The organism is Butyricicoccus sp. OF27-2pH9A, assembly GCF_027693185.1.
GTDB classification, from domain to species: Bacteria; Bacillota; Clostridia; order Oscillospirales; family Butyricicoccaceae; genus Agathobaculum; species Agathobaculum butyriciproducens.
The window spans coordinates 1-56,431 of sequence record NZ_JAQEXK010000012.1; the positions used below are offsets into that span (position 1 = coordinate 1).

The window sequence follows — 56,431 nt, forward strand, 5'->3', positions numbered from 1 at the left end:
CCCTGGCGCTGCTCACAGAATACCCATACGCCGGAGAAATCGGCGAGGTTGGTGTTATTAAAATCAGCCATTGTTCTGTTCTCCTTTCAATCAGATAATATGCTTCTTCAGCAGTTCAGCCGCCAGAGTCTCACAGGTAGCCTTGTCAGCGCCCTCGAGCATCTTGCCCTGACCCTTCTGCGGGGGAGTGAAAGACTTGAAGATATTGGTGGGAGAACCCTTCAGACCAATGGTGGTCGGATCGATCAGCGGATCGTCCTTCAGGGTGTTGTAATCATATACGGAAACCGGAGCGGAGTAGCAGTCCATAATGCCGCTGAGGGACATGTAACGGGGCTCGTTCAGCTCCTTGATGCAGGTCAGCAGGCACGGGGTCTGGGTCTCGATGGTCATGTGGCCGTCCTCGAGCATACGCTTAACAACAACCTTGTCGCCATCCTTCTCGATGCCGGCAACGTAGGAAACCTGCGGGATGTCCAGCTTCTCAGCGATCTGAGAGCCAACCTGAGCGGTATCACCGTCGATAGCCTGACGGCCGCAGAATACGATGTCGTCCTTCTCCAGGCCAACCTTCTTAACAGCAGCAGCCAGGATCTGGGAAGTAGCAAAGGTATCGGAACCGCCGAACTCACGAGCGGAAACCAGAACGCCTTCATCAGCGCCGCGAGCGATCAGCTCACGCAGCATGCCCTCTGCCGGGGGAGGACCCATGGTGATAACAACGACCTTGCAGCCGGTAGCGTCCTTCAGCTTCAGAGCAGCCTCTACAGCGTTCAGGTCGTCCGGGTTGGTGATGGTCTGCATGGATGCACGATTCAGGGTGCCATCGGGATTAACAGCAACCTTGCCGGAGGTATCCGGAACCTGCTTTACACAAACAATTGCCTTCATAGTTCAGTTTTCCTCCTTTTCTTAGCGCAGAACCTGACCAGCGATGACCATTCTCTGAACCTGAGAAGTGCCCTCGTAGATCTCGGTGATCTTAGCGTCACGCATCATGCGCTCCATCGGGTACTCACGGATGTAACCGTAGCCGCCGTAAATCTGTACGCACTTGGTGGTAACGTCCATTGCAACCTCAGAAGCGTACAGCTTAGCCATAGCAGCTTCCTTGGTGAACGGCAGACCAACATCGTGGTTGAATGCAGCACGGCGAACCAGCAGACGAGCAGCGTCGATCTGGGTTGCCATGTCAGCTACCATCCACTGCAGGCCCTGGAACTTGTCCAGAGTCTTGCCGAACTGTACGCGCTCCTTCATGTACTGGATAGCCTTATCCAGAGCGCCCTGTGCGATGCCCAGAGCCTGAGAAGCGATACCGATACGGCCGCCGTCCAGAGTCATCATAGCGATCTTGAAGCCGCCGTTCTCCTTGCCCAGCAGACGGTCTGCCGGCAGATGAACGTCCTCGAAGATCAGCTCTGCGGTCTGAGAACCACGGATGCCCATCTTGTGCTCGATCTTGCCGATGGAGAAGCCCGGGTCGTCCTTGTCAACGATGAACGCAGAAATGCCCTTGTTGCCCTTGGTCTTGTCGGTCATAGCAAATACAACGTAGGTATCTGCACGGCCGCCGCCGGTGATGAACACCTTGGAGCCGTTCATGATGTAGGAGCCGTCCTCCTGCTTAACAGCCATGGTCTGCTGTGCAGCGGAGTCGGTACCTGCGTTCGGCTCGGTCAGGCCGAATGCACCGATCTTGGCGCCTTCCTTCGGCTCGATCAGCGGACGCAGCCACTTCTCCTTCTGCTCAGGAGTACCGAAAGCGTAAATCGGCCAAGCACCCAGGGTGCCGTGAGCGGACATGATGCCGCCGGTGGTACCGCATACGCGGCTCATCTCTTCGATAGCGATAGAATAGCAAATATAGTTACCGCCGGAACCGCCGACTTCCTTCGGGAACTGAATGCCCATCAGTCCGTACTTCATCAGCTTCTGAACGGTTTCCTCCGGATAGCGCTCTTCCGCGTCGATCTCAGCTGCGATCGGCTCTACTTCGTTCAGAGCGAACTCGCGGCACATCTTCTGGAACAGTGCTTCTTCTTTTGTAAGCCTAAAATCCATGCCATAAACCTCCCAAATAAATAAGTAATGCGGATACGCACAAAAACACAGCGCACACGGTCAGTGGCCGCAGCGCCGCGTCCAGCGATACCCTTGTTTGGAGCATGTCTATCTCTATTATATCGTCCGAAAACCATTTGTCAAGGATTTAACATTCTTTTTACTGATAAAATCCTGCCGCCAAATTTTGTGCGTTTCTTCCAATACTCGGCATAAATGAACGCAGATCGCACGCAAACCGCGCATTTTTCCGCCAACGCTTTCCTTTTTAAGAAAATTTCGGATTCCACCTCATATTTCCCGTTTCGAGTGCATATAAAAGAAAGAAATCACTATTTTCAGGAGGAACTGCCTATGTGTGGTATCGGCGGTTTTGTGGATTTTGAACGGGATGCACGCCGCGGCGGACCCATCCTGCACGGCATGAAGCGCACGCTCACGCCGCGCGGCCCGGATGCCGAAGGCACCTATTTTGACGAGGACGCAGCGCTTATCCATCGGCGGCTGATCGTCATTGATCCGGAGGGCGGCAAGCAGCCGATGCACTCTCCCGACAGGAATACTATTATTATATATAACGGAGAGTTATATAACACACCGGAATTGCGTACAGAACTTATGTCGCGCGGGCACGAGTTTGTCGGACATTCGGACACCGAAGTGCTGCTGCACGCCTATCTTGAGTGGAAAACTGACGCATTTTCGCGGCTGAACGGCATTTTCGCCTTTGCTATCTGGGAGAAACGCGAACGCCGACTGACGCTCTGCCGCGACCGGCTGGGCGTGAAACCGCTGTTTTTCGCTCCCATTCGCAACGGTCTGACCTTCGGTTCGACCATTGACACCGTACTCTGCCATCCGGAGATCGAGCCTGCGCTCGACGAGGATGGTCTGCGCACGCTGCTGCTGCTCGGTCCGGCTCGCCCGCCGGAATCCGGTGTTTTTCGGCAGATAAAGTCGCTGCTCTCCGGACATTTTGCCGTTTTGACTCCGGAAAACTTCACCGATCACGTTTACTGGCAGCTCGAGGCGCACGAGCATGAGGACGACCTGCCGACTACCGTCGAGCGCACGCACACGCTCATCTGCGATGCCGCCCGCCGTCAGCTGGTCAGCGATGTGCCGCTGGCGTGTTTCCTGTCCGGCGGACTGGATTCGTCCATCCTGTCCATGCTGGCGGCGAAAGATTACGCGGCCCGCGGCGAAACGCTGCATACCTGGTCGGTGGATTATCGGGACAACGATAAATATTTTACAAAGAGTATATTTCAACCTAATAGTGACGATTCGTATATTGATCAAATGGTGGATTTTCTCGGTACGCACCATCATCGCGTTGTGCTCGAACCGGAGGCACTGTGCGCGGCCCTGCTCCCCGCGACGGATGCGCGTGCGCTGCCCGGCATGGCCGATGTGGACTCCTCCCTGCTGCTGTTCTGTGCGGCCGTCAAGCGCGGCGGAACCACCGTTTGCCTGTCCGGCGAGTGCGCCGACGAGTTATTTGGCGGCTATCCGTGGTACCACCGTGAGGAAATTCTGTTTGAAGATACGTTTCCGTGGTCACGGTCGGTCGGTCTGCGGCTGGGTCTGCTCACACCGGATGCCGTTAGAAACGGCGAGGAGTTTGTGCACCAGCACTACCGCGACACCTGCGCCCGCGCACCCAGACTGCCGTCCGATGACAAAAAAGCAGCCCGGATGCGTGAAATGTTCGTGCTCAATCTTGACTGGTTCATGGCGACCCTGCTCGACCGCAAGGACCGCATGAGCATGTACTCCGGTCTTGAGGTTCGCGTGCCCTTCTGCGACCACCGCATTGTCGAATATGCCTATAATATGCCGTGGGACTTCAAATCGCTCGAGGGACGTGAGAAGGGCATCGTGCGCCGCGCGTTCGCCAATGAACTGCCCAAAGAGATCGTTTACCGCAAGAAAAGTCCGTATCCGAAAACCTTTCATCCGGTTTATACCCGCTTGTGCGCGGACTATGTCCGCCGTATTTTCGAGGATAACACCTCGGTCGCCGCTTCCCTGTTCGACCGGAATGCCGTACAAAAACTCATGCAGCGACCGGAAAGCCTTGCCGAACCGTGGTTCGGACAGCTGATGCGCACCCCGCAGATTTTCGCGTATATCATCCAGCTTGACCGATGGTTCCGGCATTATCATGTCAAAATAGTATAAAAATAATGGAGAATGAAAAATGATACGTTCATCTTCCATTCTCCATTTAAAATGCTCAATTATGCGAAATACTCCGCCAGTGTGTTAATGATAAGCTGATGATCATCCACATGATCCGGATAACCGGAAACGCAGATGGAACCGATCACGCCGGTACCGCGCAGCCGGATCGGGAAACCGCCGCCTGCGGCGTACTCGTTCGGGTCGAGCTTGCGGTCCGCGAAGGTCTCACCTGCGTCCTCCAGCTCTGCGAAAAACCGCAGCGAGGACGTTTCCATCAGGTCAACCGCGTTGCGCTTGCGCGCGAGCCACAGTTCGCTGTCCGGCTTTGCGCCCTCACCGAAGCAGCGGAACACGACCAGACCGTTCACCGTAATCTCAACCGCAACCGGCTGCTCCTTTGCGTTTTCATGCAGCTTGAGGCCGATTTTCAGCGCATCCTTGCGCGAAAAATGCTCAAACTGAAACTTCTCCTCCTGCTCTGCACACATGGAGATCATCGTTTTGTAATCCTGCATACTGTCCCCGCCTTTCGAGATTTTGCCGCCTTTGCGGCTGTTACCTTTAGTATATCTGTTTTTCCACCTGCTGACAAGGAGGTTTTTTCATGGCTGAACTGACCGACGGCACCGCCGAGCTGCGTGTACTCGTCACGACCGCGTTAGGCGCGCTGCCGCTTGAAAACGCCATCGTTTCCGTCTCCACCGCGCCGGATGAGACCGGCATGCGCACGCTGCTTTACTCGGTCACGACCGACTCCGGCGGCATGACGCCGTCCATGGTGCTGACAACGCCGCCGCGCAGCAACTCGCTGAGCCCGGGCAGCGGTCCGCCGTTTGCGGTCTACACGGTCGAAATCTCCGCCGAGGGCTACACGCCGCTGACCGCGCTGCACATCGCCATGTTCTCCGGCGTGCCGACCATGCTGCCCGTGGCGCTTACACCGCTCGCGGAAAACCAGAGCTTTGCGCAGACCGACCTGACCGCCACCGGTGCGCCGCAAGCACTCGATCCCGAGTTGCCGGAGAATCCGTAAAAGGAGGGATTGCTTTGCCCGAACCCTATGTTTCCATACCGGAAACCATCACGGTGCACCTCGGTGCGCCGTCCTCGAATGCGCAGAATATCACCGTACCGTTTGCCGATTACATCAAAAATGTTGCCTCGTCCGAGATTTATCCGACCTGGCCCGAGCAGGCCATCCGCGCCAACGTGTATGCACAAATGTCCTATGTGCTCAACCGTGTATTCACCGAATGGTACCGCGCGCAAGGCTACGATTTTGATATCACCAATTCCACGCGGTATGACCAGTCCTTTGTGCCCGGACGGGATATTTTCGAGAATATTTCCACCATTGTAGATGATATGATCGGCACTTACCTCACCCGCGGCGATGCGGTCGAGCCGCTGTTCGCGCAGTACTGTAACGGCACGACCGTCACCTGTCCGGGCGGCCTGAGCCAGTGGGGAACCGTGCCGCTGGCCGAGCAGGGACTTTCCGCCGAGCAGATCTTGCAGTCGTTTTACGGCAGCGACATCAATTTCGTCACCGGTGCACCGCTCTCGCCCAACCTCGGCGGGTCGTTCCCCGGCGTGACACTGCGGCTGGGCGACTTTTCCGAGGATGTCCGCACTGTCCAGACCCGCCTCAACCGCATTTCGACCAATTTCCCGAACATTCCAAAAATCTATCCCACGGACGGCGTGTTCAGCGCGGACACCGAACGCGCCGTGCGGGCGTTCCAGCGGCAGTTCAACCTCACCGAGGACGGCCTTGTCGGCCCGGCAACATGGTACCGCATCGCGTTCATTTATAATAATGTCAAGCGCCTGAGCGAGCTGAACAGCGAGGGACTGACACTCAGTGAGATCTCCCGCCAGTACCCCGAGCGGCTGACCGAGGGCATGAGCGGCCCGGGCGTACAGCTTTTGCAGTATTTTCTTGCCATTGTCGGCGAATTTTACGATGCGCTGCCGCGCTGGCAGGCGGGACAGATCGACGGTATTTTCGGTCCGCAGACCCGCGAAGCCGTGGCTGCGTATCAGCGGCTTGTCGGCCTGCCCATCACCGGTGTGGTGGATCGAGAGACGTGGTATGCCCTGCTTTCCACCTACCAGTCCGTACTGCTCGCCCAGCCTGAGCAGGAGTGGCTCGAGGAATTTATCGGCCTGCCGGAGACCTTTCTTGTCAAGGGGATGCGCGGCGAAGCCGTGCGGCAGGCGCAGCAGCTCATCAACATCATCGCCCGCGGCTACGCCGAAGTGCCCGCTGTCACGGTAGACGGCATTTTCGGAGACGCGACCGAGTCCTCGGTGTCAGTCATCCAGTCGCTGCTCGGTCTGCCCACCACGGGCGCTATCGGTCCGCTGACCTGGGAAGGCATGGCCGATCTCGCCGAAACCGTGCTGGTCGGCAGCCAGAGTGCCAGAGGACAGTATCCCGGCTATCCCGTCGGAGAGGAGGCAACGTGATTGTACACCGATGCACAAAAATGCAGCCATATTTTCGATTTGCAGACCTTTCTGCGGCGTATTCAGCAGGCTGAGGGCAGCGCTGCACCGCTCGTGCCGGACGGCATCTGGGATGCAAAGACTGCCGCTGCCGTGCGCGAATACCAGCAGCAGAACTGCCTTCCGGTGACGGGCATCGCCGACCAGCGCACATGGAACGCCATCTATGCTACATATGCCGCGCTTATCGCCGCCGATGCACTTCCCATGCAGACGGCATTCTTCCCGCCGGAGAGCGATGCCGTGCTGAAGCCGGGCGCGAAAAGTCCCACGGTGTATGTGCTCCAGCTCATGCTGGGCGAAACTGCGCCGCATTATAACCGGATTGCCGCCGTGCCGCTCACCGGCGAGTACGATACGGATACACAGTCCGCTGTCAGACATGCACAGAAAATTTTTCAGCTGCCCGAGACCGGCATTACCGATCGAGCCACATGGCAGGCGCTGACAGGGCTGCACAATGCTTTGTTCCGGCGAACGCCGCTCGGTTGGCAAATCAATGGAGAATTGCGATTGGAAAATGAAAAATGAACATAAAAAGACCCCGAAACCAGGTTCCGGGGTCTTTCTATTCGCCTTATTCGCTGAGCAGCATACGGTCGCTCTCGATATTGAACTTCTCGAGCAGGTCGCGGACGGTGAGGTTCTTCTTCTCCTCACCGCGGATATCAACGACAACTCGACCGGCATCCATCATAATCAGACGGTTGCCGTACTGGATGGCGTTCTTCATGTTATGCGTTACCATCAATGTGGTGAGGTTGTCGCGTGCGACGATCTCCTCGGTGATCTGCAGCACCTTATCTGCGGTTTTCGGATCGAGCGCTGCGGTATGCTCGTCAAGCAGCAGCAGATCCGGCTTGCGCAGGGTGGCCATCAGCAGGGTCAGTGCCTGACGCTGACCGCCGGACAGCAGACCGACCTTACTGGTCATGCGGTTCTCCAGTCCCAGACCGAGCGTTGCCAGCTTTTCACGATACAGCTCGCGTTCCTCGTTCGTGATACCGGAGCCGAGGCCGCGCTTCTGACCGCGGCGGTATGCCAGCGCCAGATTCTCCTCGATACCCATGGTAGCGGCAGTACCCATCATCGGGTCCTGAAATACTCTGCCGAGGAAGCGCGCACGCTTGTGCTCGGGCAGACCGGTCAGGTCGTAGCCGTTCAGATGAATCATGCCCGCATCCACCGGATACACGCCTGCGATCAGGTTCAGCGTGGTGGACTTGCCGGCGCCGTTGCCGCCGATGATGGTGACAAAATCACCGTCCTCAAGGGTCAGGTTCAGGTTGTCAATGGCACGCTTTTCGTTTACCGTGCCCGCGTTGAAGGTCTTGTAAATCCCTTTGAGCTGCAGCATGTTACTTGGCCTCCTTCGCATCAGTCTTTGCGGCGCTCTTGGCTGCACCGCGGAAATACTTGCCCTTCCAGTACGGAACAGCAAGGAAGATTGCAACGACGAAAGCCGAGATCAACTTCAGGTCGTTGGTATTCAGGCCGAGGTTGAGGACCACCTGAATAACCAGATAGTACACAACCGCACCGAGCGATACGCCGAGCAGACGCAGCGCAAAGTTGCGGAAAATACGGCTGAACAGCACCTCACCGATGATGACAGCGGCAAGGCCGATAACGATAGCGCCACGACCCGCGTTGACATCCGCGAAGCCCTGATACTGGCAGTACAGCGCACTTGCCAGCGCAACCAGACCGTTGGACAGCATCAGGCCGAGCACCTTGACAAAATCAACATTGATGCCCTGTGCACGGCTCATGTTCGGGTTTGCGCCGGTCGCACGGATGGAGCAGCCGAGTGCAGTACCAAAGAACCAGTACAGCAGTGCGATAACCACAATCGTAAAGACAGCCGCAACGAAAATCGGATTTTCGATAGTCAGCTTCTTGACGTTGCGCAGCGATACAAGCAGCTTGTAGTTGTCCGGATTGATCGCTACATTTGCTTTTTTGTCCATAATGCGCAGGTTAATGGAGAACAGCGCCAGCTGTGTCAAAATACCGGCCAGAATCGCCGGAATACCCATACAGGTATGCAGAATACCGGTAATAAGTCCGGCCAGCATGCCAGCAAGGAAAGCGCACAGCATTGCCACCCATACATTCGCGCCGTGCGTCATCATAACGATGCACACCGCACCGCCGGTCGCCATCGTACCATCGACGGTCAGGTCGGCCAGATCGAGCACCTTAAAGGTGATGAATACGCCGATCGCCATCAGTCCCCAGATCAAACCCTGCGCCACTGCACCGGGAAGTGCGGAAAGCAGGCCCGAGAAAAAGCTCACTTAAATTCCCCCAAACAATAATGTTATCTGATAAAGCGTAAAAACGCTATCTTCATTATAGCAAATTTTCGGGTTATTGCAATGATAACTTGCCGTTTTCGCGGATTATTTTGTTCCCTACCGTTTTGCTATGCTATTTTTAGCAGAAAAAGGAGATGCGAAAGCACCTCCTTTTTCTGCCTATTATTTTCTTATCACATCTGATGATCGAGCGTTACAACCGGATTATAGCGCGAGTCAATCGCTTTCAGGCTGTCATAGATCTTCATCAGCAGGTCGCGTTTGGCATCCTCATCATAGGAAAACGGCACAACAACGTCGAAAATCAGGTTGATCTGGCGTTTGCCGTCCACTACGCGGAAGTCGTGCATGGTAAGCTGTCCGTCGATCTCACGGAGCACGCCGTCGGTCTGCTCACGCAGCGCGTTGACATACGCATTATTGATATCGATCGGATCCATGTGGATGACCAGATACACACCGGTCTGCTGCCAGACACGCTTTTCGGCCTCGTCGATTTCCTCGTGCACAGCCACAAAGTCCGAGTCGCTCGGCACTTCGGCATGCAGCGACGCAATCGAGCGTCCTGCACCGTAGTTGTGGATGATCATATCGTGTACGCCGGCAATATGGTCGGATTCCATTACAATCCGCCGGATATTGCGGGCAACCACCGGATCGGCGGCTTCGCCGAGCAGCGGCGCAACCGTATCCTTCGCAATGCCGATGCCCGACCAGAGGATGAACGCGGCAACGGCAACACCCACATATCCGTCCACCGGCAGCGTAGTAAACCGACTGGCTACCATGCCGAGTACAACAACAGCCGTAGTAACAACATCATTGCGGCTGTCCTGACCGGCCGCCATCAGCACCGGAGAATCGATTCTGCGGCCGATATTGACGTTGAATGCGCCCATCCACAGCTTAACCAGCATGGATACGGCAAGAATTCCCATCAGCACCGCCGAGAACGCTACGGCAGCCGGATGCAGAATGCGGTCGAGCGAGGTTTTAAAGAACTCGAAGCCGACCAGAATGATGATGAACGAGACGATCAGTCCCGCGATGTATTCGGTGCGTCCGTAGCCGAACGGGTGCTTCGCATCCGGCTCCTTGCCGGAAACCTTGAAGCCGACAATGGAAATCAGGCAGGACAGACCGTCCGACAGGTTGTTGAATGCGTCCGCCGCGATGGAAATCGACCCTGTAAGCAGACCAATGATCAGCTTGAGTGCAAACAGGAACAGGTTGCATGCCAGTCCGACCGCGCCGGACAGCACGCCGAATTTTTCACGCACCTGCGAATCGCCGGTGTTTTCCGCATCGCGGATGAAAATATGGATAAGTGCGTTTGTCATAGAAGTCCCTTCATATACAGAATGTTATAAATACCAACAATAATTGCTCCCTGCAGAATCATAATTGCCGGTATGCCGAGCATGAAAATATGGTGCAGCGTCTTGTGACGGATGATGAGCATGGTGGCGTACACGCCCGGCCCGCCGCCGATCAGCGCCCAGAAAAACAGCGTGCGCTCGGGCACACGCCTCCAGCCGCGAGCCGCGGCGAGCTTATCGTAAATACAGACAATCGCGCCGATGACGCTGACTGCAATAAAATAGTACAGCACATACTGCACGGTCGCTGCACCTCCTTTCGGATTTCCTACAATTTTACCACAGGCATTGCCGTATTGCAAAGAAATCAGGTCAAAAATAGCCGCGACTAACAGAAAAGTAGCGGTGTCTAACAGAAAAGGCGCCTTTTTAGGCGTCTTTTGTCAGTCTGTCAAAGAAGTATTATTTTAATTTTTACGCTTCGTGCGGCAGCACGCATAAAATAGAATTTGCGAAGCAAATTCATAAAAAGTCGGGGCGTGGACCTGACTTTTTATACAAGGGAAGAAAAAATGTGCCCGTTAGGGCGCGGTTTTTCTTCAGTATTCGCTCGAAAGCGTGGTTTCGAGCGAGAGGCTGCTCGGAAAACGATAGTTTTTCGACAGCCTCACAAAAGACGCCTTTTCAGGCGTCTTTTGTCTTTTACAGTCTTTTCTGTTGCAATCGCAATGACAAATGAAAATGCACTCACATTTCATTTTCCATTATCAATTTTTTCGGGTTGCCGCTGTCGAACGGCTCATCAAAGTGATAGTGCATCAGCCAGCCTGCGTCAAACTGCGCGGCGTACTGTCCGGCGAGCGAAGCGGCACGAATACGCGCCAGACCGAACAGCTCCGGAACGGAATCCGTGCGGGTTTCGTCCGGTTTCCACAGGTTATGCCACGGCTGATGAGCCAGATTGAGCGCATCCCACGCCGGACGCTCGAGCTTCATGTGACCGGTGAGCAGGGCGCCTCGACCGAGCAGGGCTTCCGCCTTTTTCGCTCCGCGATAGACGGCGCGGCTCTCCGAATAGAGAAAACTCTCCCACGAGGTCATTTCCGCGAACGAACGGCGCAGATCATGCGTGGAAACGTCCGCTCCGTACACGGTTTTGAGCGTTGCGTGCAGCACAACCGACAGCACCGCCTGCTCGACCGGCGAAAGCCGGTAGCGTTCCTCCGGATCGAACTCAGTGATGGGGCGATGGCATGCGCGTTCGTAGATCAGATAGTCAATGTCGCTTTCAATGCGGCTGTGCACCGCCGACGCGGACAGCTTCGGATTTTCGGTGCAGAACTGCACCTGCCGGCAGTAAACATAGGGATGAATCTCACTGTCGAGCGCATAATGGCACACAAAGCCGTAGAAATACGCCGCTGCGATCTCCTGCGCGTCACCGCTCAGGTCGCGCACCGCACGCGAGAGCGCCGCAAACAGCTCGTCCGTTTTCTCCGAGTGCATGCGGTTGCCCAGCTTATGCAGCGGACTGCCGAGCAGGATTTTCCGGTAAAACAGCGGGTCCGGTCCCTGACAGCCCCAGAAAAAGCATGCCGGACGGCACGCCGCTGCCCGCTGCGCCGGTGCGGGAAACACCGTCAGCGCCTGCCTGCCAAATAGATGATGCGATACAAAATCCGCCATACTGTTTTCCTCCTCGCTGTGCTTTTCTTTAGATGACTACAGTATACCACGAAATCCGACTTTCTGCAAAGCATGAGAAACGCGCCCACCGGTAATCAGTGAGCGCGTCCTCAAACGGATTTGCAGGTAATACCACACCATTAGGCAAGAGCGGTTTGCGAGTAAATTTTGCGTACTGACGCGCCGCAGTTCTAATTGTGCGACATTGCCTTTACTTTTCTGCCATATGGTGGCCGAACGAGGTCGAATTCATCGCCTTCTGCAGCGCCGGCAGAAGCGCCATTGCAACAACTACCGCGATAATGATATTCGGAGGCGAGGTCATCAGCTTCGGAATATTGGCCACAAAAGCCGGAACCAGAGCACTGCCGCCGATCATCAGCTCAATAATGCCCTTGAGCATGTACAGCAGCGACGAGAACACCGCACCTGCAAGGCACGCCACGAGGTTGCGCGCAAACTTCTTTGCGGCAGCGGCACCGGCGTAAGCGATCACGCCGCACAGCCATGCCATCAGGAAGAAACGCAGAAAGGTGATCCACGCCTCCGGTGCGTACTCCGGCGTCATCAGATCGAAGATCATCGAGCCGATACCGGCAGCAAGACCGCCGCGAACCGGTCCGAGCAGCAGGCCGCACAGCAGCACGAACGCGTTTGCGAGCTTGATCATAGTAGTGCCTGTCGGCGTCGGAATGCGGATGGACAGGAACATGGTAACAACGAATACCACTGCCGCCATCAGACCGATCATCACGATGTCGTACAGCGAAAACGCTTTCTTCTTGGATTCCATCAAAAATCCCCCTAATCTGATGTGTTTTATTTATCATACCGCGAATATGGTCTGTCGAAAATGGTCAGTTCGTATTTATTTTACAGGGTCAGATGGATAATCCCGGAACGGCTGGGCAAACTACGCGTACAGAAAGGGGAACCTTGCATGAAACTGGATAAACAAACCTATCAACAGCTGCTCGAACGCAAAAGCCCGAATTCGCCGCTGTGGCGCGACTGCCTGCTGGCGTTTCTCATCGGCGGTGCGATCTGCACGGCCGGTGAGGGTGTGCGGCAGCTGTGGCTCTCTCGCGGACTGGATACCGAAGACACAGCCGCCGCAACCGCCATCACGATGGTGTTTCTCGGCGCCCTGCTCACCTGCCTGCATTTGTACGAAAAGCTTGCAAAATATGCGGGAGCAGGCACGATTGTACCGATCACCGGCTTTGCAAACGCCATTGTTTCTCCAGCGATGGAGTTCAAAAGCGAGGGACTGATCCTCGGTCTGGGTGCAAAGCTGTTCGTTATCGCGGGACCGGTGCTGGTGTACGGCATTTCGGCAAGCGTCATCTACGGTCTCATTCTTTTTTTGACAGGAGGCGGTTCGGTATGATAAAGCGCATCGGCAAGCGCACGCTTGCGCTCGAAAACCGGCCGTATCTGCTCGGACACGCGGCGGCAGTCGGCAAAAAAGAGGGCGAAGGTCCGCTTGGTGAACGGTTTGACTATGTGGCGAAGAATGACCGGATGGGACAGCGCTCGTGGGAGCTGGCGGAGAGCGAGCTGCAAAAGACCGCCATCCGGCTTGCGCTGCGCAAAGCCACCCTGCCCGAGCGTTCGCTCGACCTGATCCTTGCAGGCGACCTGCTCAACCAGTGCATCGGCTCGTTTTTAGCGTCCATGCACGCGAATGTGCCCTATCTCGGGCAGTACGGTGCATGCTCGACGATGGCACAGGGTCTTGCGCTCGGCGGCTGTCTGGTCGAGAGCGGCGCGGCAGACCGCCTGCTTGCGGCAGCTTCCTCGCATTTCTGCTCGGCAGAGCGGCAGTACCGTTTTCCGCTGGCCTACGGCGGGCAGCGCACACCAACCGCACAATGGACAACTACTGCGGCAGGCGCGGCTATTCTCGGCAGTGCGCCGGTGCCGAACGGCGCGGAGCCGTGCGATGTGCGCGTGACGCATGTCCTGTTCGGCAAAATGGTCGAAATGGGCGTCAAGGACGCGGCCAACATGGGTGCGGCGATGGCGCCCGAAGATGTGAATTTAGACCCATACATTTTTCGGCGCGCTGAGCGCTGTGTTTTGCATAAAATCTGCTGTTATCAGAACCATTCACTGGTATTTCCGTCCGAACGAACAAAAACAGACAATCCCCCTGATACCGGGCCGGCATCAAGGGGGATTTTATCTGCGCAAACGCTTTGCTTATCCAAACATCGCAGAGGCGAGCGGATAGACCACAACAAGACAGGCCGCAAGAGACAGCACAAGGAACACGAGGTTCGCCTTGAGCACACCGCGGACGTCATATGCCCCGGTCCGAAGATGAGCAGTGCCGGCGCGCACGCGGACGGCGTCAGAGATGCCATAGATGCTGCGACACCGATGACAGCGGCGAATGCTCCAGATGCATGTTGGAACCGGAGAGCAGCACTCTCGTCCGTCCCTATACGGCCTGCTATATGATTTCTGTTCGTCGGTTTTGGAGTTTTCCGTCAGTTGTTGGCTGGTAGCCGGCTTCCTTGTCGCTGCCATATCGAACGCACTGCAAAAACCAGGTTGCGGCTTAATGCACAACCTGGTTTTCCTCATATCAAGCAAAAATTACTTGTTCTTATTCTTAATGTACTCGTCCATTGCAGCGGCAGCGCGCTTGCCTGCGCCCATGGCAAGGATAACGGTAGCCGCACCGGTAACAGCGTCACCGCCGGCGAACACGCCGTCCTTGGAGGTGATGCCGTGCTCGTCATCAGCCACGATGCAGCCCTTGCGGTTGGTTTCCAGACCCGGAGTCGTGTGACGGATCAGCGGGTTCGGGCTGGTGCCGATTGCCGCGATAACGCAGTCCAGATCAAGCACAAACTCGCTGCCTTCGACCGGAATCGGACGGCGGCGGCCGGATGCGTCAGGCTCACCCAGCTCCATCTGCTGGCATTTGAGACCGGTGACGTTGAAGTTCTCGTCAGACAGCACCTCGAGCGGCGCGGTCAGGAACTTGAACACAATGCCCTCTTCCTTCGCGTGGTGAATCTCCTCGAGACGAGCCGGAAGCTCCTTCTCGGAACGGCGGTAAACAATGTAGACCTCTTCCGCGCCCATGCGCTTTGCACAGCGGGCAGCGTCCATTGCTACGTTGCCGCCGCCGACAACAGCGACTTTCTTGGCGTGGTAGATCGGGGTGTCGGAGTTTTCCTTGTACGCCTTCATCAGATTGATGCGGGTCAGGTATTCGTTCGCGGAGTAAACGCCGTTTGCGTTCTCGCCCGGAACGCCGATAAAGGTCGGCAGACCGGCACCGGAGCCTACAAAGATGGCCTCGTAACCGTCACCGAACAGCTCGTCGATGGTCTCAGAACGGCCTACAACGAAGTTCAGAACAAACTCAACACCGAGGTCCTTCAGCGTGTCGATCTCCTTCTGCACGATAGCCTTCGGCAGACGGAACTCCGGAATGCCGTACATGAGTACGCCGCCTGCGGTGTGCAGCGCCTCGAAAACGGTAACCTCGTAACCCATACGAGCCAGATCGCCTGCGCAGGTCAGACCGGCCGGGCCTGCACCAACGATGGCAACCTTGTGACCGTTGGACTCCGGCTTTACTGCCTTCTCGGTGCTGTTTTCGCGCGCGTAGTCGGCAACGAAGCGCTCCAGACGGCCGATGGCTACCGGCTCGCCCTTGATGCCGCGCACGCAGTGGCACTCGCACTGGCTCTCCTGCGGGCAGACACGGCCGCAGACAGCCGGCAGTGCGGAGGTCTCCTTGATCTTGGCAGCGGCCTCGAGGAACTTACCCTCTGCAACCAGAGAGATGAACTCCGGAATCTTGACCTGTACCGGGCAGCCGGTCATGCAGGGCTTGTTCTTGCAGTTCAGGCAGCGCTGTGCTTCCTCGATCGCCATTTCAGCGGTGTAGCCGAGCGTTACCTCTTCAAAGTTCTTATTGCGGACGTCCGGCGCCTGCTCGGGCATCGGACACTTTTTAGGATTCATATTCGGCATGATTACTTGACCTCCTTCTTGAACAGATTGCAATGCTCCTCGCGGCGCTCTACTGCCGCGCGCTCCTGTGCCTTGTACATGGCACCGCGGCGCATTGCACTGTCAAAATCAACGAGGTGACCGTCGAAATCCGGGCCGTCAACGCAGGCGAACTTGGTCTCGCCGCCAACGGTAAGACGGCAGCCGCCGCACATGCCGGTACCGTCAACCATGATGGTGTTCATGGAAACGATGGTCTTAATGCCGTACGGGCGGGTGGTCTCGCAGACAAACTTCATCATGATCATCGGGCCGATGGCAATAACAGCATCGTACTGGTTGCCCGCGTCGATCAGCTCCTTGAGCACCTGTGTAACCAGAGCCTTGCGGCCGTTCGAGCCGTCGTCGGTCACGATGTGCAGGTTGGTGCAAGCGTTCTTCATCTCGTCCTCGAGGATGATGATGTCCTTGCTGCGGAAACCGGCAATCAGGTCAACCTCAGCGCCCATTTCGTGAAGCTTCTTGGCCTGCGGATATGCGATAGCGCAGCCCAGACCGCCGCCGACAACAGCGACCTTCTTGAGACCCTCAAGCTCGCTCGCCTTGCCGAGCGGACCGACAAAATCATGCAGGCAGTCGCCCTCGTTCAGCGCGCCGAGCGCCATCGTCGTTGCGCCGACCTCCTGAAAAATGATGGTGACAGAACCCTTTTCGCGGTCAAAATCTGCGATCGTGAGCGGAATACGCTCGCCCTCTGCGCTGACACGCAGGATGATGAACTGACCCGGCTCTGCCTTGCGGGCAACGTGCGGTGCCTCGATCACCATCAGCTTGGTGTTTGCGTTCAGCGTTTGCTTTTTCAAAATCTGATACATTGGTCAAATATCCTTTCGCCAAACCGAATCGGGGTATAGGAAAAGCCGCATAAGCGGCTTTTCCAGCAATATGAGAAGAAAACTTATGGGTTAGTTAAAAGAGAGAGAATAAAAAATATTAGAGAGTATGTCTTAATGACATGAAGAATGGGAAGAACATTGGAGCGTTTTCCCAAGTGCGAGAGTGAGATGAGGGATCAGAAAATGATGCTTATACCAGGCTCTTCAGCTTGTCCAGATACTCCTGTGCATTGTCCGGAGTAATAACCTTACAGCCGGTGTCGATGAAGTCATCCAGCTTTTCGCCTTCTACAACGTCGAGCAGGCTCTTAACACACTGGTAGCCCATGTTGTACGGGTCCTGTGCAACGGTGCAGGAGATTTCGCCGTCAACAACTGCCTGTACGCCGGAGGAGATGCCGTCGAAGCCGCATACGATGATGCCGTCACCGTCACGGCCTGCCTGCTTGATGGCACGGGATGCGCCGAGCGCAACATCGTCTGCGCAGCATACGATCGCATCGATGTCCGCGAAGGACTGGAGAACGCCATCGGTTACGGTAACAGCCTTGTCGCCTACGCCGTCGGTGTACTGCGTGGAGATAATCTCGCAGCCGCCTTCTTCCAGTGCCTTCTTGTAACCGGCTACACGAGCCTCAGAGGTGGACTCGCCCTGGATATTCGCCAGAATAACAACCTTGCCGCCCTTACCGATCTTCTCGGCTACATACTTACCGCCCTGATATGCAGCGTCCTCGTGCGCCGTGCCGATAAAGGTTTCCGCCTGATCGAAATTGGTGTCGATCGCCAGCACCGGGATCTTGACGCCGGTCAGTGCATTTGCGATCTGGTCTGCCTGCAGCGGTGCAATAGCGATCGCCTCGCACATATCTGCGTTTACAATGGTCTCTACCATGTTCAGCTGGCCGTCGAAGTCGGTATCGCTGTTTGCACCGCGTACGTCAACTTCTACGTTGCCGAGATCCTTTTCCGCCTGCTCAATGCCTGCGATAACGTAGCTCCAGTATTCGGAAGAGGTGGTCTTGAGCACTACGCTCAGCTTATGGGTGTCGCCGCTGCTGCTTGCCTGGGAATCGCCGGAGTCATTGCCGGATGCGCTGCTGCCGCCGCATGCACTCATGGAAACTGCCATCAGTCCTGCCAACAGCATCGCTGCGGAACGCTTAAAAAGGTTGCTTCTCTTCATCTTTCTTTCCTCCTGTTAGACAAGTTGTCTATTGGAATCATATTACCGGGTAATATGACCTTCTTTATATCAACAGGGGCGGTTTCACACCTATTCCCGCCCCTGCTGTATACCATTCGCGGGGGGATTATGCCTCTACCTTTTCCCACTGACCGGTGGTCTGTGCCTTGATCAGTGCGTCGGAGATCTTGCATGCCTCGTAGCCGTCCTCAGCACCCGGGCCCGGAACGTCGGTCTTGCCCTGCAGGTAATCTACCCAGTGCTGCAACTCTTCCTGATAAGCAACTACGAAACGGTTGGTCCAGTCCTCCGGGATTGCCTGACCACACTGCAGGTAAGAACGGACGATCGGCTCTGCCGCTACCGGCAGGCGGATGGTGCCCTTCTCGCAAACCAGCTCGCACAGGATCTCATAGCCGTAGTAGCTGTTGCCGGAAACCTCAACGTCGATCAGTACGCCGGAGTCGGACTGCATAAGTACCAGCTGCGGGTCCTGGCAGGTGCCTTCTGCGAAGCAGGTAGCACGCGGGAAACGAACAGCGACTTCGTTCAGGTTCTCACCCAGCAGCCAGCGGCAGATGTCGATCTCGTGGATGGCAATGTTGGTGATGTGCTGCTCGGTGGTGTGGTTCTTCGGATGGCTGCGGGTACGGCTGATGCAGTGCGCCATCAGCGGAGCACCCAGCTCGCCGGAGTCGAGGATCTTCTTCATCTTGATGTAGTCCGGGTCAAAGCGACGCATGAAGCCGATCTGCAGCAGACGCTTGCCGGAAGCCTTCTCCGCCTCTACAACCTTCTTCGCGTCCTCAAGGGTGGTAGCCAGCGGCTTCTCGCAGAATACCGGCTTGCCGGCCTGGATGCACTTTACCGCCAGATCAGCGTGAGTGCCGTCCCAGGATGCGATAACAACAGCGTCGATTTCGGGAGAAGCGATCAGCTCCTCTGCGCTTGCCATTACCTTTGCGCCGTAGGTCTTAGCGACCTCCTCGGCACGCTCGGTGTTCAGATCGTAAACAGCAGCCAAACGAGCGCCGTCTACATAGGTTGCAATGTTCTGAGAATGGGTGTGGCCAATGTTGCCGCCTGCGCCCAGTACGCCAATAGCGAGTTCCTTCTTGCTCATGATGTGAATCTCCTTTTTTCCTTTATCTAAAAAGCGGTTGTAATTTACTTCTTCTTACCGTCCAGATATGCCTGATGCAGCTGCAGACAGAACTTCAGGCTCATCGTGCCGTCGTGTGCAGTGGTCTCCGGCTTGCGGCCGGTGCGTACACAGTCAACGAAGTCGTCGATCTCCGCCTGGAACGCTTCGCCCCAGCGGGCAAGGAAGCTCTCCTGGCACTCCTCTACGAAGCCGTTCTCGGTGAACTGCGAGAGGTAGTTCTTGCGCGGTACCGAGTTGACACGCAGCGTGCCCTTGGTGCCGACGATTTCGCTCTCAACATGGCTGCAGGTTGCGGTGCGGCCTACCTGAATGTAAGCGGTGGTGTTGTTATCGAACTTGGTCAGCGAGAAACCGTTGTCGTAGTCGTTGTAATCTGCCAGACCGGTGCAGACATAAGCATCGCCGGTTGCAAAGGAATCGACCGGATCACCCTCGAGGAACCAACGTGCAAGGTCGGTGTCGTGGCTGCCCATCTCGATGAACCACGGAACGTAAATGCCCTTCTTAACGCCCTCCAGATGTGCCTCAAGCACGCTGGACGGGTCGAGCGATACGCCTTTGAACAGGATCGGCTTGCCGATCGCGCCGGCGCGGATCTTCTCCTTGGCCTCTGCGTAGGACGGGTCGAAGCGGCGCATAAAGCCAACCGTGAAGCACTTGCTGCCGTTCTCGGCAACTGCCTTCTCGATCTCCTCGCAGTCCTCGATGGTCTTAGCCAGCGGCTTCTCGCAGAAGATATGCTTCTTGGCCTTGCAGGCTGCCAGACACGGTGCCTTGTGGGCATCTGCGCCGGTTGCAACAACGATTGCGTCAACCTCGGGATTGTTTACCAGCTCGTCTACATTGGTGTAGCCGTACGGTACGCCGAATTCCTCCTGAAACGCCTTGACCTTGCTCTCGGTGCGGGCGCAAACCGCTACAACCTCTGCGTGAGGATTACGCTGCAGGCTGGTGGCGTGCATTCTGCCCATCATACCGATGCCAACGATACCGAAACGAATCTTCTCCATTTGTAATCCTCCTTATCAGATACCTGCGGTCTTTTTAATATACTCGCGCGCCATTTTTGCGTATTCGAGCGGATTTGCCTTTGCCGGGTCCTGCTCGGCCTCTACGATGAACCAGCCCTCGTAGTGTGCATCGTGCAGAGCCTTGAATACGCCCGGATAGTCGACGCAGCCGTCACCCGGAATGGTGAAGCAGCCTTCCAGAACCGCCTTGCGGAACTTGAAGCCCTCGGCGTAAGCCTTTTCCATCATGTCCGGACGGATGTCCTTGAGGTGAACGTGGCCGATACGCGGGCCGAACTCCTTAGCAGCCTTGACGGCGTCCTCCTTGGAGAACGTGAAGTGGCCGGTGTCGAAGCAGAGGTAAACATAGCGCGGATCGGTGTTGTCCATCAGGCGCTTGGTTTCCTCGAAGGTCTGTACAACCGTTGCCATATGGTGATGGAAGCACAGCTTGAAGCCGCGGTCGGCAGCGATCTTGCCCAGCTTGTTCAGGCCGTCGGTCAGCTTGTCCCACTCTTCATCGGTGGCGACCGGCTTGTTGTCACCGAACATCGAGCACTCCTCTGCGAACAGGCAGCGGGTCAGCTCGCATACGTTGATGCGGCTTGCGCCGACTGCCTCGAGGAAATCAAGCTGCTGGATAAATGCCTTTTCGTTCTCCTCGTACGGCGTGGAGCACAGGAAACTGGAGAACCACTGGGACGCGATCTTGATGCCGCGCAGGTCGAGTGCCTTGTTGAGCACTGCCGGGTCGGTCGGGAACTTGCCGCCAACCTCGGTGCCCTGAAAGCCTGCCAGAGCCGCTTCGGAAACCATCTGCTCGAAGGTGAGCTCACCGCCGAGCTGCGGCATGTCGTCATTCGTCCAGCCGATCGGCGCAATGCCGAGTTTTACATTATTAAACATAGCCTTGAACCTCCCTCAGCACTTTTCCCAGGTGCCCGACTTAACGGACTTGAGCACTGCGTTGATAATGCCGTCAACCTTGGCGCCCATCTCGAAGTCGCAGATGTACTCACCGCCGTGCATTGCCTGCATGAGTGCGTGAGCCTGCAAGGTCTTCATATCGTCAAATGCGATTGCGATGCCGCCTGCCGGCTGGAAGTACTTGAAGCCCTTGTGCTGCGGGTTGAGCAGTACGGTGCGGAAGCCGCAGTCACGGCCGTTGTCCTTGTCAGCGTCAGCCTTGAAGTAAACCTGAACCTCACACATGCGCTCCAGATCGTATACTACCGAGCCCTCGGTGCCCTGAATCTCGTAATAGAAGTAGTTCTTGCGGCCGGTTGCAACACGGGAGGACGAGAAGTCACCAATTGCACCGTTTTCATACTTAACGAGGAAGGTGATGAGGTCGTCGTTCTCAACCTTGCCCATCTCAGTGCTGCCTGCCTTGACCGGACGCTCCGGAATAACGATGGACTGTACGCCCAGAACCTCGCTCATGTCGCCCATGATCATCTGGGAAACGCTCAGCAGATGGCTGCACAGATCGCCCAGTGCGCCCGAGCCTGCCAGCTTGTTGATGTGACGCCATGCAATCGGAATGGACGGATCGAGCAGCATATCCTGATCGTAAGTAGCGTGTACGCGCATGATCTTGCCCAGCTTGCCGGACTTGACGAGTTCCGCAACATACTGGTTTGCCGGGTTCATGATGTTGGAGAAACCGCAGTAGTTGACTACGCCCTTTTCCTTGGCCAGATCAGCCAGCTCGCGGGACTGCTCAGCAGACAGAGACAGCGGCTTCTCGCAGAAAACATGCTTGCCGTGCTCGAGAGCAGCCTTTGCCATCTCGTAGTGCATGCAGTTCGGGGTTGCAACGTCAACCAGGTCGATTGCCGGATCGGTAACAACGTCCATCCAGTTGGTGGTGTAGCGGTTGTAGCCCATGTTCTTCGCGAACTTTGCTACTGCATCCTCGCTGACGTCGCTTACCAGCTCAAATACCGGCATATCATCGCCGAAGATCATGCGTGCGTTGTGGAATGCGGTGGTGTGGGCCTTGCCCATCCAGCCAGCGCCGATCAGACCGATTTTAATTTCCTTGCTCATAAGTTTTTCCTCCTCAAAAAATCTCAATACTCTTGTTGGATTTTATCGAAAACGCCTTGTGCGTTTCTTACAATGTGAATAGGTGAATGGTTTCCGGAGTCCGGCTCATCATCGAGCCAGACCGATCGGAGAGAACAGCGCGTAGACGCAAAGCATCAGGATGAAGCAGGTCAGCGCTGCGGGTTTTACGTACTTCCACGGGGTCAGGTCAACAGCCTTGGAATCCTCGAGGATAAAGTCGGTAGCACGGGGCTTGAACTTGCCGATGAGCAGCATCAGTGCCAGGTCTACCGGGAACAGTACCGAAAGAACATACAGGTAATGCACATTCAGCGGCAGGAACTTGGAGATCGAGTACAGGATAACGTGTACGACCAGCGTAATTTTCGGTGCGCAGGCCGGAACGCGCTTGGTGTAGAAGCCTACCAGCACGATCGCGAGGATCGGCATGGAGTAGAAGCCGAAGCACTCCTGCAGGAAGTCATACAGACCGGACGGTGCATTGCTGACGAACGGCGCTACGCAGATGGATACGATCGCAAGACCGGTACCAACGCGCTTGCCTACGCTTACCAGATGAGAGTCACTTGCGGTCTGGTTGAACAGCGGACGGTGGAAGTCCAGCGTGTAAAGTGTTACACAGCTGTTCAGTGCCGAGTTAAAGGACGACAGGATCGCACCGAACAGAACCGCTGCGATGATGCCGAGCAGCCAGTTCGGAACAACTGTGGTGATCAGAGACGGATATGCCAGGTCGCTGTTTGCCAGGCCGTCTCCGAAGAAGCGGTAAGCCAGCAGACCGCAGATGGTGATGAAGAACGGATCCAGCAGCTTGAGGAAGGCGGTGAACACTGCGCCGCGCTGTGCCTGCGCCAGATTCTTTGCTGCCAGCGTGCGCTGGATGATGGACTGGTTGGTGCACCAGTAGAACAGGTTGTTGAACAGCATGCCGAGGAACAGGACCGGCCACGGAATCATCGGAGGCAGGGCGTTCGCCGGATTGACCGCGTTGAACTTTTCCGCCGGAACATTGGTGATGAAGTCCTGAATACCGGCAAGGAAGCTGCCGTTGCCGAGGATGCAGATGGACAGGATCGGAATCAGCAGACCGCCGATCAGCAGGCCCACGCCGTTTACGGTATCAGATACCGCAACTGCCTTCAGGCCGCCGAAGATTGCGTAGATGGAACCGATAACGCCGATTGCAACACACAGGATCGCAATACTCTGATAAGTGGTGATGCCGAACAGCTGATCCAGATGGAAAATCTGGTTGAAGGCCAGCGCACCGGAGTACAGTACGGTCGGCAGGTAAGTAAGCATGTAGCCGAGCAGGAACAGGAACGAGATGATCTGCTTGGTGGTGCGGTCAAATCGAACCTCCAGAAATTCCGGAATGGTGGTGATGCCGGCTTTCAGATACTTCGGCAGGAAGATCAGTGCCAGCGCCAGCAGCGCGATACTTGCGTTTACCGACCAGCTCATGGCGCCCATGTTGGTCGAATAGCTTTGTCCGGCCTGTCCGACCAGCTGTTCGGTGGACAGGTTGGTCATTTCCAGTGAACCGGCGATGACCAGACCGGTCAGTCCGCGTCCTGCAAGGAAGTAGCCTTCCTTGGTGGACAGGTTCTCCTCCTTGGTCTTGTACCATGAGATCAAGGCCACCAGACCGGTGAAGGCGATGAATGTTAAAATGATAATCAAATGTTTCAACCCCTCTTCTGAACAAGAAAATCCTATTATATTGTAGAATTTCCTATTCTTGTTTTTTCTTTTCCCTTCGTCTTTTCAACTCAAAAGAAACTATTTTTTGTGTTTTTGTTCGTTTCCCTTTCGTTGTACCTATCATATATCAAATTCTCACATTCATCACTACACAGGATAATAATAAAATATCAAAATTTTATACTTTTTATCAGTATTATTTTTTGATATAATTGTATAAGAAAAGCGAATGACAGCATTTCCATACCATGATATGGTACAAAAAAGGAGTTGACACCAATTATGCTTAACGATATGGGTATTCTGGCAGATTCTGTCCGCTATTACCACGATGCAGATGCCTTCACCGCGACTAACCTGTACCATGTTCCGCACGCAGGCAGCTACCATTGCGACGAAACATACGGTATGCAGCGTAATTATCTGGATATCTGCCAGATGCTTATTGTAGATGAAGGCGAACTGTCGGTCACCTACCGCGGTGAAACACGCACCGCCGGTCCCGGCAGCCTGATCCTGCTTGACTGCAGAGAACCGCACAGCTATCACGCCCTCACACCGATCCGCATGCGCTGGTTCCACTTTGCAGGCAGCGGCAGCACGGCCTATACACATCTTATTCTCAATACGCATGGGTTCATCCTGCCCACCGGAAGCAATGCCGAGATTGAGGAATGTGTCCGCCGCATCATGGTCTCGGTGCACCAGAACCAGCCCAATCCGCATATTATTTCCCTGACAATCAACAAGCTGCTCGTTCTGCTCGTGCTCGTGCTCGGAGAAAAGAAAAAAAGCGATCTCGAGATCGCCATTCAGGACTCAGCCGACTATATGACGTACAATTTTGCGGACAAATCGCTCTCCATCGAACACCTGTCCCAGCGTGCTGCACTCAGCACCTGCTACTATATGCGTAAGTTTAAGGAATACCAGTCGGCAACACCGCATCAGTTTTTGCAGACTGTGCGTCTGAGCGCCGCAAAACAGCAGCTGCTCACCACCTCGCAGAGTATTGAGACCATCGCAGATAACTGCGGATTCTCCAGTGCTTCGCACTTCATTATGGCCTTCCGTAAGAGCACCGGCATTACCCCGCATCAGTACCGTACCCAGTGGAAATAAAAAGCACACTCTCCGTACTGTGTCCACCGGATGAAACGGTCGCGTGTGCAGACAGGCACGCGCAGCACAGCTGTGCTATCCGAACGGTGATATTCATCAGATTGCTGCGCGAAATATCGTTTTTATGACGCGAATTGTATAGCAGACCAATCGCGTACTTATACAAATTATGGTATAACCATCAAAAATCAGGTACATACACGGTGCCTGAGAGATAGGCAAACCCAGCGAAAGATGGGGACGCAAAGCCGGAAGAGTCTAAGGCGGCGAACGCCGCAATGACAGCCGGTTGTAAGCATCAGTGAAGACGCTGTTAACCTCTTCTGCGCTTTATTAGGCAGAAGGAGGTGTACGCCGTGGAAAAGAATCTGGCAAGCCGATTCGCGGTACAATACACTGCTCGCAGAGCAGGTAAAACCCTGCCCTTTTGTGCTGTTCCAAAAAAGATATAAAAACGCTTTCAAGTCATGAGTAGCCATGTCTTGAAAGCGTTTTTTTATTTAAATTTGAAGCCGTTAAGGCAGATAAAACAAGGAGGGAAAGTTATGAAAAAGTGATTGTTATCGGCAATAGTATCATTGTGTTTGTTGCGACAATGGCGCCGACTGTGGCGTTTGCGGCGGTCGCAGAACTCGAACGCGAGTACATCCTCCAGCGCCAGCGCGAGGGTATCGCCATTGCCAAGACAAAGAGCCAGTACACCAGACGCAAGCCGATACCGCTGCCGGACAACTACGAGCGGGTTATTTCCCGATGGCGTGCCGGAGAGATTACCGCAATCGAGGCTATGTGGCAGACTAGACTTAAACCTAACACCGAGTTCATGGAAAACGGTCTGGAGGCCGAGCTGGACGATCAGCTGGGCTACAGCCGGTATGACTACAAGAACAAGGACACGGATAACAGCCGGAACGGGCACAGCAGCAAAACCCTGCGCACCTGTTTTGGCGATGTAGAGGTGTCTGTGCCGCGGGATCGCAAGAGCGAATTTGACCCCAAGGTGCTGAGGAAAAATCAGACCAGCATCAGCCAGGACATCGAGGATATTTTCATTGCCTGTACGGATAATTTGACCGGTTTTTCTGCGGCGATCGAGGCAGTCTATCCCAAGACAGAAATCAAGAACTGCATCATACATCAGCTTCGAAATTCCAGCAAATATGTCTCCTACAAGGTTTTGAAGGCACTTATGGCTGACTTGAAAGCAGTCTACGCAGCGGTAGATGAACCGGCTGCTTTGGACGCGTTAGACACGTTCGCAGAACACTGGGACAAGAAATACCCTAAGATTTCTCAGTCGTGGAGGGATAACAAGGCAAATCTCGGCACTTATTTTAAGTTTCCTCAGGCACTCTGGCGGCTGATCTATACGACCAACACGATCGAAGGCTTCAACCGTCAGCTCAGGAAGGTAACCAAGTCGAAATCCGTGTTTCCGACCGATGACAGTCTTTCCAAAATGCTGCAGCATGAGCCGAAAACCTGTAAACGCTGCACGGCATGCGCGCAGAGACGGAGGAATAGCAAATGATTACGAACGAGTACGGTATTCATACCTTTTCACTAAAATTACAATGCAAATATTCCGAAATTCAGAATATTCTCGAACAAAACGAGTGTATTCACACCAGCAAAGGACAATTAGGTCTTTCATCGTATTACCAGATGCCGCAGTTCAAGGATATCGGCGTTGAGATACAGCTTGGTCAGTCTGTTTCGCACCCGTGCTGGCTGATACTGATTGTTAACCCGTCTTCCCTGCTCACCGGTACATATGAGCCAACCGCATTGTTTCAGGCTGATGAAGAATCAGTTCGTCAGGTAAAGCACCGTCTGCGAAATATCCTTGATAAAATCGGCGTTGACCGGCGGCTCAAGGAGTTTAAGCTGTCGAGGTGTGATTTGATCTGCAATCTGTATTACGACCGCAAGGCGGATGTTCAAGATCGTTTGGATATTTTCAAGAAATCCTTTCCTATCCCTCATTACAGCGCGGTTAAGTTTGGAAAATACGCAAATTTCGATGAAAAATTTAAGGGAGCCAATAAGCATTCATTGAGTTAACGTACTGGAAATGGTTCGGATAAAGGCTTGTTACAGGGTATTTGTGTCTGCTTAAACGGTGCGATTTGACAATCAATCGCCAACATTAGAATAAGCATACATGAATTAAAGTGAAATGCGTTTTCACCTATGTTGATGGAGGTTTTCTATGCCGAACGATGAAATCCTAACCGTCAAAGAGACGGCCGCCCTGCTCAAGACCACGCGCCAGCAGATCCGCAAAATGATCGCAAACGAAGAACTCCCTGCCGTAAAGGTTGGCAGGGAGTGGAGGGTGCTGAAGGCGGGGATTATGGGGTTTTTTGAGGTGAATTTGTAAACATACCTATTGGATCATGTAGCCGTATATTTTCCGCATCAACACATCCAGATAAAGTTTTCTTTCGCGCTGTAGAATATAATTTGATCCTGTGGAAGATGAAGAGTTTGGCTGATATATTTTCGCCGATGTTCCAGATTGGCAATCTGAGCTGCCGTCAGAGATGTGCTATGTCGCGAGATTGGCGCTGCTTTATCGGCCAATAATCAAACGGGAACATGATACAGGGACAGCATTGACTGAAACAATGCTAGATCGTTAGCATAATCTCTTTGATCCGAGCGCAGCACATATACGATAGAGATGCAATGATGCAATATATCTTTCAAGCATCAAATTCCACACACAGGATCAAAAATGATCAATCAATGCGAAATGGCAGGAGCACTTCATTCATGCGTTCAATATTCTGTACGACGCTGTCCTTGCGGCGGATAGCGAGACTGACATAAAGCGTGTCGATGAGGGAGAACTGCGCCACGCGCGGCGACACGAAAAGCTGCTCGGGCGAATACAGCTCAAGGCAGATGTCGCTGACCTCTTTGAGCGGCGTATCCGGGTAGCCGGTGATGCCGATGGTCGGCGCGCCGCACTCCTTCGCGGTACGCACGGCCGACACGATTTCGCGCGTCTTGCCGGTATGCGAGATGGCGATGACCGCCGTATCCGGGCCGCATTGGCTCGCCTGAATCTGCATCAAGTGCGAATCGGTCAGCGAAACCGCGCGGATGCCGATGCGCATGAGGCGGATGTAGAAGTCCTCCGCGATGGTGCCGGACGCGCCGACGCCGAGGATGAGGATATTCTCCGCCCGGTTGAGCACCCCCACCGCCTGCTCGATTTTCTCGAAATCAAGCAGCTGGAGCGCCCGCTCAAGCGTGTCGATATTCCGGCTGAACACATTCTCCGAAATGGTCGAAATACTATCGGTTTCGGACAGATCTTCAAAAATCGTGCGCACCGACTTGGGAGAATATTTCGCCAGCAGCAGCTTTACCTCGCTGAAGCCCGCGCAGCCGACGATCTTGCAGAATCGAATAATACTCGATTCCGCGATGTCAAGCTCGGCCGCCATCTGCTGAATGCTGATCGAGGTAATATGTACCGGATCGGCTAAGATATAGTCCGCAATCCGCTTTCCAACCTTGGATAAAGTCGAATACTGCGACTGAATTGCGGCATAAACGTTCTTGTCCATGCAATCACCCTGTACTTCCGCATCATATAGTAATTTCATTGTATCACAAAACATCGACCTTGTGAAGAATGCACAAAATTGAATATTGTTCTTTTTACAATATGATTTATTGAATTTTATTCCGCTCAGTGCTATACTTGTAGATGTTCGGTGGAACGGACTTCCACTGAAAGGGTATAGCGAGAGACGAGTCCGGACAACGTCTCAAAGGCAGACCCACTCCCGATGCGCCCGGCGCACCGGACGGTCTGTATCGCTGCAACTGAAAAGAAAAGAAAAACAAAAAAAGGACTGAGCAAAACCATGGGCAAATCCAGCAACCCGACTTTCGCGGGTGATAAGGAATTTGAGAAAATCCATCTCAAAGAAAAGTTTTCCTACGGCCTCGGCGACGTTGCCTGCAACGTTGTCTACGCCCTGACAACCTCGCTGCTGATTTACTTCTACACCAACGTAGTCGGTATCTCGGCGGCTATGATCGGTACCATCATGCTGTTCTCCCGTTTCTTCGATGGTATTTCCGACGTACTTATCGGTCATCTGGTTGACCGCACGCATTCCAAGCACGGCAAATCCCGTGCATGGATTCTCTGGATGATGATTCCGTACGGCATCGCAGCCATCCTGCTGTTCACCGTTCCGCCTGCAACCCCGATCGTCAAGGGCATCTACGTTTTCATCACCTATAACTTCTGCACCACCGTTGTCTACACCGCACTCAACCTTCCGTATGCAACGCTGGCTACCCTGATGACCCGCGACACCGACCAGCGCGCCGTTGTCAACCTGTTCCGTACCGGTATGTCCGCCCTCGGCAACATGGTCATCACCGCCATTACCTTCCCGCTCGTCACCCGTCTGGGTGACACCCAGCAGGCATGGATCGAGGTTTCCATCCTCTACGCCATCGTTTCCATCATCATGCTGTTCATCTGCTTCAAGAACTGCCACGAGCGCGTCAAGGAAGAGACCAAGACCAAGGACGGCAAGAACGTTCCGCTCTGGATGGGCATCAAGCTCTGCGTCACCAACAAGTACTTCATCATGTTCTTCATGCTCGCTGTGTTCCTGTCCTTCTATGAGGCAGTTACCGGCACCTGCAACGCATACTACGCACAGTACATTCTCGGCAACCGCGACCTGCTCGGCGCACTCGCGTCCTTCGAATCCATTCCGCAGATCGTCACCGTTCTTGTCCTCTCCCCGTTCATCGCCAAGTTCGGCAAGCGCAATGTCGCTCTCATCGGCGCAATCGTCGCCGTTATCGGCACGGTCTCCCTGTTCATCAACCCGAGCGCCCTCAATCTTGCACTGTTTGCCTGCGTCATGCGCGGCATCGGCAAGGGCTGCTTCCGCGGCGTCAAGTACTCCATGCTCGCTGACGTTATCGAATACGGTGCATGGAAGAGCGGCATCCGCGTACAGGGCCTGATGGTTTCCGCAACCACCGCCGGCCAGAAGTTCGGCTCCGGCATGACCAGCGCGATCTTCGGCGCCCTGATGAGCCTCGTAGGCTTCGCCGGCACCGCAACCATCAACGCAGCACAGTCTCAGATGCTCATCGCCATCTACATCATCGGCAACATCATCGCCTGGGGCGGCATCGGCGTTCTGCTGATCTTCTACAAGCTCGATAAGATCTATCCGCGCATTATCACCGAAATGAAGCAGCGCGAAGCTGCCGAGGCAGCAAAGGCGACCGCAAACGCCTGATTTTCCCCCGCACTCCCTCATTTTTACGCATCATCTTTTTCTTCCCTTATATGGAACAGCCGGCGGAGTCAAGCATTCCTGCCGGCTGCCCCCATATTCTACCGCAAATAAAATTCTGTAAATATCCACCATTTATATGAAAGGCGTGTAACAAATGGAAACCCTGTCCTACGAAAAACGCATCGAACTCGGTAATCTCGTCCCGGCACTCGGCCAGTTCAAGGTCATGGAAAAAATCCCGCAGTATCAGCAGTGCGAGGTGCACAACCTTGTGGATGCGCCCGCCGAGGTGCCCGAAACGCTGCGTCACGTTGTATTCAACATCGAGCGCGGCCAGACGCTTCACGAAACCATCGACTTTCTCAATATGTGCCCCGACCTCAAAAACATGGACATCATCTACGCCAACGAGCTGGATGACGGCGCGGTCCGCTCGGGCAACTGCAACGTTGCCTACGAAATCGCGAAATCCATCGGCATGAATTACGCCTACGGTCTGGAGTTTATCGAGCTGGTAAATCCCGAGGACAACAAGGGCTTCCACGGCAACGCCCTGTTCTCCCGCTGGCCCATCCGCTGGGCGAAGGTCGTCCATATGCCCGAGCAGTACAACTGGTACTATGACCGCCAGAAGCGCATCGGCGCACGTGTCGCCATCGTCTGCTCGCTCGACATCGGCGGACGTGAGGTCGGTGCGGTCAGCGTTCATCTGGAGAACCGTGCGGACAGCGAGGGCCGCGAAGCGCAGATGGCAGTCGTATATGATGAGATCAAGCGTTCGTTCGCGCCGGACACTCCGGTCATGATCGGCGGCGACCTGAACACCAATACGTTCGACGGCAACGACATTCCGGGCTTCACCGCGCTGTTCAACGACCCGGAGCGTCTCTCCAAGCACATGGAGCACGTTGAGCAGTACGAGCGCGTTCTGCCGCAGGCGGAGGAAAACGGCTTCTCCTACCGCGAGTTCAGCAGCATCGAGGGCACGCGCCGCAAGCCGATGCCGGGCGGCAAGAGCATGCTGCTCAAGCTGGACTGGCTGATGGCGCGCGGCATGGAATGCGTCGATCACGGCACGATTTCGACCGAAACGAAGGACTGCACCTGGGCCGAGCCGGGCAGCGCGCTGGCGAAGTTCACCGGTCCTGAGCTGTCCGACCATAACGCCTGCTGGGCAGACTGTCGCTTCGCAAAGTAAATACTGAAATCTATTGTAGAAAGCTGCACACGCTGCATACATATTGGCAGCGTGTGCACTTTTTATCGAGTGAGGAGAACCTACATCAAATGAGTGGAATGATACAATACCTGCGCGAACTTCATTTCGCCTCGGTCGTAGTGCGGCTCGCCCTTGCGATGCTGCTCGGCGGCTGCATCGGTCTGGAGCGCGGACGCAAGCGCCGTCCGGCCGGTTTCCGCACCTATATGCTCGTCTGTCTTGGCGCGGCGCTGACCGTGCTGCTCAGCCTGTACGAATTTACCATGGTGACAGGGCCGTGGTCGGATATTTGCGCAGAGATCGGCATAAAAACCGACGTTTCGCGTTTCGGCGCACAGGTCATCAACGGCATCGGCTTTCTGGGCGCAGGAACCATTCTCGTTACCGGCCGCCAGCAGGTCAAGGGCCTGACCACTGCCGCTGGTCTGTGGGCGTCGGCCTGCACCGGCCTTGCGGTCGGCGCAGGATTTTACGAGTGCGTGCTCATCGCATTCGCGATGATATTTCTCAGCATCCGCCTGTTCCCAATTGTGGATGCGTACATACAGGAGAACGCGCGTGACATCAATCTGTACATGGAGTTCCATTCGCTCGGGGACATCAGTACCATCATCAATCAGTTGAAAGCGCAGAACGTGCAGATCTACGACATCGATATCGAGCGGAACAAAAGTGGCGAGGCGCTGCACCCAAGTGCGATCTTCTCGATCCGCCTCAATGAAAAAATACCGCACACGCAGCTTCTCTCCGATCTGGCGGAGTTGGACTGCCTTTGCGTGATCGAAGAGCTGTAAGGAGTGGACTGCTATGTTATCTGTTTTTGACGGCCTGCGCGACGTGACGACGCTTTCCGTGTTCGTGCGTCTGGCCTGCGCGCTCATCTGCGGCGGCATTATCGGTATCGAGCGCTCGTACAAGCGCCGCCCGGCCGGCTTCCGCACGCACATCCTCATCTGCATCGGCGCGGCCATCACCACGCTGACGAGTCAGTATCTGTATCTGAATATGCACTATTTTACAGATATGGCGCGCCTCGGTGCACAAGTTGTTGCGGGTATTGGCTTCATCGGTGCGGGCACCATCATCGTTACCAAGCGGCAGCGCGTCAAGGGTCTGACCACGGCGGCTGGTCTCTGGACCTCGGCCATCATCGGCCTCACCTTTGGCGGCGGCTTCTACGAGGGCGGCATTCTCGCGACCGCGTTCATCATGCTCGCCGAGCTTGTGTTCTCGCGGCTGGAGTACCGTGTGTTGGAGCACGTTCCCGAGATCAATGTGTATATGGAATATGAGGATAAAACGTGTCTGGACGATGTGCTGCAGCTGTACCGCAGATGTGATGTCAAAGTGCTGAATATCCAGATCACCCGTGCGGCGGAAAACGGTGAGCACAATGCCTGTGCCATCTTCACACTGCGCCTGCCGCGCAGCTGCACGGTAAACCGTCTGATGACACTGGTCGGCGAGCGTAAAGGCATCGTGTCGGTCGAGGAACTGTAAAACGGCAGAACGCAGAAAGAGGCTGACGAATCTGCGCTTTCAAACGAATGAAATTCGCGTCTTATGTCACAATTTTTCGTCTCTTTTGTAAAAAACGAAGTGTACATCCCCACTTTTACGAAAATTACACAAAAATGAATTTCTCTATTGAATACGCGTTGCAGTGCGAGAACTTTTTTCTGTTTTTCCTTCATTTTTAACTATATATTATAGATGTAGAAGCTCCTGAGATATTCTCAGGAGCTTACTTTTTGCCCCAAAGGAGGAAGCAAAGATGTTCAACAATCAAAAATTTCTGACGTGCGGCGTGATGGCTGAGATTCCCTCATGGCTGATCAACCTCATGTGGCACATGGTGCTCACGATGGAGGTCGAGGGAAAAGACTGCCTGCAGGTATTCACGCTGACGAAAACACCGACCGGTCAGCACATTATCCATGAGCAGGAGCAGCCGCCCTATCGTTACGAGCTCGATGTATCGTGTGACAATGCTGTAGATACGAAGGTGTTCGTCATCGACGATTTGACGCATTCTACTATGCTGTTTTCCGAAGAGTATTGAGTTTTACCAAACGAAATGGAGGAACAGACAATGAGTGAAACAAGAATTTGTGCAAATTGCGGTGAAGATCATCCGCTCGATGCGATGTTTCGAGTCGGGAGTGACTGGCTGTGCGAAAGTTGCGCCGATGAGTTTACGGTCATTTGTGACGCCTGCGGAGAGCGGATTTACTCCGAGGATGTTATCAGGACAGCAACTACACGCTCTGCGAAAGCTGCTTTGATGCGGATTACGTCCGTTGTGCAGATTGCGACCGCATTCTGCGGCGTGACCGCGCGTACTGTGACGGAGATGACAGCGCCTACTGCGCATCCTGCTGGGATGAGCATTGTGACATTATTCACGAGTACAATTACACGCCTGACCTCGTGTTCCACGAAAAGGGTCTGCGGCACTTCGGCGTAGCACTGGAAATCGACAACGGCGGCACAGACCGTTACAATGCCGAAAAATTGTTGAACATCGCCAATGCAGACGCGGAGAATTTATACATTAAGACGGACAGCAGTCTGGACGATGGCTTGGAACTCGTAACACATCCCATGACACTGGAATACCACCTGAACGCAATGCCATGGACGGAAATCCTCCACAATGCGCAGAGCATAGACTACCTCAGCCATGCCGCCGGAACCTGCGGTCTGCACGTTCATATCTCACGCTTGGCGTTCGGCTGTACCTATGAACAGCAGGAAGCTGCGATTGCTCGCCTGCTGTACTTCGTCGAGAAATTCTGGGCGGAACTGCTGCGGTTCAGCCGCCGCACGCAGAGCCAGATGAACCGCTGGGCGGCACGCTACGGCATGAAACTCACTCCGACCGACCAGATGAGCCATGCCAAGAACTTGTGTGCGGGACGTTACACGGCGGTAAATCTCACGAACTCCGATACCGTTGAAATCCGAATGTTCCGCATCACGCTCAAACTCACCACCCTGAAAGCCACCTTGCAGATGGTCAACCATCTGGTCGAGGTGGCCGTTTCTTTGTCTGACAGCGAGGTGCAGGATATGAGCTGGTTTGACTTCTTAGACACGGTGCACGAGCCGGAGCTGATTCAGTATCTTAAAGAGCGCCGTCTGTACGTTAATGAACCTGTATCTGAAAGCGAGGAGGAATAATATGTGCAGTTTATTTGGCTTGATCGACTTTAAGGAGTGTCTCAGCACCCATACGAAAAACAAAATCTTGAATACGCTGGCTCGCGAGTGTCAAGTCCGCGGTACGGATGCAACCGGCATTGCGTATAATTTCAACGGTCGTATGAGGATTTATAAGCGCTCGCTGCCCGCTCGGAAAGTGAAGATCCACCTTCCGCATGACGTCAACGTCATCACGGGTCACACGCGCATGACTACTCAGGGCAATGCGCAGTTAAACCAGAATAATCACCCATTCTTTGGACACATTGACAGCAACAGCTTCTCGCTCGCGCACAACGGCGTTCTCTGGAACGACAAAGAACTCCGAATGGAAGAAAATTTGCCGATGACGAGTGTTGAAACGGACAGCTATGTTGCCGTCCAGCTCTTAGATAAAAACGAAACCCTCGACTTTGACAGCCTGAAATCCATGGCTGAAGCAGTCGGGGGTTCATTTGTCTTTACGGTTCTGGATAAGGACAACTCTATCTGGTTCGCAGTTGGAGATAACCCGTTGTGCGTGATGTTTTATGATAGCTTCCTGATTTACGCTTCGACACAGCAAATCCTGTGCAAGGCCATCAAGAAGTTAAAGTTGAACACACCCTCTGACATTCTGGAGCCAAAGGAGGGCGAGATATTGAAGATTGACCGCAATGGCCGTATCACTACTGGGACATTCGCACCAAGAACCAGCTATGAGCATTGGTGGCGGCGTTATCCATATTACCGCGACTACTATGAGGACACACCTGAGAACTACAACGACCTGTTCAGTGTGGCAAAAGCATTCGGCGTAACCGCCGATGAGGTGCAATCACTTCTCGATTACGGCTGCTCGGAGGAGGAAATCGAGGAAATGCTCTACAATCCTACTCTGCTGCACGAAATGACTGGTGAACTGCTATATGCGTACTGATTAGGAGGTGATTTTATGGACGCAGTAAAAATCGTTCTCGGCGTGATGACGGTCATCGGCCTGCTGGCTGATCTGCTATCAGATGACGATTGAACGCAAAAGTACCGGCTCACGCGAACCGGTACTTTTTTGAGTCTTTCATTTGGGTATACCCTTGTGAAACAGGGAGAAGTTGTGTCAATAGAGTTGCTTTCGGAGTTTTGCAATATGTCAGAATGTGCGGCGACCCTATTGATATATTTGGTTTATGCAGATGCGATAATCGTCGAACAGTATTGCTTCAAGACGGGAATATCATCGGTTATAATCTCCCATGTGATTTCGGGATCGACAGTACCATAGCTATGCGCTACGATATTGCGGTCAAGAGGCTTCATACAGCAGTACCTCATCATCATGAATGGAATCTAAAAAGCGCTGGTCTAGGCTGGTGGTTGGTACCAGATCGACCGGTCGTCCAAGAGAATCCTCTAAATCAAGGAGAAGTCCCGCAAGCTGAAAGCCTTTGATACTGCCCTTGTCAATACGCAGATCAATGTCGCTGGAATCCGTCATATCGCCGCGAGCGAATGAGCCGAACAGGTAAACACGCTTTGCGCCATACTGGGCAGCAAGTAAAGAAAGTACGGCGACCCTATTGCAATCAACCACGTTTCAACTGCTCAATAAGATTATCAAACAGAGATACAAACTCGCTCTCAATCTGCGAGTAAATTTCCTGCGCGGTTGCATCGTCATAAATGTGCGAGGTCTGGCTGCGAGCATTCAACAGTGCAATCCACGCCTGTTCATCGTCAATCAGGCCATACGAGAACGCCTTACGCATCGTTGCTTTCGGACTGTTCAGTTCAGTAAAGCCTTGGCCGAGCAAAAACTCGCGTGTGGTTTTCCACGCCAGCTCGCAGGTGAACTCAAAGCGCTGGATTACACCGTCGCGAATGATTTTAGCCGGATTCTCTTGGTACGCTTGCACACCCTCGCGTAAGCGTTCAACAGCATTGGTGAGATTTTCGAATTTCGTATTGTATTGTAACGGTCCAGCAAGCAAATCCCGTCCTTCTCTATGTTTTGAAGCAATGCGGCATCGGTGTGTTCGCTGACAAACACCAGATCAACCGAATACAGCGAGTCCAAATCGTTTTCAACAGCATCGCTGAATTGCACACGCTGCTGCGGCGTACATCCCCATAGCGCGAAATCGTAGTCACTGCGAGCGTGATGATCACCGCGGGCACGCGAACCGAATAATACCAGTTTCGGCACTCTACAACGGTGCGCTAACTGTTTTACCTGTTCAATTGTCTTATCCATCAGCGCCACCGTCCTTATTATTTTCATGATACCATACTTAAAGGAGAGATACACCATGAAAATCGGCTATATCCGCATCAGTACCGAGGACCAGAATACTGCACGTCAGGAAGTCCTGCTGCACGATCTCGGCGTTGACGAGGTTTTCATCGACAAGGCCAGCGGCAAGAATGCCGATCGGCCAGAACTCACCCATATGATGGAGTACGTCCGCCGCGGCGATACCGTGATTGTCGAGTCGATCAGTCGTTTTGCCCGTAACACACGAGACCTGCTTGATCTTGTGGAACGGCTGACCGAAAAGCATGTAGAGTTTGTCAGCCGCAAAGAGGCTATCGACACCACCACACCTACCGGCAAATTCATGCTGACTGTGTTCGCCGCAGTCGCAGAACTCGAACGTGAGTACATCTTGCAGCGTCAGCGTGAGGGAATTGCTATCGCCAAGGAATAGGGCAAATACACCGGCCGCAAGCCACTGTCGTTTCCGGACAATTTCGAGCGGGTAGTCGCACGCTGGCGTACCGGCGAAATCACCGTGACCGAGGCCATGCGGCAGACCGGATTGAAGCCGAATACGTTTTACCGGCGGTGTGCGAAATCGAAACAAACCGCAAACAACTAAGATTCCATTGTATACTTTAGTTACCGCTATACCTTAAATATTAACCGCCGAACCTCTCGTTTATGGGAAGTCCGGTGATTTTTTGTTTTATCCGTTTCGATGTTTTAAGCGAAAGTATGCGACCAAGTCTTCTCATGCCAGAATCGCTCTTCTCTGTTGCTCCACAATTTCGGACAGCCGGTTCAGCCGTTCCTCCGGCAATTCGATGTCCGAATGCAGCATGAAGCGGAAGCCGTCCAGATTTTTCAGCTCCTGTCGAATTTCATCTGTCAGCACACCGCGTGCCGTCTTGATAAAATCCACGCCGATACGCGGACGGCACTTGCCGATGTACCAGTCCGGATTGGCCAGCTGATCTTCGTCCAGATCGAACAACAGACTGCGGTTGTGGTCAAAGACCGGCGCAGGCTTCTTAATTTCCATCGTCTGATTGTCGAACAGGAAGCCGAAGTTGCCGAGATGGCGGTCCGTGTGGAAAATGAGTGCGTCCAGCACGAACATGCGGCGGAGTGCGTCCTCCGCGCCAAACCCGGCATACAGCCGCAGCAGTTCGGAAACCGTTGTCGGCCGGTCTGGAAAGTCGCTGATTTTGATGAGTCCGGCCTGCTCATCGGTAAACAGACGGCACTTGGATATCAGCCGATGATGGTAGAAATCCAGGTCGTAATCCACAGCCTGTGGACAAATCTGTGCCGCAATCTGGCACGCAAGGAATTCGGACAGCGGCTCGATTTCATAGGTGTCGCTGCCGCCCTTGTAGAGATAAATTCCGTCCGGTTCGCGCACCCAGCATTTTGCGTAATAGCCGTCCGTACCGAACTCCGGCGAGGTGGAGGGCAGGGACTCTACGCTGATCACGCCGCTGAAAGCCGCCTGCGCGATGAGGGCATCAAACTCGTTTCGATATAGGGAAACCTTGTCCCAGCCGAGCGTTTCCGACTCTTCTTTCACCCAAAACGTATCGTTGAGCGACAGCGCATGCGTCACACGAAGAAAGCCCTCCAGACCGATGCAGCCGTACTGCTCCAGAAGCTGCTCAATGTGCTTGCGGTGCTTGGGTGCTTTACGCTTCTCAAGCCACGCCGTCAGCGATTGCAGACCGAGCGGGCGCAGCTCGGTGTACCACTCCTGCAGAACCGCGCTTTCCTCTCCAAATTCGTCCTGTATACAGGAGAACAATGCCCACGGCTCGTCTTTATTCATTAAGATGTATCGCATAAGGCGCCCTCCTTTCGCACTTTGGCGAGGTAATTATAGCATATTGAACACGGAATGGCAAAAGTAGCATAGCATCCGCCAGAACTACAATGTAATTGATAAATTGTGCCATTCCGCAAAAACCTGTTTTCCTCATCAAGAACGAGGATGGCGATCTTGGTGTCATGGATTCATTCTCCGTGCGTAGCCGCTGAACTTCTGCTAGCAGATTTTCTGCGTCCTCTGCGCTCTATGGCAAATGCCTCCGGCCCTTTACTTCAAATCGTCTCGCTGTTTCGCAGTAACTCAACTTTTCTTTCATCATGTTTTGCACGACCAGTTTCTTAAGGCAATACCGCATAATTGAACAAGAGCGATTTGCGAATAAATTTTGCGTACTGATGAGGCGCGGTTTCGCAGCAATACTTGCCGTATTGCAAAAAATCGCAACAAAATCAGAATACAAAATTTCCGCAAAGCGCCGCTGCTTTAATTGTGCGGTGTTGCCTTAAATTCTGGCGTGTCCCGTTTGTTCATTTTTCCTCTTGGCATAATAAATCACTCCATCTGTTAGATAGTATATCATACTGTCTAACAAATGGGGGCAGTTCAACATATGTCACTCTTCTTTCTCATTCCTCTGCTGCAGTAAATCTGATTCATCGTTGGGTTTTCGATCAAGATCAGCAAGCAGATAATCTATAGCACTCCGAGGCGTAAAAGAACGCAGAATATCGTTTTTTAGGCATGGATGCATTTCCTTAACAGTTTCCCATTTGATATTCTCGAACATTTCTTCTCTATCTTCGTCTTCATCTTTTCGGCAATTATTTGTAAGCTTATGAACCAGCTTTTTGTAATGTTCAGGCAGCACCCGTTCCTTCCCATACAGCGGGTAATACGGTGCTGAATGAAAGAGTAACAATCTTTTCGAGTGGGAAATACCGTTCTTTTATACAGAACCAGATGTTTTACCAGTACATCCTCTACTCTCTCCAGCAAGTGCTCTGACGCTTCACTTATGACAAAAGTTTCATACACATTATCTATTAAAGAGCAGGAGGTATTGTACTTCAGCAGCTCCGCTTTATCGTGCTTATTCCCGTCTCCCTTAACTTTATATATGGCATTTAATACGAACAGCAATGGCAGTACAGGGTAAATATATGGTGTCGAAAAAACTGCGTTACACCTTGTCTTACTGCAAACTGTTCTCTTCTTTACAGGCACACCTTTATACAGTAGTTCGTTATCAAATCGCCGATAGCAATTATTGATATCCTCCGTAATTTTCTTTATTAGGTTTTTTCCATTATCCTCATAGTCATGCTATTTATCGCTCGTCTCTGAACGGCTCAGCAGATGCACCATATTACTGATCGCCTGAAACAAGTAATCATTTTCATCACGAATTTTAAACAGCAGCTTGTAAGACTTCATGTCAGCTTCATCATCATAGCTACGCATGTTAATTTTTGTAATATCTTCTTCAGTCCCAAAAAAACAAGTCTCGTATAGAGAAACTGAAGCTCATCCGAGCTCAATTCTTCTCTTTTTCCGGGCTCAGTCAGAAAATCTGTAAGAATACGGAAATTCCTATCTTTGTACCTAGGAATATTGCTGTTTTCAACGAATTCCGCAAATTCAGTCATCTGCTGTTCAATCTTATGCCGAAGTTTTTTCTTTGACAAATTAGCATTTTCAAAATCAAATGCGCTATTACAGAACTTCTCAAACACTATAACCACTGGGCCACTCCACCGCACGACGACAAGAAGGCCGCACGCCGCCGCACTATTGGCAGCGTCAACCTGTTCCTTGTCTCTTCCCTGCGTCCGAAGTTGACCAACTTTCCGATGCTGGACATCCCAGCGAGTGTCAGCGCGGTCTCTACCTGCCGGGCAACGGCACTTATCGCTTGGCGGATGGTCAGCATGTCGCTGTCTGGAACGGACGTGTCGCAGGTTCGACCAAACTCAAGATTCCGTATATGATCAAGCCGAAGGACAGCTATCAAATCGTGAACCACATAGAAAACTCGATACAGGTGCTCGTCAATGCCCTGCTGGAAAATGACGCCGCGCTGGTGCAGTCTGTGTCCTATGCCCTGCTCGTCTCGCGCCGCGATGTCCTGACTGTCGAGCAGCATCCGCTGCAGGGCGGTCTGTACATAACCGGCGTTCAGTCGAGCGGCAAGACGACGCTTGCCCGTCGTGTCTTCGGATACACCGAACGCATCGGAACCCCTGGCAAGGCGGCTCTCGTGCTCGAGGCGGTGGGCACAGAAGCATCCGTGCGCGACACGCTTTCGGAAAACCCGGGATGTGTGGCCATCATCGACAACCTCGCCAAGTCTTCCTCGCGTACCATCCAAGCGCATCGCAAGAAGCTCAGCAGAGCCATGCTCCGTCTGGCGGCCAACGAAGGGGACTCTACCAAGAAGGGTAAAACCGGCAAGACCGATCATCGCGACTGCACCGCCGGAATTACCTTGACAGCCGAGTTCGTGTCGGACGGCGTTTCCGAACTCACGCGAAGCATTTTCGTGTACCTCGGTAAGCCGCTCAATCTGACCGAGGACGTCTGCCCGGCTCTGATTGGAGCAGCCCTCGAGGAGTTCGCTGACTGGTTCGCAGACAACTACGAACATGCAATTGCGCTGCTGCATCAGATTGCCGACAAGCCGGACATCCTGTCCCATCTGTGGGTCGATGGCTCGGATGAGTTCGCTGATCTACTCACGCGCGAACGCCGTATCCAGGCCAATCTCGCTCTGCTTCGGTGTTCTTTCTTATGCATGGTCGAGATGATCAAAGAGCGCATGGAGTTACCTTCCAGCAATGAGCATGCGCTCTACGAAAAATTTTGGGAAGCCATTCACTGCTCTGTCCGCAAGCAGGTGGAGGAATTCCCCTATTTTTAGTATAGCCCCTGCGGCATCGAGCCGCAATACAGGCGCGGTTCCGCAGGTGTCTGATACGGCGAAATCCGGTTATCCCGAACTGTCGTATATATAGTATGACAATGGAAAGAATATACAATGCACCCACCATCTACACAAACCAAAGGAGGTCAACCCTTATGTTCAAGCCCACACCCACCTGTTCCCTGCCCGACATCCGCGAGGCACGCATCGACCCGACCCTGCCGGTGAACGAGCGCCTGCGCCTGTTCGCCTCGTCTGTCAGCGACCCACACCGCTTCCGCGTAGGCGACACTGCGGTTGAGGTGCTGTTTGATGACGGCGCACCCAGTCTGCAATCCTGCCTGACCAACCTGTGCAAGCGGCTCCAGTGATGGTAAAAGCCGGATAACCGAAGCGAAGCCTTGCGGCACGCCGTGTGCTGTGATACACTATACGTGCAAAACACAGCCTGCGGCGTGCCGTCCGTTTTTTAGGAGGCACTCAATGGCACGAAAAAGTAAATACGAACCCCAAAAGTTATCCACAGTCCTGTGGAAACCCGCGCTCTATATCCGTCTTTCCCGCGAGGACGGCGACAGCGAGGAGAGCAACAGCATTATCAGTCAGCGCGAGCTGCTGACCGAGTTTGCAGATACGCAAACCGACATGACCGCGTCCCGGCTGTACGTTGATGACGGCTATACCGGCACCGACTTCGACCGGCCGGATTTCCGACGCATGATGCACGACCTGCGCGCCGGCATCGTCAACTGCGTGATCGTCAAGGATCTATCCCGACTGGGACGCAACTACGTCAAGGTCGGCGAGTACCTTGAGCACACGTTTCCGCTGCTGAACGTGCGGTTCATCGCGCTGAGCGAGCGCATCGACAGCGTTGCCGACCCGCGCTCGGCGGACAGCCTGATCGTGCCGTTCCGCAACATCCTCAATGACGAGTACGCGCACGATATCTCCAATAAAGTCCGCGCTTCGCTTGACCTGAAGCGCCGCCAGGGCAAATTCATCGGCTCGTTCGCGTCCTACGGCTACCGCAAAGACCCGAACGACCACAGTCGGCTGCTGATTGACGAGCCGGCTGCCGCCGTTGTCCGCGATATTTTCAACTGGTTTCTCGCCGGAACAAGCGTACTCGGTATTGCCAAAAAGCTGAATGCTAAGAGCATTCCGAATCCATCTGCCTACAAACGGCAGCAGGGCATGAACTACCGCCATCCGGCCTCGGACAAGCTGAACGATCTGTGGCCGGACAGTTCGGTTCGCCGTATCCTGCGCAATCCTCTCTATACCGGCACTATGGTGCAGGGCAAAAACCGCATGAAAAGCTATAAGCTGCATGTCAGCGAGGCCGTGCCCGAGGAGGACTGGATCACTGTCGAGCAGACACACGAGGCTATCATCTCAAGCGAGCTGTTCGCCAAAGCGCAATCCCTGTTCGCCCGTGATACGCGCACCTCACCAATACAGCCCAAAGTCTACCTGTTCTCCGGTTTTCTTCGCTGCGCGGACTGCGGCAAGGCAATGAACCGAAAGCTGATTTCCCAGCCGCATCGCGACTATTACTACTATATCTGCTCGACATTCAAAAAGCAGCACAGCGGCGCCTGCACGAAGCATACCATCCGCAGCGACCGGCTGGAGCAGGCTGTATTGGAAACGCTCCGTCACCAGATTGCTCTGGCGGTCGAGATGGATGAGCTGATTGCCGAGATCAACCGCAGCGGCACGCGAAACCGTTCCGTTAAGCCTCTGCTTGACGAGCGGACACAGCTTGAAACCGAGCGCGAACGCATCGAGCAGATGAAGCTGTCCCTGTATCCGGACTGGAAAGCCGGAGATATTTCGCGTGAGGAATACCATCGGCTGAAAAAGCAGTTTGAGCAGCAGCAGGCCAAACTGGACACACGTCTTGCGTCCCTGCAAGCGCGCATTGACGAGGTGCAGAGCGGCGTGGACGAAACCAATTCGTTTGTATCACAATTCGTAAAATATCGCAATCTGCCCAGTCTGACGCGCGAAGTCGTAGTCGAACTGATTGACATGATTTATGTGCATGAGGGCGGAAAAATCACGATAAAGTTTAAGTTTTCGGACGCCTATGCAGTCGCGCAGGAGTATATCCGCAAGCATGGTCAGACCGCATAAGGCACATAGTCCTAAAATAACATCTTCCCCCGCTGCTGCCGACACCCTTTCCGCACTGCTGGAGGATTTGGGTGCCGAGCCGCGGGACTTTGACTGCATCGTTACCGGCGACCTCGGTCACATCGGTGCGGACCTGCTGCTGACGCTGCTGCGCGGTGACAGCATCGACCTGTCCCCTGTCTACTCGGACTGCGGCAGCCTGATTTTCGGTGACGAGCAGGACGCGCATGCAGGCGGCTCGGGCTGCGGCTGCTCAGCGGCAGTTCTCTGCGGACCGCTGCTGCGCGATATGCATCGCGGCAAAATCCACCGGCTGGTGTTTGCGGGCACAGGTGCGATGATGAGTCCGACCTCGGTGCAGCAGGGACAGCCGATTGCAGGTATCTGCCACGCCGTCGTGTTGGAAAGGAGCGAAGCATGAACTACCTGAACGCTTTCTGGGTCGGCGGACTGATCTGTGCGCTGTGTCAGGTGCTGATTGACAAAACCAAGCTGACACCGGCGCGTATTCTCGTTTCGCTGGTGGTGCTCGGTGTTATCCTGCAGGGGCTCGACTGGTATCAGGCAGTTGTGGACTACGCAGGTGCAGGCGCTACTGTGCCGCTGCTCGGCTTCGGATACTCGCTGGCGAAAGGCGTTGCCAAAGCAGTTGCGGAAAGCGGCCTGCTCGGCGTGTTCACCGGCGGCGTGACCGGTGCGGCAGGCGGCATTGCCGCCGCAATCGTGTTCGGCTGTCTGTTCGCGCTGCTGTCCAGACCGCAATCAAAGTCGTAAAAAATAACACTCCCGCTCGGAATCCACCTTCCGAACGGGAGCGTTTTTGCAGCCAATTCTTTCTTTATCCGATTACGCAGATCACGGTCATTACCATGGCGCATACCACCGCAGCCGCGCTGACAGTGCGTACCTTGCTTACCGCGCCATCGGCCTGCTGCCGGTCTTCACTCAACAGCCATGCCGGTTGGAAATAGAACAAGATACCGAGAACGAACAATACGCCTATGCTGACCCAGTCATAGATTTGCATTTTCAATGCCCCATTTCTTCATTTCCGTAACCCAATACTCTCTCTTCATTTCTCTCTCCTGCTTCCGTCTGCCGAAAGCTGCGGCACTAACCGACCGGCTGCAATCCGTCGGTATCTGCCGCTCGCGCACCTGCGTCTGTATACGCGGTGCAAACCTGCTCATCGCCTGTCTCTGCAGGTGATTCTTTTTTATCAGGTTGATATTATTTTATCACATCCCGCTGTAAATCTCAATGTTTCTGCGGCTTTACAAAACACTTTCTCCAATTTAACCAATTTCTTTTTTATGTTTTTGGCAAGAACCCTTTATTTTTGTGCACTTTATCTGTATCTATCTCCTTGCTTTATTGCATATTTTCGAGTATACTAGGAAAGACGAACTTTATCCCGCAATTGGGAAGGAGGAACTTTTTCAAATGCTGTACTCCAAAAACAAAAAACGCGGCTTCACGCTCGTGGAGCTGATCGTTGTGCTGGTCATTCTGGCGATCCTCGCGGCGCTGCTCATTCCGGCACTGACAGGATATATTGATAAGGCAAAAAAAGATCAGGTCATCGCGGAGACTCGCATGCTGCATGAGGCCGTGCAGACGGAGATGTCCGAACTATATGGTTCTGCAAATTGGAAACTTAATTCCTACACCACACTTGCAAACAGTACAGGTACAGTAATTGGTAACAATTCTAATGGTAATCCTAATAGTTATGATTTGAAAGCCAACTACGATAAAATTGCAAAACTTTCCGAAGTACCTTGTCTGCAGGAAGGCGGTTCTGGACAATTTCTCGTTCTTATCAATAGTAAGGCACAAATCCACGCGATTATTTATCACTCCGACCGTGGCTATCTCGGTCTTTACTTTAGTGATACCAACCAATATAGTGCCTATAAAATTGGCGAAACCGCTGAAGGCGGTAAAATAAGTGATAACATGTTCCGTTCTTATTATAGTTCGGTTTATTATAATGCCGCCGTTGATGCCGTGCCCGACTCCAACGGCAATTACAACGACAAGAACTATTATTGGTGGTCTTGCACCGGCATCCGCGGTATGCTGAACATCAGCGAACTTGTTTTCCCATCATAACAAAATCCCCGCCACTCGGCGGGGATTTCCTTTACCATATGATATTATGCCTCAAACCCATCAGGAAACACAACGGTCAGCATCCACTTGAACGCCTCTTCGCCGTAAACGGCGTGCGGCACCTTTGCGGGCATGACGAGCGTTTCACCTGCCTTGACGATATGCGGCACACCGCCGACCGTAAAGCGTCCGGTGCCCTCGAGCACGGTCACCATTGCGTCGCCGGTGGAGTCGTGCGTGCCGATCTCCTCGCCTTTGTCAAACGCGAACAGCGTAATGCTGACCGCCTTGTTCTGCGCCAGTGTCTTGCTGACCACCTGTCCCGACTGAACGGAAACCAGCTCAGCGAGCCTTACAACGCTCTCGTGGTCGATATTGCGGATGAACTTGTCCATAGCTTCTCCTCTTTCCTGTCGTTTGCTTTATGCGAACAGTATACCACGCCAAGCCGCCGATTTCTGTTGTCCGCACAACATTTACAGGAAAATCGAATTTTCCTTGCGCGCTTCGGTGCGGAATTGCTCGAGCATAGCGGTGTGCGACAGGAAATCCGGATCATCAAATTTCTTTGCACCGCTCGGGCAGTAAGTCGTGCAGGCACAGCATTTAATACAGGTGCCCGGAATATTAGACGGGTCGTTCGGGTCAATCGCACCCATCGGGCAGATTTTCGCGCACAGACCGCAGTGCTCACACAGCATCATCATCGTGCTCGGCTTAGCCTTCAGGAACTTTGCGGGCGTTTTGTCGGTCTTGAGCGGCGTGTAGTAGGCTGCCTGCGCGTCACCCGGCACCTTCGGCGACTTGATCTCTCCCTCGCTTCTCAGCTTGAGCGCCGCACCCTGAGCCAGCATACGCAGCTCACTGAGGTCAGCCGCGTCCGGACGGTCTGCCGCCAGCTTGTCCGAGAATACATGTCGGCACAAAAAAGCGCCGCCTGCCGCCGGTTTGAAGTTGTTTTTTTTCAGTAGCTCGCACATTTCGGCAAGCGCGTTGTCATACGCTCTGCCGCCGTAGGTGACAAGTGCCACCGCCGGTGTACCCTCACCGTGCAGGCAGCGAGCAAAGTCCGGCGAAATCTTGTTCGGCAGCCGACCGGCATACACCGGACAGCCGAATACCACCAACTCATCCGGGGCAAACTGATACTCCTGCGCACGGTCAGACGGCGTGTTGAGCGATATGTACCGGCATTCTGCCTTAAACAGACGCGCCAGTTCATCCGCCGTTGTTTCAACAACGGTCTTTGTGCTTCCTGCCGGACTGAAATACACACCTGTAACTTTTTTGATATCCATATCCTTTTCGTCCTCCGTTTTACGCTTATTCTACAATTTCAATACGGAATACGTTGATCGTGTCCACATCGGGGCAGCAAAACACCGCCGTGCCGTCCTCCTGCCCGGGAAGATGGCCGCCGTAACGCAGAATGTCGATGTATGGGAACGCAACGTGCATCGCCATCGGGCAAAGCTGCCCGCGCTCGGTGTCGAAGTCGAAGCTGTCGCCGATTTTGTGCCCGCGGTGGCAGCCGTGCTTGCCTTTTCGGTCGATCAGCGTAATTTTGATCTTGGGTCTGCTCATTTGCGCCACGGCTCCTCACCCTGATGCAGAATTTCCATCTGGCACAGACGCATCGCGTTCAGCGCGGTATCGTGCGACTCCGGCGTGACGCACGCGCACAGTGCCGCGTCGATCACGATGTTTGCCTCCGGGAATACTGCCTTGCACAGCATGGCGTTGGAAATCACGCAAATACCAGTGCATACGCCGACAAATTCGATCTCCTCCGGCGGCTCGTGCAGAGCGCGCAGCGCGTCCACAAGTGCCACCGCGCCGAAGGTCGGCTTGCAGATGATGCGGGACGCCGGAATGCCATCCACAGCGGCAGCAATGGCATCGTCCAGCGCATGACCTTCCGTTCCTTCGATGCAGTGCGGCACCGGCAAATGACGCCCTTCGTTCGTCTCCATGTAGTTCGGCTGGTGGGTATCCAGCGTGACGAACAGATTCTCACGCGGTGCATTTTTTGCCTTCTCTGCAACATAGGGCACGATGGCGCGCGCTTCAGCCGTACCGAGAGGGCCGCTGATAAAATCCTTCTGCATATCCACTACGATAAGAATTTTCATAAATTATGGTTCTCCTTTGTGTAGTGGTTATAGTATAGCATTGTTTGATGGGGTTTTCCATGCATTTTCGTTTTTTAGCGAGTGCTAACCGATGGATTGCCGCTTGCGAAGCGAGGTGAACTGCGCTGACGCCGCGCGGGCGCACAAGAGGGTAGACAACCTGCGGTTTTCCACCCTCTTATGAATCTCCCCTTTTCCCTTGGATAGTCTGGCGCAGACCGGAGAACGGTGACCGCTGCGAAAATGGAAAACGGCAGTCGGGTTGCCGTTGCGTGTCTTTCCCCGCCTTTTCGCAGTTCACAGATAAATTACTGCTACGCATGCGGGTTCATCTACGCAGAGCGCGGCACAAGGTGAATTGCCCGAAGGGCAAGAGAAGGTCCCCTGGGGGATAGCAGTGCCGCACAACTCTTTGGTACGTTATAACGCACGGCACCTGCTAATTTAGGTGTTCGGTGCCATTTATTTTCGCAGGTGCTGTCTATAATAACGTGCTCACGAATTGCGCAACACGGTCATGTTGCGCCTGCGAAGACTTTCCGGTCTGTGTAGCAGTAATGTATCTAACACTCCGAACAGGTTGCGAAAGACACTGTAGTAAAAATCCTCTGCCGTTCCCCTTTTCTACGCTTACGCAGTCTACCATCTGCACCCAAGCTACGCCGCAAGGGAAACGGGTGTTCAAAGAGGGTAGAAACCGTAGGTGTCTACCCTTTTTGTTCCCGCGCCGGACGGCGCACGTTCCCCGCACGCTGCAGCGTGCGAAATCTCTCGCCCAGAAATGGCGAATCTCTTCACCCGATGAAATCCTCCACCCGGTCTGCCGCCCTGTGCATCGCATGTTCCGCCTTATGCGCCGCGTGCTTGGCATTCCGCCGCATCGACGGATTGAGCATCGCGCCGGCCGCTACCATCGAAACCACCGCGCCTGCCATCGCTCCGGTCGCAATGCCGGAAACAAAAGGTGAAATTCGCATAAAAGATCTACCGCCTTTCATAAAGTTTATAGAATCAGTATGCCCGCTCGTCCCTCAAATTTTGCACAGCAAAAAAATGCTTGTTTGGCACAATCGACTATTTACAATCGCATGTTCATATTATATAATATATCTAACAATCCGCCTTTAAGGTGCGGCCCGTGAGCCGCGCAAGGCAGAAAACAGTGCATACGCCGTCAGCCGTAGGACAAGGGGGACAGGTGTAGTATTTCGTGCGGCTTTCTGCTAATTGTTGTGGCGGAGAGTCATTTTTTTGCATTTTTGAAGGGAGGCGGCAGATTGACCGAACCGAAGATCATACTCGATCAGGATGGTATTCGCCGTGCACTGACCCGCATCGCGTTTGAAATCGTGGAAAAAAACAAGGGCGCGGAGCACCTGCTGCTCGCCGGTGTGAAAACACGCGGTATCTATCTGGCACAGCGCATTGCTGCCAAGCTGGGCGAGGTTGAAGGCACGGCACCTCCTGTGCTCGAGCTGGACGTTACGCCGTGGCGCGATGACGTGCCGCGCATGGACGCTCCTCTGCCCGATCTCGATCCGCGCATTGCAGGCGCGACCGTCATCATCGTGGACGATGTGCTGTACACCGGACGCACCGTGCGTGCCGCCATCGAAGCCATCTCTCACCGAGGACGCGCCGAGCGCATACAGCTGGCTGTGCTGGTCGATCGCGGTCACCGCGAACTGCCGCTGCGGCCGGATTATATCGGCAAAAACCTGCCTACCGCGCGTGATGAACGCGTTTTTGTCCGCCTGACCGAAGTGGACGGCGAAGACAGTGTAAACATACAAGCTCGCAATCCGTAAAACAACATCGCACCTGAGAAAGGAAGAACCGAATGTCTATCCAAACCTTAGTAGAAAAGATCAAGGAAAAGGGCAACCCGACCGTAGCCGGCCTGGACGCTCGACTGGAGTACATCCCGCAGCATATTTCGGGACGCAACATGATGCTGCACGGCGAAACGCTGCGTGCTGCCGCTGAGAGCGTCGTAGCCTTCAACTGCGGCCTGATCGACGCACTGTGCGACATTGTTCCGGCCGTAAAGCCGCAGGCTGCGTATTACGAGCTGCTCGGCTCCTACGGTGCGATGGCACTCAAGGAGACCATCGACTACGCACACGCCAAGGGCATGTACGTTATCGGCGATATCAAGCGCAACGACATCGGCGCTACCGCAACCGCTTACGCAGAGGCTTACCTCGGCAAGACCCGCGTCGGCGATACCGAGATCGCACCGTACGGCTGCGATTCGGTTACCGTAAACGGCTACCTCGGCACGGACGGCGTGGAGCCGTTCCTCAAGGAGTGCCGCAGCCGTGAGAAGAGCCTGTTTATGCTGGTAAAGACCTCTAACCCGTCCTCCGGCGAGCTGCAGAACCGCGACATGGAGGGCAAGCCGCTCTACGCCCGCATGGCGGAGATGGTAGCAAAGTGGGGCGAGGGTCTGGATACGCCGTGCGGCTACAACCAGATCGGCGCGGTAGTCGGCGCGACCTACCCGGAGGAGCAGAAGATCATCCGTGAGCTGCTGCCGAAGAGCTACTTCCTCGTACCTGGTTACGGCGCGCAGGGCGCAACCGCAAAGGACATCGCCAATGCGTTTAACGACGACGGTCTCGGTGCTATCGTAAACTCCTCCCGCGGCATCATGTGCGCATGGAAGAAAACCGGCAATAACGGCGAGGACTATAAGGAAGCCGCCCGCGCAGAAGCTATCCGGATGCGCGACGACATCGTAAACGCCATTAAGTGATTATAGGGGGTATCCAATACCCCCTATATACAAAAATCAGTTCCAGTAGAAACTGATTTTTGATACCCCCGGACGCGGCCCAAGGCCGCTGAGTCGAGGTATAAAAAGTCAGGCGCATGTCCCGACTTTTTATGAACGCAGCAAGCTGCGTTCTATTACAATAGAAATTCCGCGAATTTCATTTAGGAGCGTGTGGATATAGTGAAAAAAGCATACTTACTGCTGGCGGACGGCACTCTGTTCGAGGGTACCGCAGTCGGCTACGAAGGACAGAGCATCGGTGAGGTCGTATTCAACACCGGCATGGCAGGCTATCAGGAGGTTCTGACCGACCCGTCCTACTACGGTCAGGTCGTTACCATGACCTACCCGCTCGTCGGCAACTACGGCATCAACTTTGAGGATTACGAGTCCCGCAAAAGCTGGGTTTCCGGCTTTATCATGCGCGAGATGTGCGAATACCCGTCCAACTGGCGCTGCAAGGTAACGCTCGACGAGTACCTCAAGGCACAGAAGGTCGTTGGCCTTGCCGGCATCGATACCCGCCGACTGACCCGCAAGCTGCGCGGCGAAGGCGTTATGAACGGCGTTATTTACACCGAGGGCTTCGAGCCGGATGAGCAGACCATTGCGGAAATGAAGGCTTACGTTGTAAAGGATGCGGTTAAGACCGTAACCTGTGACGAGAATATCGTTTATCCCGCTGACGGTGAGACCAAGTACCGCATTGCCCTGTTCGATTACGGCGTAAAATACAACATCGAGCGCGAGCTGTGCAAGCGCGGCTGCGAAGTCACCGTTGTTCCGGCATACACCAAGCCGGAGGACGTAGTCGGCAAGTACGACGGCGTGATGCTGTCCAACGGCCCCGGCGACCCGGCGGAGAATGTCGAGATCGTAGCAAACCTCAAGGAGCTGCTGAAGTCCGATATGCCGATTTTCGGCATCTGCCTCGGTCACCAGCTGCTGGCTCTGGCTATCGACGCAAAGACCACCAAGCTGAAGTACGGCCACCGCGGTGTCAACCATCCGGTAAAGGACATCGACGCGGACCGCACCTACATCACCTCGCAGAACCACGGCTATGCCGTTGTCGGCGAGTCGGTCGATCCGAAGATCGCCCGCGTGCGCTACGTCAACCTGAACGACGGCACCGTTGAGGGCCTTGAGCACATCGGCCGTCCGGTATTCACTGTGCAGTATCACCCGGAGGTATGCCCCGGCCCGATGGATACCTCGTATCTGTTTGATAAGTTCATCGAAAATATTGAAAAGTCGAAAGGAGGCGCTCAGTAATGCCGCTGCGCAAGGATATTCATAAGGTAATGGTACTGGGCTCCGGCCCGATCGTTATCGGTCAGGCTGCCGAGTTCGACTATGCAGGCACGCAGGCGTGCCGCGCACTGCGCGAGGAGGGTCTGGAGGTAGTTCTGGTAAACTCCAACCCGGCAACCATCATGACCGACAAGGCTATGGCGGACAAGGTTTACATCGAGCCGATGACCGTCGAAGCCGTTCAGGAGATCATCAAAAAGGAACATCCGGACTCTCTGCTGCCCAACCTCGGCGGTCAGACCGGTCTGAACCTCGCCATGGAGCTGTGCGAGAACGGTTTCCTTGATAAAATGGGCGTAAAGCTGCTCGGCGCTAATCCGACCACCATCGCAAAGGCAGAGGACCGCCAGATGTTCAAGGACACCATGGAGAAGATCGGCGAGCCGATCATTGCCTCCAAGGTTGTTCACTCGGTTGAGGATGCGGTTGATTTCACCCGTGAGATCGGTCTGCCGGTCATCATCCGTCCGGCGTACACGCTCGGCGGCACCGGCGGCGGCATTGCCTACACCTGGGAGCAGCTGCGCGAAATTGCGGCCTCCGGCATCATGTACTCGCGTGTTGACGAGATTCTGGTCGAGAAGTGCATCGCAGGCTGGAAGGAAATCGAGTACGAGGTAATGCGCGACCACAAGGGCAACGCCATCACCATCTGTAACATGGAGAACGTTGACCCGGTCGGCGTACACACCGGCGACTCTGTCGTAGTTGCGCCGTCGCAGACCCTGTGCGACAAGGAATATCAGATGCTCCGTACCTCCGCACTCAACATTATCACCGAGCTGGGCATCGAGGGCGGCTGCAACGTGCAGTACGCGCTCAACCCAGAATCCTTCGAGTACGCCGTAATCGAGGTAAACCCGCGTGTTTCCCGTTCCTCTGCACTGGCTTCCAAGGCAACCGGCTACCCGATTGCAAAGGTAACCGCAAAGATTGCAGTCGGCTATGGCCTGGATGAGATCTCCAACGCCGTTACCGGCAAGACCAAGGCATGCTTCGAGCCGACCCTCGACTACTGCGTTGTCAAGTTCCCGCGCTGGCCGTTTGACAAGTTCGTTTACGCGGACAACACTCTCGGCACCCAGATGAAGGCCACCGGTGAGGTCATGGCCATCGACAACACCTTTGAGGGCGCGCTGATGAAGGCCGTTCGCGGCTGTGAGATCAAGCTGGACAGCATGATTGCCCCGCACATCCAGAAGCAGTCTGACGCCGAGATTAAGAAGGGCGTGGCACGCACAGACGATCAGCGTCTGTTCCACATCTGCGAGGCTCTGCGCCGCGGCATCATGACCATTGAGGAGATCCACGACATCACCACGATGGACGTATTCTTCCTGCACAAGTTCCAGAACATCATCGACATGGAGAAGGAGCTGGCTGCAGCTGACAAGATCGACTCCGATCTGTATATCCGCGCCAAGAAGATGGGCTTCCTCGACAAGACCATCGAGCAGCTGTCCGGTAAGGACATTTCGGACGTTAAGCGTCTGCCGGTATACAAGATGGTTGATACCTGTGCCGCTGAGTTCGAGGCAGAGACCCCGTATTACTACTCCACCTACGATGAGGAGACCGAGGTTGCACCTCCGTCCGGCAAGAAGAAGATTCTGGTACTTGGCTCCGGTCCGATCCGTATCGGTCAGGGCATCGAGTTCGACTACTGCTCGGTTCACGCTGTCTGGGCGCTGCAGAAGCTGGGCTGCGAGACCGTTATCATCAACAACAACCCGGAGACCGTTTCCACTGACTTTGACACCGCAGACCGTCTGTACTTCGAGCCGCTGACACCGGAGGACGTTACCGGCGTTGTCGAGGCCGAGAAGCCGGATTACGCTATCGTACAGTTCGGCGGTCAGACCGCCATCAACCTTGCGGCTCACCTTGAGAAGCTGGGCGTTCAGATCCTCGGCACGCCGGCATGGTCGATCGACGCCGCTGAGGACCGTGAAAAGTTCGACGTTATCCTCGAAAAGTGCGGTATCCCGCGTCCGGCGGGCCACACCGTTATGACCGAGGAAGAAGCTGTCAAGGCGGCTGACGAGCTTGGCTATCCGGTTCTCGTTCGTCCGTCCTACGTTCTGGGCGGTCAGGGCATGGAGATTGCCTACAAGGAGGCCGATGTCCGCGAGTTCATGCAGGTTATCACCCGCAACAAGGTTGAAAACCCGGTTCTGGTCGATAAGTACATGATGGGCCGCGAGATCGAGGTCGATGCCATCTGTGACGGCGACGACATCCTCATCCCGGGTATCATGGAGCACTTCGAGCGCGCAGGCGTTCACTCCGGCGACTCCATCTCCATCTATCCGTCCATCAACATCGAGCAGAAGCACAAGGACACCCTCGTTAAGTATACCGAATCTCTGGCAAAGAACCTTGCTGTTCTCGGTCTGGTCAACATCCAGTTCGTTCTGTACAACGATCAGATCTACGTTATCGAGGTAAACCCGCGTTCGTCCCGTACCGTACCGTACATCTCCAAGGTTACCGGCGTGCCGATGGTCGATCTGGCTACCCGCTGCATGTTCGGTGAAAAGCTGAAGGACATGGGCTGCGGCACCGGTCTGCATCCGGAAAGCGACCACTATGCGGTCAAGGTTCCGGTATTCTCGTTCCAGAAGCTGCGTGATCTGGATACCCAGCTTGGCCCTGAGATGAAGTCCACCGGCGAGGTTCTGGGCGTTGCGAAGACCTTCCGTGAGGCACTGCTCAAGGGTCTGACCGGCGCAGGCTTCCAGATGAAGAAGAAGGGCGCTGTCCTGATCTCGGTCCGTGATTCGGACAAGCAGGAGGCAATCCGCATCGGTGAGCGCTTCGAGGCTCTCGGCTTTGACATTTACGCCACCAGCGGCACTGCAAACGTGCTCAACCGTCACATGGTCGCCACTAACGCCATCCGCAACGTGGACGAGCCCTCCCCGAACATCATCGACCTGATCGAGTCCGGCAAGATTGACTACGTTGTTGCTACCTCGGTCAAGGGCCGTCATCCGGAGCTTGGCTCGGTACACATCCGCCGTACCGCGGTAGAGCGTGCAATCCCGTGCCTGACCTCGATGGATACGGTTTCCGCGCTGCTGCGCTGCCTCGAGGGCGATGTTAAGATCGAAAACTGCGAAATGGTTGATATCAACACCATCTGATTGCAGTGAAATAAAACAGAAACCCGAAGGGAGGAACTTCGTAAAGAAGTTTCTCCCTTCGGGTTTTGTAATCCGCCGGAATGGGTGCGCCGCATGAACAGCATCCGGAAACGCGCAAAGGAAATGGAAAAATCATTTTAGTCTCTTGTATAGCGTAAGAAAACAGAAACGGTGCAGTCAATAAGACTGCACCGTTCCGAAAAATGTTAAATTGAGCTGCAAAGCTGTCTTGGAGCATCTTCTTTGTGGATGATGCCCAAAATCGACTGCTTTTTATTAGGCTGTTGTACGAGAAAAATTAGTCCTCGTCGTCGATCTCCAGGTAATCCTCAAGATCCTTGAACAGTGCGGTCGGATCAACATCGTCCTCGAGAACGATCTGAAGCGGCTCGTTCAGGGACAGCAGGAACATACCGAGCAGGCTCTTTGCGTCTACCATACCGCTCTTGCCGTGAATCCAAATATCAAAACCGTAACGGGTTACGATCTTGTTGATCTTCTGAATGTCGTCCGTATTCTTTACACGGATACCTCTGGTCATAATAACTACCTCCTGAGATTGTACTTCGTGAAACCCTTTTATGTTAGTTTCATTATAGCATAAAACAGCAGAAAGAAAAGAGGTTTTTGTAGATTTTCTCATTTTTCAGCGTTTTTCGCTTAACATAAGCACAATTTCTCAATTATTTAGGCACTATTCACAGATTATAGACTGTATGTTTGTGCATAGTGTTGAGTCTCTCGATCGGATGATTCGTGAGAAGCGACAAAAAGCTGTACAGAAAATCGTATGTTTTGTCAGGCAGGATTTTACTTACCCAGTGAAACAGCGTGATCCCGCTGTGACAGGCGGCCTTTCCCTGCGGTATGCAGCAACAGCACGGCG

At 54.2% G+C, this 56,431-nt stretch carries 59 protein-coding genes, 3 pseudogenes and 1 riboswitch (1 of these 63 cut by a window edge); of the genes and pseudogenes, 29 read left to right on the forward strand and 33 right to left on the reverse strand.

What is annotated here, in order from left to right; all coding sequences use genetic code 11:
• Positions 1-90 precede the first annotated feature (90 nt).
• Both acrB and PG722_RS09630 read right to left on the reverse strand, forming a co-directional pair.
• Positions 91-891, reverse strand: a complete 801-nt coding sequence (acrB, locus tag PG722_RS09625; RefSeq protein WP_117489123.1) for an acryloyl-CoA reductase electron transfer subunit gamma — start codon at positions 889-891, stop codon at positions 91-93.
• A 21-nt stretch (positions 892-912) separates the two neighbouring features.
• On the reverse strand, positions 913-2,064 hold the full coding sequence (locus tag PG722_RS09630) for an acyl-CoA dehydrogenase (RefSeq protein WP_110435953.1): 1,152 nt from the start codon (positions 2,062-2,064) through the stop codon (positions 913-915).
• A 354-nt stretch (positions 2,065-2,418) separates the two neighbouring features.
• Here PG722_RS09630 and asnB point away from each other — a divergent pair, with 354 nt between their 5' ends.
• Positions 2,419-4,248, forward strand: a complete 1,830-nt coding sequence (gene asnB / locus PG722_RS09635) for an asparagine synthase (glutamine-hydrolyzing) (protein ID WP_270580404.1) — start codon at positions 2,419-2,421, stop codon at positions 4,246-4,248.
• A 59-nt stretch (positions 4,249-4,307) separates the two neighbouring features.
• On the opposite strand, the gene PG722_RS09640 is transcribed toward asnB, so the two are convergent.
• Entirely contained in the window at positions 4,308-4,766 is a 459-nt protein-coding gene (locus PG722_RS09640; RefSeq protein WP_270580405.1) for a heme-degrading domain-containing protein, read from the reverse strand.
• An 89-nt stretch (positions 4,767-4,855) separates the two neighbouring features.
• Here PG722_RS09640 and PG722_RS09645 point away from each other — a divergent pair, with 89 nt between their 5' ends.
• From PG722_RS09645 to PG722_RS09655, 3 genes are read left to right on the forward strand one after another with little or no spacing between them, the layout of a single operon-like run.
• Entirely contained in the window at positions 4,856-5,284 is a 429-nt protein-coding gene (locus PG722_RS09645) for a hypothetical protein (protein WP_270580406.1), read from the forward strand.
• Positions 5,285-5,298: 14 nt separating this feature from the next.
• Complete coding sequence (locus PG722_RS09650) at positions 5,299-6,723, forward strand: peptidoglycan-binding protein (protein ID WP_270580407.1); 1,425 nt, start codon at positions 5,299-5,301, stop codon at positions 6,721-6,723.
• A complete protein-coding gene (locus PG722_RS09655; RefSeq protein ID WP_270580408.1) occupies positions 6,724-7,293 on the forward strand; it encodes a peptidoglycan-binding domain-containing protein in 570 nt (189 codons plus the stop codon).
• 46 nt (positions 7,294-7,339) lie between these two features.
• Here PG722_RS09655 and PG722_RS09660 read toward each other — a convergent pair whose 3' ends face one another.
• The 6 genes from PG722_RS09660 to PG722_RS09685 form a co-directional block, all read right to left on the reverse strand.
• Positions 7,340-8,119 (reverse strand): ABC transporter ATP-binding protein, encoded by a 780-nt coding sequence (locus PG722_RS09660; protein ID WP_270580409.1) that lies wholly within the window; start codon positions 8,117-8,119, stop codon positions 7,340-7,342.
• 1 nt (position 8,120) lies between these two features.
• Positions 8,121-9,062: an ABC transporter permease gene (locus PG722_RS09665; protein ID WP_118481349.1), complete on the reverse strand. Its 942-nt coding sequence runs from the start codon at positions 9,060-9,062 to the stop codon at positions 8,121-8,123.
• Between the two features lie 194 nt (positions 9,063-9,256).
• Entirely contained in the window at positions 9,257-10,423 is a 1,167-nt protein-coding gene (locus PG722_RS09670; protein WP_270580410.1) for a cation diffusion facilitator family transporter, read from the reverse strand.
• Entirely contained in the window at positions 10,420-10,704 is a 285-nt protein-coding gene (locus PG722_RS09675; protein WP_116705656.1) for a DUF1294 domain-containing protein, read from the reverse strand. The genes PG722_RS09670 and PG722_RS09675 overlap by 4 nt, the downstream gene beginning before the upstream one ends.
• Positions 10,705-11,149: 445 nt before the next feature.
• Positions 11,150-12,088 (reverse strand): zinc dependent phospholipase C family protein, encoded by a 939-nt coding sequence (locus tag PG722_RS09680; protein ID WP_270580411.1) that lies wholly within the window; start codon positions 12,086-12,088, stop codon positions 11,150-11,152.
• A 211-nt stretch (positions 12,089-12,299) separates the two neighbouring features.
• The gene (locus PG722_RS09685; RefSeq protein WP_158574695.1) at positions 12,300-12,881 is read right to left on the reverse strand and encodes an ECF transporter S component; all 582 of its coding nucleotides are present in this window, start codon (positions 12,879-12,881) and stop codon (positions 12,300-12,302) included.
• Positions 12,882-13,028: 147 nt separating this feature from the next.
• Between PG722_RS09685 and spoVAC the strand changes: the two genes are divergently transcribed.
• Together spoVAC and PG722_RS09695 are read left to right on the forward strand one after the other, a co-directional pair.
• Entirely contained in the window at positions 13,029-13,478 is a 450-nt protein-coding gene (spoVAC, locus tag PG722_RS09690) for a stage V sporulation protein AC (protein ID WP_117489141.1), read from the forward strand.
• Positions 13,475-14,554: a hypothetical protein gene (locus PG722_RS09695; RefSeq protein ID WP_270580412.1), complete on the forward strand. Its 1,080-nt coding sequence runs from the start codon at positions 13,475-13,477 to the stop codon at positions 14,552-14,554. The genes spoVAC and PG722_RS09695 overlap by 4 nt, the downstream gene beginning before the upstream one ends.
• A 138-nt stretch (positions 14,555-14,692) precedes the next feature.
• On the opposite strand, the gene gltA is transcribed toward PG722_RS09695, so the two are convergent.
• The 8 genes from gltA to PG722_RS09735 form a co-directional block, all read right to left on the reverse strand.
• Positions 14,693-16,087: an NADPH-dependent glutamate synthase gene (gene gltA, locus PG722_RS09700; RefSeq protein ID WP_270580413.1), complete on the reverse strand. Its 1,395-nt coding sequence runs from the start codon at positions 16,085-16,087 to the stop codon at positions 14,693-14,695.
• Between the two features lie 2 nt (positions 16,088-16,089).
• Positions 16,090-16,941 (reverse strand): sulfide/dihydroorotate dehydrogenase-like FAD/NAD-binding protein, encoded by an 852-nt coding sequence (locus PG722_RS09705; RefSeq protein ID WP_118286024.1) that lies wholly within the window; start codon positions 16,939-16,941, stop codon positions 16,090-16,092.
• Positions 16,942-17,152: 211 nt separating this feature from the next.
• Positions 17,153-18,148 (reverse strand): sugar ABC transporter substrate-binding protein, encoded by a 996-nt coding sequence (locus PG722_RS09710; RefSeq protein WP_118286023.1) that lies wholly within the window; start codon positions 18,146-18,148, stop codon positions 17,153-17,155.
• A gap of 127 nt (positions 18,149-18,275) precedes the next feature.
• A complete protein-coding gene (locus tag PG722_RS09715) occupies positions 18,276-19,271 on the reverse strand; it encodes a Gfo/Idh/MocA family oxidoreductase (RefSeq protein WP_118286022.1) in 996 nt (331 codons plus the stop codon).
• Between the two features lie 44 nt (positions 19,272-19,315).
• Entirely contained in the window at positions 19,316-20,323 is a 1,008-nt protein-coding gene (locus tag PG722_RS09720; RefSeq protein WP_118286021.1) for a Gfo/Idh/MocA family oxidoreductase, read from the reverse strand.
• Positions 20,324-20,338: 15 nt separating this feature from the next.
• On the reverse strand, positions 20,339-21,229 hold the full coding sequence (gene iolE, locus PG722_RS09725; protein ID WP_270580414.1) for a myo-inosose-2 dehydratase: 891 nt from the start codon (positions 21,227-21,229) through the stop codon (positions 20,339-20,341).
• A gap of 15 nt (positions 21,230-21,244) precedes the next feature.
• Positions 21,245-22,375: a Gfo/Idh/MocA family protein gene (locus PG722_RS09730; RefSeq protein WP_270580415.1), complete on the reverse strand. Its 1,131-nt coding sequence runs from the start codon at positions 22,373-22,375 to the stop codon at positions 21,245-21,247.
• Between the two features lie 108 nt (positions 22,376-22,483).
• Positions 22,484-24,079, reverse strand: coding sequence for a solute:sodium symporter family transporter (locus PG722_RS09735; protein WP_118480699.1), 1,596 nt, complete (start codon positions 24,077-24,079; stop codon positions 22,484-22,486).
• Positions 24,080-24,382: 303 nt separating this feature from the next.
• Here PG722_RS09735 and PG722_RS09740 point away from each other — a divergent pair, with 303 nt between their 5' ends.
• The 5 genes and pseudogenes from PG722_RS09740 (at position 24,383) to PG722_RS09755 (ending at position 27,605) form a co-directional block, all read left to right on the forward strand.
• Positions 24,383-25,222 (forward strand): AraC family transcriptional regulator, encoded by an 840-nt coding sequence (locus tag PG722_RS09740; RefSeq protein ID WP_270580416.1) that lies wholly within the window; start codon positions 24,383-24,385, stop codon positions 25,220-25,222.
• Positions 25,223-25,429: 207 nt separating this feature from the next.
• A riboswitch (cyclic di-GMP riboswitch) is annotated at positions 25,430-25,519 on the forward strand.
• Positions 25,520-26,045: 526 nt separating this feature from the next.
• Positions 26,046-26,228, forward strand: a pseudogene (locus tag PG722_RS14215) (transposase); the annotation flags it as partial.
• A 21-nt stretch (positions 26,229-26,249) separates the two neighbouring features.
• Positions 26,250-26,687, forward strand: a pseudogene (locus PG722_RS14220) (IS256 family transposase); the annotation flags it as partial.
• A 62-nt stretch (positions 26,688-26,749) separates the two neighbouring features.
• Positions 26,750-27,286 carry a hypothetical protein gene (locus PG722_RS09750; RefSeq protein ID WP_270580419.1) on the forward strand — a complete coding sequence of 179 codons (537 nt, stop codon included), beginning with the start codon at positions 26,750-26,752 and terminating at the stop codon, positions 27,284-27,286.
• A gap of 148 nt (positions 27,287-27,434) precedes the next feature.
• The gene (locus tag PG722_RS09755; RefSeq protein WP_270580420.1) at positions 27,435-27,605 is read left to right on the forward strand and encodes a helix-turn-helix domain-containing protein; all 171 of its coding nucleotides are present in this window, start codon (positions 27,435-27,437) and stop codon (positions 27,603-27,605) included.
• A gap of 361 nt (positions 27,606-27,966) precedes the next feature.
• Here PG722_RS09755 and PG722_RS09760 read toward each other — a convergent pair whose 3' ends face one another.
• The gene (locus PG722_RS09760; protein ID WP_270580421.1) at positions 27,967-28,842 is read right to left on the reverse strand and encodes a MurR/RpiR family transcriptional regulator; all 876 of its coding nucleotides are present in this window, start codon (positions 28,840-28,842) and stop codon (positions 27,967-27,969) included.
• A 264-nt stretch (positions 28,843-29,106) separates the two neighbouring features.
• Here PG722_RS09760 and PG722_RS09765 point away from each other — a divergent pair, with 264 nt between their 5' ends.
• From PG722_RS09765 to PG722_RS09795, 7 genes are all read left to right on the forward strand, one after another.
• On the forward strand, positions 29,107-30,516 hold the full coding sequence (locus PG722_RS09765) for an MFS transporter (protein WP_118361188.1): 1,410 nt from the start codon (positions 29,107-29,109) through the stop codon (positions 30,514-30,516).
• 154 nt (positions 30,517-30,670) lie between these two features.
• The gene (locus PG722_RS09770) at positions 30,671-31,714 is read left to right on the forward strand and encodes an endonuclease/exonuclease/phosphatase family protein (RefSeq protein ID WP_118730038.1); all 1,044 of its coding nucleotides are present in this window, start codon (positions 30,671-30,673) and stop codon (positions 31,712-31,714) included.
• An 89-nt stretch (positions 31,715-31,803) separates the two neighbouring features.
• Complete coding sequence (locus tag PG722_RS09775) at positions 31,804-32,529, forward strand: MgtC/SapB family protein (protein ID WP_118361192.1); 726 nt, start codon at positions 31,804-31,806, stop codon at positions 32,527-32,529.
• 13 nt (positions 32,530-32,542) lie between these two features.
• Positions 32,543-33,235: an MgtC/SapB family protein gene (locus PG722_RS09780; protein ID WP_270418523.1), complete on the forward strand. Its 693-nt coding sequence runs from the start codon at positions 32,543-32,545 to the stop codon at positions 33,233-33,235.
• A gap of 274 nt (positions 33,236-33,509) precedes the next feature.
• Positions 33,510-33,797 (forward strand): DUF960 family protein, encoded by a 288-nt coding sequence (locus PG722_RS09785; protein WP_270580423.1) that lies wholly within the window; start codon positions 33,510-33,512, stop codon positions 33,795-33,797.
• Between the two features lie 368 nt (positions 33,798-34,165).
• The gene (locus tag PG722_RS09790) at positions 34,166-34,918 is read left to right on the forward strand and encodes a hypothetical protein (RefSeq protein ID WP_270580424.1); all 753 of its coding nucleotides are present in this window, start codon (positions 34,166-34,168) and stop codon (positions 34,916-34,918) included.
• A 1-nt stretch (position 34,919) separates the two neighbouring features.
• Positions 34,920-35,858, forward strand: a complete 939-nt coding sequence (locus PG722_RS09795; protein WP_270580425.1) for a class II glutamine amidotransferase — start codon at positions 34,920-34,922, stop codon at positions 35,856-35,858.
• Positions 35,859-36,103: 245 nt separating this feature from the next.
• Here the strand turns inward: PG722_RS09795 and PG722_RS09800 are convergent, their stop codons facing one another.
• The 4 genes from PG722_RS09800 to PG722_RS09815 are packed head-to-tail and all read right to left on the reverse strand — an operon-like array spanning position 36,104 to position 37,169.
• Positions 36,104-36,256, reverse strand: a complete 153-nt coding sequence (locus PG722_RS09800; RefSeq protein ID WP_330674678.1) for a HepT-like ribonuclease domain-containing protein — start codon at positions 36,254-36,256, stop codon at positions 36,104-36,106.
• Positions 36,222-36,509: a nucleotidyltransferase family protein gene (locus PG722_RS09805; RefSeq protein WP_118480679.1), complete on the reverse strand. Its 288-nt coding sequence runs from the start codon at positions 36,507-36,509 to the stop codon at positions 36,222-36,224. Before PG722_RS09805 ends, PG722_RS09800 begins: the two co-directional genes overlap by 35 nt.
• Positions 36,502-36,831 carry an HI0074 family nucleotidyltransferase substrate-binding subunit gene (locus tag PG722_RS09810; protein WP_270580427.1) on the reverse strand — a complete coding sequence of 110 codons (330 nt, stop codon included), beginning with the start codon at positions 36,829-36,831 and terminating at the stop codon, positions 36,502-36,504. Before PG722_RS09810 ends, PG722_RS09805 begins: the two co-directional genes overlap by 8 nt.
• Positions 36,783-37,169, reverse strand: coding sequence for a nucleotidyltransferase family protein (locus PG722_RS09815; protein WP_270580428.1), 387 nt, complete (start codon positions 37,167-37,169; stop codon positions 36,783-36,785). The genes PG722_RS09810 and PG722_RS09815 overlap by 49 nt, the downstream gene beginning before the upstream one ends.
• Positions 37,170-37,224: 55 nt before the next feature.
• Here PG722_RS09815 and PG722_RS09820 point away from each other — a divergent pair.
• A pseudogene (locus PG722_RS09820) lies at positions 37,225-37,794 on the forward strand (recombinase family protein).
• Positions 37,795-37,926: 132 nt separating this feature from the next.
• Here PG722_RS09820 and PG722_RS09825 read toward each other — a convergent pair.
• From PG722_RS09825 to PG722_RS09835, 3 genes are all read right to left on the reverse strand, one after another.
• The gene (locus PG722_RS09825) at positions 37,927-39,012 is read right to left on the reverse strand and encodes a HipA protein (RefSeq protein ID WP_270580429.1); all 1,086 of its coding nucleotides are present in this window, start codon (positions 39,010-39,012) and stop codon (positions 37,927-37,929) included.
• A gap of 598 nt (positions 39,013-39,610) precedes the next feature.
• The gene (locus PG722_RS09830; protein WP_270580430.1) at positions 39,611-39,916 is read right to left on the reverse strand and encodes a hypothetical protein; all 306 of its coding nucleotides are present in this window, start codon (positions 39,914-39,916) and stop codon (positions 39,611-39,613) included.
• 404 nt (positions 39,917-40,320) lie between these two features.
• Positions 40,321-40,458: a hypothetical protein gene (locus PG722_RS09835; RefSeq protein ID WP_270580431.1), complete on the reverse strand. Its 138-nt coding sequence runs from the start codon at positions 40,456-40,458 to the stop codon at positions 40,321-40,323.
• Positions 40,459-40,909: 451 nt separating this feature from the next.
• Here PG722_RS09835 and PG722_RS09840 point away from each other — a divergent pair, with 451 nt between their 5' ends.
• The 5 genes from PG722_RS09840 (at position 40,910) to spoVAE (ending at position 44,833) form a co-directional block, all read left to right on the forward strand.
• The gene (locus PG722_RS09840; RefSeq protein WP_270580432.1) at positions 40,910-41,914 is read left to right on the forward strand and encodes a hypothetical protein; all 1,005 of its coding nucleotides are present in this window, start codon (positions 40,910-40,912) and stop codon (positions 41,912-41,914) included.
• A 158-nt stretch (positions 41,915-42,072) separates the two neighbouring features.
• Positions 42,073-42,288 carry a DUF6870 family protein gene (locus tag PG722_RS09845; protein ID WP_270580433.1) on the forward strand — a complete coding sequence of 72 codons (216 nt, stop codon included), beginning with the start codon at positions 42,073-42,075 and terminating at the stop codon, positions 42,286-42,288.
• 112 nt (positions 42,289-42,400) lie between these two features.
• Positions 42,401-44,059, forward strand: coding sequence for a recombinase family protein (locus PG722_RS09850; RefSeq protein WP_270580434.1), 1,659 nt, complete (start codon positions 42,401-42,403; stop codon positions 44,057-44,059).
• A complete protein-coding gene (locus PG722_RS09855; RefSeq protein ID WP_243022721.1) occupies positions 44,043-44,480 on the forward strand; it encodes a hypothetical protein in 438 nt (145 codons plus the stop codon). The genes PG722_RS09850 and PG722_RS09855 overlap by 17 nt, the downstream gene beginning before the upstream one ends.
• On the forward strand, positions 44,477-44,833 hold the full coding sequence (gene spoVAE, locus PG722_RS09860) for a stage V sporulation protein AE (RefSeq protein ID WP_270580435.1): 357 nt from the start codon (positions 44,477-44,479) through the stop codon (positions 44,831-44,833). Before PG722_RS09855 ends, spoVAE begins: the two co-directional genes overlap by 4 nt.
• Before the next feature lie 64 nt (positions 44,834-44,897).
• Here spoVAE and PG722_RS09865 read toward each other — a convergent pair whose 3' ends face one another.
• A complete protein-coding gene (locus PG722_RS09865; protein WP_118286235.1) occupies positions 44,898-45,086 on the reverse strand; it encodes a hypothetical protein in 189 nt (62 codons plus the stop codon).
• 416 nt (positions 45,087-45,502) lie between these two features.
• Here PG722_RS09865 and PG722_RS09870 point away from each other — a divergent pair, with 416 nt between their 5' ends.
• Positions 45,503-46,174: a prepilin-type N-terminal cleavage/methylation domain-containing protein gene (locus tag PG722_RS09870; protein WP_270580436.1), complete on the forward strand. Its 672-nt coding sequence runs from the start codon at positions 45,503-45,505 to the stop codon at positions 46,172-46,174.
• 44 nt (positions 46,175-46,218) lie between these two features.
• Here the strand turns inward: PG722_RS09870 and PG722_RS09875 are convergent, their stop codons facing one another.
• The 5 genes from PG722_RS09875 to PG722_RS09895 form a co-directional block, all read right to left on the reverse strand.
• A complete protein-coding gene (locus tag PG722_RS09875; RefSeq protein ID WP_118286234.1) occupies positions 46,219-46,569 on the reverse strand; it encodes a cupin domain-containing protein in 351 nt (116 codons plus the stop codon).
• An 81-nt stretch (positions 46,570-46,650) separates the two neighbouring features.
• Positions 46,651-47,472, reverse strand: coding sequence for a 4Fe-4S binding protein (locus PG722_RS09880; protein ID WP_270580437.1), 822 nt, complete (start codon positions 47,470-47,472; stop codon positions 46,651-46,653).
• A gap of 25 nt (positions 47,473-47,497) precedes the next feature.
• Positions 47,498-47,758 carry a TIGR04076 family protein gene (locus PG722_RS09885; RefSeq protein ID WP_117489263.1) on the reverse strand — a complete coding sequence of 87 codons (261 nt, stop codon included), beginning with the start codon at positions 47,756-47,758 and terminating at the stop codon, positions 47,498-47,500.
• Positions 47,755-48,306, reverse strand: coding sequence for a cysteine hydrolase family protein (locus PG722_RS09890; RefSeq protein ID WP_270580438.1), 552 nt, complete (start codon positions 48,304-48,306; stop codon positions 47,755-47,757). Before PG722_RS09890 ends, PG722_RS09885 begins: the two co-directional genes overlap by 4 nt.
• A gap of 794 nt (positions 48,307-49,100) precedes the next feature.
• Positions 49,101-49,283: a hypothetical protein gene (locus PG722_RS09895; protein WP_110435910.1), complete on the reverse strand. Its 183-nt coding sequence runs from the start codon at positions 49,281-49,283 to the stop codon at positions 49,101-49,103.
• A gap of 300 nt (positions 49,284-49,583) precedes the next feature.
• Here PG722_RS09895 and pyrR point away from each other — a divergent pair, with 300 nt between their 5' ends.
• The 4 genes from pyrR to carB all read left to right on the forward strand — a co-directional run bounded on the left by pyrR (position 49,584) and on the right by carB (position 55,545).
• Positions 49,584-50,114 (forward strand): bifunctional pyr operon transcriptional regulator/uracil phosphoribosyltransferase PyrR, encoded by a 531-nt coding sequence (gene pyrR, locus PG722_RS09900; protein ID WP_118361225.1) that lies wholly within the window; start codon positions 49,584-49,586, stop codon positions 50,112-50,114.
• A gap of 32 nt (positions 50,115-50,146) precedes the next feature.
• A complete protein-coding gene (gene pyrF / locus PG722_RS09905; protein ID WP_117752127.1) occupies positions 50,147-51,064 on the forward strand; it encodes an orotidine-5'-phosphate decarboxylase in 918 nt (305 codons plus the stop codon).
• 201 nt (positions 51,065-51,265) lie between these two features.
• On the forward strand, positions 51,266-52,360 hold the full coding sequence (locus tag PG722_RS09910) for a carbamoyl phosphate synthase small subunit (RefSeq protein ID WP_270580440.1): 1,095 nt from the start codon (positions 51,266-51,268) through the stop codon (positions 52,358-52,360).
• Positions 52,360-55,545 (forward strand): carbamoyl-phosphate synthase large subunit, encoded by a 3,186-nt coding sequence (carB, locus tag PG722_RS09915; RefSeq protein ID WP_270580441.1) that lies wholly within the window; start codon positions 52,360-52,362, stop codon positions 55,543-55,545. The genes PG722_RS09910 and carB overlap by 1 nt, the downstream gene beginning before the upstream one ends.
• Before the next feature lie 298 nt (positions 55,546-55,843).
• On the opposite strand, the gene PG722_RS09920 is transcribed toward carB, so the two are convergent.
• Both PG722_RS09920 and PG722_RS09925 read right to left on the reverse strand, forming a co-directional pair.
• Positions 55,844-56,086 carry an HPr family phosphocarrier protein gene (locus tag PG722_RS09920; RefSeq protein WP_118361231.1) on the reverse strand — a complete coding sequence of 81 codons (243 nt, stop codon included), beginning with the start codon at positions 56,084-56,086 and terminating at the stop codon, positions 55,844-55,846.
• A 269-nt stretch (positions 56,087-56,355) separates the two neighbouring features.
• Positions 56,356-56,431 carry the 3' end of an MATE family efflux transporter gene (locus PG722_RS09925; RefSeq protein ID WP_270580442.1) on the reverse strand. Its footprint extends 1,313 nt past the window's final position, so the window shows 76 of its 1,389 coding nt (coding positions 1,314-1,389); the start codon falls outside the window, past its right edge — the gene reads right to left on this strand; it ends in the stop codon at positions 56,356-56,358.

What these genes read in the sequence shown, in the direction of transcription:
- PG722_RS09630 (WP_110435953.1), bottom strand. Translation starts at nt 2,064, where the DNA reads ATGGATTTTAGGCTTACAAAAGAAGAAGCACTGTTCCAGAAGATGTGC.
- asnB (WP_270580404.1), top strand. Translation starts at nt 2,419, where the DNA reads ATGTGTGGTATCGGCGGTTTTGTGGATTTTGAACGGGATGCACGCCGC.
- PG722_RS09715 (WP_118286022.1), bottom strand. Translation starts at nt 19,271, where the DNA reads ATGAGCAAGAAGGAACTCGCTATTGGCGTACTGGGCGCAGGCGGCAAC.
- spoVAE (WP_270580435.1), top strand. Translation starts at nt 44,477, where the DNA reads ATGAACTACCTGAACGCTTTCTGGGTCGGCGGACTGATCTGTGCGCTG.
- PG722_RS09780 (WP_270418523.1), top strand. Translation starts at nt 32,543, where the DNA reads ATGTTATCTGTTTTTGACGGCCTGCGCGACGTGACGACGCTTTCCGTG.
- PG722_RS09685 (WP_158574695.1), bottom strand. Translation starts at nt 12,881, where the DNA reads ATGGAATCCAAGAAGAAAGCGTTTTCGCTGTACGACATCGTGATGATC.
- PG722_RS09765 (WP_118361188.1), top strand. Translation starts at nt 29,107, where the DNA reads ATGGGCAAATCCAGCAACCCGACTTTCGCGGGTGATAAGGAATTTGAG.
- PG722_RS09785 (WP_270580423.1), top strand. Translation starts at nt 33,510, where the DNA reads ATGTTCAACAATCAAAAATTTCTGACGTGCGGCGTGATGGCTGAGATT.
- PG722_RS09855 (WP_243022721.1), top strand. Translation starts at nt 44,043, where the DNA reads ATGGTCAGACCGCATAAGGCACATAGTCCTAAAATAACATCTTCCCCC.
- spoVAC (WP_117489141.1), top strand. Translation starts at nt 13,029, where the DNA reads ATGAAACTGGATAAACAAACCTATCAACAGCTGCTCGAACGCAAAAGC.
- PG722_RS09770 (WP_118730038.1), top strand. Translation starts at nt 30,671, where the DNA reads ATGGAAACCCTGTCCTACGAAAAACGCATCGAACTCGGTAATCTCGTC.
- PG722_RS09640 (WP_270580405.1), bottom strand. Translation starts at nt 4,766, where the DNA reads ATGCAGGATTACAAAACGATGATCTCCATGTGTGCAGAGCAGGAGGAG.
- PG722_RS09880 (WP_270580437.1), bottom strand. Translation starts at nt 47,472, where the DNA reads ATGGATATCAAAAAAGTTACAGGTGTGTATTTCAGTCCGGCAGGAAGC.
- PG722_RS09755 (WP_270580420.1), top strand. Translation starts at nt 27,435, where the DNA reads ATGCCGAACGATGAAATCCTAACCGTCAAAGAGACGGCCGCCCTGCTC.
- PG722_RS09740 (WP_270580416.1), top strand. Translation starts at nt 24,383, where the DNA reads ATGCTTAACGATATGGGTATTCTGGCAGATTCTGTCCGCTATTACCAC.
- PG722_RS09800 (WP_330674678.1), bottom strand. Translation starts at nt 36,256, where the DNA reads ATGATGATGAGGTACTGCTGTATGAAGCCTCTTGACCGCAATATCGTA.
- PG722_RS09670 (WP_270580410.1), bottom strand. Translation starts at nt 10,423, where the DNA reads ATGACAAACGCACTTATCCATATTTTCATCCGCGATGCGGAAAACACC.
- PG722_RS09870 (WP_270580436.1), top strand. Translation starts at nt 45,503, where the DNA reads ATGCTGTACTCCAAAAACAAAAAACGCGGCTTCACGCTCGTGGAGCTG.
- carB (WP_270580441.1), top strand. Translation starts at nt 52,360, where the DNA reads ATGCCGCTGCGCAAGGATATTCATAAGGTAATGGTACTGGGCTCCGGC.
- gltA (WP_270580413.1), bottom strand. Translation starts at nt 16,087, where the DNA reads ATGCCGAATATGAATCCTAAAAAGTGTCCGATGCCCGAGCAGGCGCCG.
- PG722_RS09920 (WP_118361231.1), bottom strand. Translation starts at nt 56,086, where the DNA reads ATGACCAGAGGTATCCGTGTAAAGAATACGGACGACATTCAGAAGATC.
- PG722_RS09885 (WP_117489263.1), bottom strand. Translation starts at nt 47,758, where the DNA reads ATGAGCAGACCCAAGATCAAAATTACGCTGATCGACCGAAAAGGCAAG.
- PG722_RS09815 (WP_270580428.1), bottom strand. Translation starts at nt 37,169, where the DNA reads ATGGATAAGACAATTGAACAGGTAAAACAGTTAGCGCACCGTTGTAGA.
- PG722_RS09750 (WP_270580419.1), top strand. Translation starts at nt 26,750, where the DNA reads ATGATTACGAACGAGTACGGTATTCATACCTTTTCACTAAAATTACAA.
- PG722_RS09835 (WP_270580431.1), bottom strand. Translation starts at nt 40,458, where the DNA reads ATGCGTAGCTATGATGATGAAGCTGACATGAAGTCTTACAAGCTGCTG.
- PG722_RS09795 (WP_270580425.1), top strand. Translation starts at nt 34,920, where the DNA reads ATGTGCAGTTTATTTGGCTTGATCGACTTTAAGGAGTGTCTCAGCACC.
- PG722_RS09730 (WP_270580415.1), bottom strand. Translation starts at nt 22,375, where the DNA reads ATGAGCAAGGAAATTAAAATCGGTCTGATCGGCGCTGGCTGGATGGGC.
- PG722_RS09865 (WP_118286235.1), bottom strand. Translation starts at nt 45,086, where the DNA reads ATGCAAATCTATGACTGGGTCAGCATAGGCGTATTGTTCGTTCTCGGT.
- PG722_RS09760 (WP_270580421.1), bottom strand. Translation starts at nt 28,842, where the DNA reads ATGAAATTACTATATGATGCGGAAGTACAGGGTGATTGCATGGACAAG.
- PG722_RS09695 (WP_270580412.1), top strand. Translation starts at nt 13,475, where the DNA reads ATGATAAAGCGCATCGGCAAGCGCACGCTTGCGCTCGAAAACCGGCCG.
- PG722_RS09775 (WP_118361192.1), top strand. Translation starts at nt 31,804, where the DNA reads ATGAGTGGAATGATACAATACCTGCGCGAACTTCATTTCGCCTCGGTC.
- iolE (WP_270580414.1), bottom strand. Translation starts at nt 21,229, where the DNA reads ATGTTTAATAATGTAAAACTCGGCATTGCGCCGATCGGCTGGACGAAT.
- PG722_RS09825 (WP_270580429.1), bottom strand. Translation starts at nt 39,012, where the DNA reads ATGCGATACATCTTAATGAATAAAGACGAGCCGTGGGCATTGTTCTCC.
- acrB (WP_117489123.1), bottom strand. Translation starts at nt 891, where the DNA reads ATGAAGGCAATTGTTTGTGTAAAGCAGGTTCCGGATACCTCCGGCAAG.
- PG722_RS09720 (WP_118286021.1), bottom strand. Translation starts at nt 20,323, where the DNA reads ATGGAGAAGATTCGTTTCGGTATCGTTGGCATCGGTATGATGGGCAGA.
- PG722_RS09875 (WP_118286234.1), bottom strand. Translation starts at nt 46,569, where the DNA reads ATGGACAAGTTCATCCGCAATATCGACCACGAGAGCGTTGTAAGGCTC.
- PG722_RS09890 (WP_270580438.1), bottom strand. Translation starts at nt 48,306, where the DNA reads ATGAAAATTCTTATCGTAGTGGATATGCAGAAGGATTTTATCAGCGGC.
- PG722_RS09680 (WP_270580411.1), bottom strand. Translation starts at nt 12,088, where the DNA reads ATGGCGGATTTTGTATCGCATCATCTATTTGGCAGGCAGGCGCTGACG.
- PG722_RS09850 (WP_270580434.1), top strand. Translation starts at nt 42,401, where the DNA reads ATGGCACGAAAAAGTAAATACGAACCCCAAAAGTTATCCACAGTCCTG.
- PG722_RS09660 (WP_270580409.1), bottom strand. Translation starts at nt 8,119, where the DNA reads ATGCTGCAGCTCAAAGGGATTTACAAGACCTTCAACGCGGGCACGGTA.
- pyrF (WP_117752127.1), top strand. Translation starts at nt 50,147, where the DNA reads ATGTCTATCCAAACCTTAGTAGAAAAGATCAAGGAAAAGGGCAACCCG.
- PG722_RS09710 (WP_118286023.1), bottom strand. Translation starts at nt 18,148, where the DNA reads ATGAAGAGAAGCAACCTTTTTAAGCGTTCCGCAGCGATGCTGTTGGCA.
- PG722_RS09895 (WP_110435910.1), bottom strand. Translation starts at nt 49,283, where the DNA reads ATGCGAATTTCACCTTTTGTTTCCGGCATTGCGACCGGAGCGATGGCA.
- PG722_RS09645 (WP_270580406.1), top strand. Translation starts at nt 4,856, where the DNA reads ATGGCTGAACTGACCGACGGCACCGCCGAGCTGCGTGTACTCGTCACG.
- PG722_RS09705 (WP_118286024.1), bottom strand. Translation starts at nt 16,941, where the DNA reads ATGTATCAGATTTTGAAAAAGCAAACGCTGAACGCAAACACCAAGCTG.
- PG722_RS09845 (WP_270580433.1), top strand. Translation starts at nt 42,073, where the DNA reads ATGTTCAAGCCCACACCCACCTGTTCCCTGCCCGACATCCGCGAGGCA.